Below are 56,657 nucleotides of genomic sequence, written 5' to 3' on the forward strand. Positions count from 1 at the left end.
CGGCTTCAACACCAGCGTGTGGAACGACCACATCTGGTATGAAAGCTCGAACCCGACCAAGAACTACACGGTGGAAGACGGCAAGCTGAAGATCTGGCCGCAGCGCGATGCCAGCGGCAAGTTCTTCAACCGCACCATCGATACCGACGGCAAGTATTACCAGACCTACGGCTACTTCGAGATCGAAGCCAAGCTCCCGGTGGGCAAGGGCACCTGGCCGGCATTCTGGCTGTTCAACCACATCGGCGAGCGCCGTCCGGAAATGGACGTGATGGAAGCGTATGCCGGCGGCGCTGCGCCGTGGGGCTTCAACGACAGCAACGGCATCGCGCACCCGCAGGCGTATGCGCCGACGGTGTGGAAGGGGCCGAACGAGCTGGTCGGCACGCGCCAGTACGACACCGGGAAGGATCTGTCGGCCGGCTTCCACAAGTATGCGGTGAAGTGGGAGCCGAACAAGCAGACCTACTACTTCGACGGCAAGGAAGTGCTGGTGCTGAACACCACCTTCAGCGATCCGATGTACCTGATGCTGGACCTGTGGTACGGCAGCGCGTCGGGTACACCCGACAATTCGACGCCGCAGGGCAAGTCGAACTCCTTCGAGATCAACTACATCCGCGCCTGGAAGTTCAAATAAGCGAAAGGCATCGGGCACGCAACCCTATTGAAAATGTGCGAGTGCTTCCGGCGATGCCGGAAGCTTGTTCAGGCCGGCTTTGCAGCCGGCCTTTTTTTATTGGCGAAACGTTTTAGCGCAGCACCGGGCGACGCGAACTATGACGTGCGTCATCAGCGTCAATTATCTCCTTCGTTACACTGGACGGCATTTCATCGAAGCATTTTCCCGCGGCGTCACTTACGTTTTTTGCGGGCACGCCGTTTGCACACTGCGCAGGACGTACCCGGGCCGCTTTGCCCGATTCCGGGTCTTTTATGATTTTCGTCATCTTTCGCTCGACTGCAGACAATAAGATTAGTCCATGACACGACTCGCGATCGTCACCAATGAGCCGCCGCCTTATCGCATCCCGGTATTCAATCGCGTCGGCCGCATGCCAGGAATTACACTCCAGGTCATTTTTTGCACGCGGCGCGAACCGAACCGGCACTGGGACCTTCCGCCGTTCGAGTTCGACCACTGCTTCCTGCGAGAACGCGTGTCGACGGTAAAGGGGCGCTACATCCATAACAATCCGGACGTCGTGCTGGCACTGCGCCGGTTTGCGCCTGATGTGATCGTCAACGACGGATTGAATCCGACCCAGCTCTATGCGTTCGGGTATGCGTGGATGCGCGGCATTCCCCACGTACCGCTGACCGACGGCACGCTGCAGTCGGAGAGCCGGCTGACCCGGGCGCACAGGATGGTGCGCCGTATCGTCTATTCCCGCTCGGCTGCTTTCCTGTCGGCCAGCATGGGCGGCCAGCACCTGTTCGAGAGTTACGGCGTGGCGCCGGAACGCTGCTTCAAGTCGTATCTTTGCATCGACAACGAAGCCTACCAGCGCACGCCGGACAGCGACAGTCCGCGCTTCGACTTCATCTTCTGCAGCCGCATCGTGCCGGAAAAAGGGCCGATGTTCGCGCTCGAAGTCGCGCGCGCCACCGCCCGGCGGCTCAATCGCAAGGTACGCATCCTGTTTGCCGGCTCCGGCGACGATGAGGCGCGGGTACGCGAAGCGGCGGCCAGGATGGCCGATACGGTCGATGCGCACTTCCATGGATTCGCGATGCAGAAGGAGCTGCCCGGGCTCTACCGCTCCGCGCGCATCTTCCTGTTCCCGACCCATGCCGACGTGTGGGGCGTCGTGACCAACGAAGCGTGTGCGGCAGGCTTGCCGGTCATCGTCTCGCCGCATGCAGGCGTTGCCGGCGAACTCGTCATCAACGGCGAGAACGGATTTGTCTGCACCCTCGAGGCCGACCTGTGGGCGGAACACGCGGCGGCGCTGCTGAGCCGGCAGGAGATGTGGGAAAACTTTTCGCGGCGCAGCGTCGCGATCGTGAAGAAGTACACCTTCGACAATGCCGCCCAGGGGGTGGTGGACGCCTGTCGCTGCGCGCTCGCGTCCGGAGAACACGGAAAGATCAGCGAAGCCGCATGACGCGAACCGGCGCCCGCATGGGAGCCGGTCGCCGCCAACCAACCGGATAGAGGGAATCAGAGTGGAGCGAAAGACGGGCCCCGTATTTACGTGCTCAATCGATGACGGTCACCCGGCCGACATGAAGACTGCCGAGCTGTTGCACAAGCACGGCCTGAACGGAACATTCTTCATCCCGATCCGGAATTGCGAAGGCGATGCCGTCATGTCCGATGCGCAGATCCGCGAACTCGGCAGCCGTTTCGAGATCGGGTCGCACACCTACGATCACCGCTACCTGAAGAAGGTCGACATCTGGCAGGCCTACCACCAGATCGCCGACGGCAAGAAGCAACTCGAAGACCTGCTCGGCGTCCCGGTCAACGGCTTCTGCTACCCCGGGGGGCGCTATACCCGGCGCGACGTCGAACTGGTGCGTGCGTGCGGGTTCTCGTATGCGCGCACCACGATGAACCTCTGCTTTGACAGTGGAAACACGCCCTTCGAAATGCCGACCACGCTGCAGTTCTACCCGCATGACCGGGCGGTCTATCTGCGCAACTTCGCCGGCTCCGGGAAGTGGCACAAGCGCATCGACGGCCTGTGCCTCGCGGTCGGGCACGACAACTGGATCGAGCGGCTGTATGCGATGTTCGACCACGCCTGCCGAAACGACCGTACCTTCCACCTGTGGTGGCATTCCAAGCAGATCGAGGAGCTCAATGCGTGGCATGACATCGATGCGTTCTTCCGTCATGTTGCTTCGAAGATCGCCGTGGTGGATCGGCTGAGCAACGAGCAGCTGGCCGCGCGGACCTTGCTAGGGAATGGCTTGCGCGTGGGTGAGGCGCTGAAGGGTTCCGCTCCCGCATCCTGACCACTCGACGCCGGTTGCCGCCGGCGTCGCTCATCCGGGCGTGCGATCACACCTTCTCGGGTGCGCCACTCGAGTATTCCGACATGGTACCGGTTCGGTAATAGCCTCTCGCCGCATCAGGCCAGCTGGAACTGGTTTCTCTATCGGCGAAGCCGCAACATGTTCGGCCTGCCGCCGATAGTTTGCAGCGCCAACGGGAAGTTCGACACCGTCGGCCAAGGTGATGTCGAACGGCAGGACGAGCCGTGGAAAATACTGCAACTGCAGTATTCGCGAGGGTTCCTGCCCCGGATACCATGGCCATTTTGCCCAGGGCGCGAGCGGCGATGAGAAGAGCGACTGCTGAAATTCCACCGGCTGCAGTGCATAGTCCGGTTGCCTTCCGGCGGCTGCCATGAAAGCGCCGGGCGCGGCCGGGATGTCGCTGCAGGCGACAGCTACCTTTTTTCATGCAGCAACCGGCGGTAGCCTCGGCTGGTTTCAGGTGGATGCGGGTGCCGCGTCCGGTCTGCCTGATGCCCTGGCCCGGGCCTGGTTCGATCAGAGTCCGCGCGACTTCGTGATCACACCATCCTATGACCCGATGCACCGTGTGCTCGCCATCGGCGTGGTGCTGCGCGGTACGGACGAAAGCATGGTGGCAGCGCGTGCCGGCTACGGAGAAAGCCTTGCTCTTGCAGAGGCACAGGCGCGCAATCTGCGTGGCCGGGCGATGGAAGGCTTCGCCCAGGACGGCTGGACCGCGGTGCAAGGTGTGTCCCTGCTCGGGCAGTCCTGTGCCGCAATACGGTATCTCACCCGAAATTACCAGGGCACAGTGAACGGCATGCCAGCCGAATCGATTCCCCCGCTGACCGGCAGCAAACCGGATGACGCCGGCCTGCAGCAGCAAGGCTATAGCGGGACGGTACAGCGCCATGACGCGCTGGGGCGAAGCCTGGAAGCGGTCAACCTGCAGGGCAATGTCCTGTGTACCAGCTACCTGCAGAGCGGCCTCCCAAACCGGTTGAGCGCGGACGGCGTCGTTTACCTGTCTGCCTTCACTTGTAACGCCAAGGCGCAACTGCTGTCGGTGGTCAAGGGGGGTAGCGGCGGTGATGCCGCCGGCCTGTTCGCCACGCTATTCCGATATGACGCCAGGAGCTACCGCGTCGTGCAGCGCTATGCCAGCAGCTCGGCGGCGTTTGTTGCATCCTTGCCCGCATCCGGCACGCAATGGATAGATGGCGGCAGCGATGCCGGGCGACGCCAGGACATCCGCTACGCCTTCGACCCGAATGGCAACGTGCTCGCACTGCAGGATGCCTACCCGGCCATCGTGTTCGGAGAGGGCAGGATGGCGCTGGTCGATTACCGCTACGACGCGCTGAACCGCATGCTGAACGCCAGTGGCATGGAGAGCGCCGCGGCCAGCCCGACCGAATCGACACCCGGCTATGGCGCGGCAGCGACAGCAGTGGGATCCGACGCTGGCGCGCAGCTGCTGCCTTACCGGCAGTACTACGAGTACGACGACGGCGGGAACATCACCGCGCTCGCCCATTTCAGCAACGGCAGCCTGAGTGCCAGCCGCAGCACCGCGATGAAGGTTTCCGGCGGATCCAATCGGTGCATCTCCGCCCGTTACTACGAAAGCCTGGGCGGCAGCGGAAATGGAACCTACATCGACGAATCCTTCTTTTCCGACCAGGGTTTGTTTGATTCTGCCGGCAACACGCTGAAAAATGCATCTCTGGTTGGCCTCAACTGGGATTACCGCAACCAGGCGACCTGCATACATTACCCGGCCCCGGACAACAGCAACGCCACGGTGATCGAATACAGCGTGCACGGCGCGGGCGGCGGCGCGCGCAGCCGCAAGGTCGTTGAAACTCGCAACGCGCAGGGAGTGCTCATCCGGCTCGACACGGTCGCCTATTTCGGCGGCGTGGAGCAGCGCGCAAGCTACGAGCAGGCCGATGATGCAGGCATTGTCTACGACGGCGAGACGGTGGGCAATGCGAAGCAGCTGGCCGGCTACAGCGAGCTGCGGCTATTGCTCGGCCATGCTCAGCAGGTACGCGTCCAGGCTGGCGTGCTGGAGCCGGGAGGCGCCAGCGTGACACAGGTGTGGTACAGCCTCGGGGACCATCTCGACTCTTGCCAGCTCGAGCTGGATGGTGAGGGCACCGTCTGCAGCTACCAGTCATTCTATCCCTATGGCGCCACGGCCTTCAGCGCCGCCGCCGGGGCAAAGGGGGATGCTAACCTCGCCCAGAAGGTGCGCCAATACTCGGGAGAGGAAAAGGACGGCAGTGGTTTGTCGTACTACGGGTTTCGCTCATACGACCCGGCCAATTTTCGATGGATCAATCCGGACCCGGCGGGTCTTCGCGGCAGTGGATTGAACCTGTATCGTATGGTCGATGGAAACCCGGTGACTTTCCGGGACAGACTGGGACTGACAAAAGAGACGCGGACGTACCGAAGCAGGCACAACTACAAGATCGATGTGGAGGTTGGCGACAGAGAGGAATTCCGCCAATTCCGCTCACAGTACGGGCTCGATCGCGCGTCGGTTCAGTGGGTGCTTGCGGAAAATCACGGGTTGAGGGACGTGACCCGCGCTGCCATTTCGTCGCTGAGAAATGCCGGGTGTTTGCGGCCTGGCCTGACCGTGAATTTGGAGGAGTGGATTTCACCGAGGGAGCGTATCGCGGCAGAAGAACTCGACCGGACCTACTTCGGTAACTGCGTCTCGCAGCACGCATCCTTTAAAGACTTCACCTTGCAGTCTGCAGAGCCGCTTGGGCGGTTTCTGCAGGTTCAGAGGTCGGTACACAGTTCCTCGACCTTTGGAGATCTGATCATGGAGTATGTTGGCACTCCCAGGCTGCGGAATCATAATTTCGCCGCATTGGCACAAGATGCTGCGACCTACCATGCATGGCGGACATCGATACGTTTCATGGGAGACAGTATTTCGGAAACAGCAACCAAATGCCAATTGGAAAACCAAAGTGCCTTGTCGGTAGTCGGTGCGCTCCACTTATTTCCAATGCCTGCGGGGCTTCCCCGTTTTGAGCATGATCCTGACGATTTTGACCTTTTACGGCGCCTCGCCGGCGAGGGACACATCACGTTGGGGATTGTTCCTCTGCCGGTAATCCTGAACGAGCCCGATCCTCAGCAATTACTCGGGCCGATGTGGCGCTACTCACGTGTTGCAGCTTTCGAGCTTGACGACAATACAACGTGTTTTGTTCTCCTCCCGAAAAATGCTGCCGCTCTTCGTCATAACTTCCATTTCCCCCCCTTGATTGCCGGGCAGGCGAGGCGCGGAGAATCAGAACGGAACATCGAAAAACAAGAGCGGGCACACGATATCTCGTGGCAAGATGCGGGCTGGGTTTTTCCCTGTTCCATCCTGTAGTGAGCGCACGAAAAATCGGCTCTCGGGTGGCAATGCCATTACGCCACAGGCAGCGCGATCATCTGTCAAATGACGCGGTCTGCACGGTGCCGCTTTGTGTTCCCGCCAGCGGATTCCCCACCCGCGCCGCATACCATTCGCCGAGCAGCTGCGAGGCCCGGGTGTTGATGTGGTTGGAATCCTTGTAGAACGCGATGTTGGACGCATGCGTCGCGCAATCGCTCCGGTCGCACATGATGCGCTTGGGATCGATCACCATCGCCATCGGGTAATCCTGTTGCACCCTGTCGATGATCCCGTCGTACCGGCCCTGCGCCTGCGCCACTTGCGCATACGGAATCCGGCAGTCGCGCGTCTCGTCCACCCAGCCGCGCTTGCGGAACAGCACGCAGCGTGACAGGTCCGGCTCGTGGTGGGGATTGTCCTTGAAGATCACCGGTACCGCGCCTGCCTTCACGATGAGGTAGACCACATGGCGCATTTCCCTTTCCAGGTCGCGTTCCGGCTCGGAAGCCCAGAAGCCGGCCAGCACCACATAGCGGAAATGGCCGGCGAGCTGCAGCAGGTCCGCGTTGCGGCGCTGGCAGGTGTTCCTCCCTTGCTCAGGATGGCGGTCGGTTTCCAGCAGGGCGGTGGGGAAGCAGGTGCCTTGCACGTGGTAGACCGCCTTCATGCCGGCGCGCCGGGCAAGCTGGTCGACGAAGGGCTTGAAATGGTGCGCATGCGAATCGCCCATCAGGAGCACCTCGGCTTTTGGCCTGGACACGTCGCCGAAGGCGCAATGCCGCTGCAGGTAATCGAGGTCGATCCGCTTGTAGTCCTCCGCGCGGATCGAGCATGATCGCGTCAGGTCGCGCTCGTACGAATAACTGGAGATCAGTTCCCGTACATCGGGCGAGAAGCGCTCCGGTGCGCCTTCCGTCGTGTAGGAATACAGGCCGACCGCGATGAATGCCGCCGCCGGGGTCGCATACAGGCCGAGGAAGGCTTGCTTGAAATCGATGGACTTCATCTGGCGCACCGGTTGCTCGACAAAGCGCCAGGTCAGACAGGCAAGCACAAAGGCCAGCGCGATCGCCGCGCCGGCCACCAAGGGCGTCAGTTCGACTTGCCGATAGCGCAGGAAGACGAAGATCGGCCAGTGCCAGAGGTAAAGCGAATACGAAATCAGGCCTACCCCGACCAGCGGCTTGCTGGCAAGTACCGCGGAAACGGGGTTCGCGGCGCGGCAGGCATAGATCACCAGCGCGGCGCCGATGCAGGGATAGAGCGAATTGAAGCCGGGGAATGGCGTATTCCTGTTGAGCAGCACAAAGGACCCGAGTATCAGCGCCATGCCTGCCGCCGCCAGCAGCGCCGGCAGAACGGTCCCCTTCGGCGGGAAGCGGCGCGCGAGGAAGAAGGCGAGGGCGCCGATGAGCAGCTCGTGCGCGCGCGACGTGAGCAGGAAGTAGGACTTGATCTCGCCGATGCGAAGCTGGGACAGCACCAACAGCGCGGCCGCGATCAGCGCCAGGACGGCCACTTTGTGTCGCCGGAAATAACGGTACAGCACAAGCAGCAGGACCGGAAACAGGAAATAGAACTGCTCCTCGACCGATAGCGACCAGGTGTGCAGCAGCGGAAATTCCTCGGTGCGCTGGCCGAAATAGCCCCAGCTGAGCATGGAAAAGAACACGTTCGACACGAAGGCCCAGGATGCGGCGAGCGAGGTCGTGTAGAAGATGTAGTCATTCGGGATCAGCAGCCAGGACGACGCGATCAGCGTGACCAGCGCGACCACGATGTACGCCGGCAAGAGGCGCTTGATGCGGCGCGTGTAAAAGTCGGTGAAACGGAAGCCGCCGTTCTCGATGGCGCCGGCGATCAGGCCGGTGATCAGGTAGCCGGATATCACGAAGAACACGTCGACCCCGGCAAACCCGCCGGGAAGCAGCGCCGCGCCGGCGTGAAACGCGATCACCGCCAGCACCGCGACCGCGCGCAGGCCGTCGATGTCAGGCCGGTAGGCGAGGGCGGCCGAAGACGCAGCGTCCTTGCCGGACATCGCCCCGGCCCCGCCGGCGCCGACGATTCTTGTTGTGTTCATGCTTCACGCAGGGACAGTTTTGTCGTCAGGAGTTGCCTCATGAATCCGACGACGAACAGCGTGTTCGTTACCATGTAGCGCTTGAACAGACGGCGCGGCTCGGAACCCAGCCGGTACAGCCATTCGAGGCCATTCTGCTGCCACCAGAGCGGCGCGCGCTTGACGACGCCCGCATGGTAGTCGAAGGCCGCGCCGACGCCGACCATCACCGCGTTGACCCGGCCGCGGTGATCGGCCATCCACTTTTCCTGCTTCGGGCAGCCGAGGCCGACAAACACCACGTTGGCGCCGGAGTCGTTGATCGTGCGGATGATCGCCTCATCCTCGTCGCGCGTGAGCGGCCGGAACGGCGGCGAATAGCTGCCGACGATGCGCAACCCGGGGAAGCGCGCGCTGAGCGCGGCATGCAGGCGTGCCAGCGTGCTGTCGGTGCTTCCATAAAAAAACACCGACTGGTCGAGACGTTCGGCTTCCGCAAGGTATTTCAGCATCAGGTCCGGCCCGTTGATGCGCTCCTGGGAAGGATGGCCGAGCCTGCGCAACGCCCATGCGATCGGGGCGCCGTCCGGCGTGGCCATGTCGGCGTTATTGACGGCGATCTTGAATTCCACGTCGTTTGTGGTGGTCACCACCGAGTGCACATTGCAGATGCAGACGTAGCGCGACTCGCGCGCCGCGCCCCATTGGGTAATGCGTGCGAGCGCCTCCTCCCAGCTTACGGCGTCGATGAAAGCTTCGAGCACCGCCTCGCCCTTACGCGGCATGGCGCTCTCTTTGTACGGTTGTGATTGCGTCTTCATAAATGTCCATCAGCATTTCATAATTGTGTTCCGGCGTGTATTCGGCTTCGTATTCGGCGCGCGCGGCCTGTCCCATGCGCAGCAACTGTTCCGGATGCGCATCGGCCCACGCCAGCTTTTGCGAGAGGTCGGCAGCGTCGCCCGGGTTGAACAGCAGTCCGGTGACGCCATCCTTCACGATGTCGGCGAGCGCGCCCAGGCGGCTGGCGATCACCGGCAGCCCGCAGGAGAACGCTTCGACGATGGTGCGCGGCGAGTTCTCGTAGCAGATGCTGGGCAGCACCAGGTAACGCGCGCGCCCCATGCGCTGCAGGATTTCGGGGAAAGGGCGGTATCCCAGGCTGCGCTCGCCGAACGCGGTCCTTGCCGTCTGCTCCAGCGGGCCGCCGCCGATCACGTCCACCTGCGCGTCGCGGTACAACCGCACTGCGGCGCCCAGCACGTCCAGGCCCTTTTCCGATGACAGGCGGCCGACGTACAAGCCGCCGGCCCGGCCTTCCCACGACGGCATGCCGTAGGACGGCACGAAGTTCGGCTTGATGCGGAAGCGCTCCGCCGGCAGACCGCCCTCGATGTACTTGTTCCGCGCAAACTTGTTGAGCGCGATATAGCGCGTGACGCGGTCGCGGTAGGTGCCCAGCGCGCGGTGGGTGGTCAGCATGGTGGTGATGACCGCCGACTGCACGGCGGAATCGCGGTAGCACTTGCGCGTGACGGAACGCCATGGCACCTTGCCGATGCAGTCTTCGCAGATCTTTCCGTCGCGCAGGAAAATCGCCTGCGGGCAGAGCAGCCGGAAGTTATGCAGCGTTTGCACCACCGGCACGCCCAGCCGAGCGGCGGCCCAGTACAGCGACGGCGAGATCAGCGGGAAGGTGTTGTGGACATGGATGACGTCGGGGCGGAAGCGCTCGCACAGCGCTTCGACATCGCTCGCCGACGACGGCGACCAGATCGCGGATGCCGCCGCGCGCGCCCGCGACATGTGGTTCAGCGCGTCGTTATGCAGGTGGTACAGTTCGACATCATGGCCGCTGCCGCGCAGCAGCGCGACTTCCGCATCGACGACCACGTCTTCGCCGCCGCGCTGCTGATACAGGTTGTGTGCAACGAGGATTTTCATGGCTGGCAAGCGCGCGGGCGCGACCGGTAAGAAATTTTCAAGGATGGCATCGGCTTACCCCCACTTCCCGCGCGCCGGCCTGAGCCTGCCGGCGTCGCGCATGCCGGCGTTCCCCGCCGTACCGTGCCGGTATCATTCGCGTCGTGTTGCTTGTCAGTGCTTTCATCTTCATGCTGAAGATCGTCGTGTTTCGGCCCGCGCTCCCTGTTCCACCGGCGCGGCGCGCGAGGTCTGCTGACATTGTGAATGCTGCAAGTCACTGCATTCCGCGCTAAATCAAAGGTCGGGACATTCGTGCCTGTTCTTTTGTAACAATTGTTTATGCACGGAGATGCCCTGCCGGGAGCTTTGGGAGGAACGCTATTGCTGCACTTCCTCTACCGAGTGCGCTGTATGCGGATGTTGCGGCGCATCCCGGTAACGGCGGCGCCATTCGAGGTAGCCGTCGAGCCGGCCGCGGGTCGTTGCGTAGCCGAGCAAGAGCCCGCTGCCCAGCGATCCGCCCAGCAGGGGCCGCAATACGGGCGCCGCCAGGCCGCGCAGGATCACCCACACGGGCAGGCCATGCTTGGCATAGAGCGCGCCTGTGCCGCGCGCGCGGTGACGCAACGCGGCTTTCGTGCGCGCGTCGGCGCAAGGCTTTTCGTGTGTGACCGCATGGTGCACTTCGCCCAGCGGTTCATAGGCGATGCGCGCTCCGGCGCGCAACGCGCGCATCGCCAGGTCGGTTTCCTCGCCGGCGCCAAACCATTGGCCGACACCGAGCCGGTTATCGAAGCCCCCGATGCGCTTGAACAGGCTGCGGTGGCAGAACAGGGTGATCGAGCTGACCGCGATGTCACGGAAGGCGCGCGATCTTTCCCAGGACAGTTCGGCCGGAATGTCCGGCTGTTCATTCTGTTCCACCCAGCGCACCACCACGCCGCTCGGTCGGTCGCTGCGCGAGAAGCGGGCGGCGACGCGCTCGAGCAGGCGCGGCGCATACCAGCAGTCGTCGTCCGGGAAACCGATCCACTTGCCGCGCGCCGCTTCGATGCCGGCATTGCGGGCGGTCGCCAGGTTGGGCGGCGACTGCCGCAGGTGCCGGATGCGGATGCCGAGATAGCGTGCCCGTTCCAGGTGCGGCAGCAGTCGGTCGTCGTCATTCTGGTCGACCACCACCACTTCGAAGTTGACAAAGGTTTGCGCCACCAGGGAATCGAACAGGCGTCCCAGCTCGTCGGTACGGCCGACCGTGGCGAGCACCAGGGAGATGTCCGGTGATCTCATGCATGCCCCTTTGCCTGCAGGACGCGGCGGCGCCGCACGAAATACCGCGCGTAGTGCGCCAGCCGTTCGAGCGGGTTGTTGCCGGCATAGGACAGGCGTACGCGGAAATCCTCCGCCATTGCAGCCAGCCGGGTGCGCGACGAACTCGACAGGCTGCCCTCATGTTCGCGGAATGCTGCGAGCGGCTCGTCCAGCTGCACCGGTTCGCCCATCTTCGCCAGCTTCAGCCACAAGTCATAGTCCATTGCATACTTGAGCGCGGTATCAAATCCGCCCGCGCGCAGCATCAGCTCGCGCCGGACGAAGGTGGCCGGGTGCGGTATGAAGTTGCCGCGCAAGAGATTCCGGTAGCTGAAGCGCGGCGCCACGTAATTGTCCGCATACAGCTTGCCGTCGATGAGCGCCTTGGTGCGGCCGAACAGCCAGCCGCGGCCGCTCGACTCCAGCAGGCGGGCGACGGTCGACAGCACCTGCGGATGCAGATAGTAGTCGTCCGAGTGCAGGTAGGCGACGACGTCCCCGGTCGCCGCATGCAAGCCCTCGTTCATTGCGCGGCTGACGCCGCCGCGCACGTTCTCGAGCAGGCGGTAGGGGCGCTGCAGCGCCCGGATCTGCTCCAGCGTGCCGTCCGACGAGCCGCCGTCGACGAAAATGTATTCGATGTCCGGGTGGTCCTGGGCGAGGACGGACGCAACCGATTCGTGCAGGTAGGCCGCGCTGTTCCAGGTGCAGGTAATGACGGAGATCGTGAGCGCCATGGGAGAGCCTTTCAACGGAAGGACGGCCGTGCAGGAAGCCGGTAGATTTCAAGCAGCTGCTGCGCGGCGCGATCCGCGCACCCCAGGCCTTCGGCGGCGTAGCCGAAAGTGGTGGCCGGATCGAAGGTGATGAGGTCGGTGACGAGCGCCTGCATGTTGTCGTGCAGGCGCAGCTGGCCCGGATCGGCCGCGTAGATGGACAGCTCCGGCGTGCCGCCGCGACGCAGCGCGAAGGTCGGCTTGCCGAGGAACAGGCCCTCCAGCACCGTGGTGGCGCAGGGCTCCTCCCAGACAGAGGGGACGACCACTGCGTTCGCCGAAGCCGCCAGGCTGAGCGTCTTGTCGGCATCGCACCAGCCAAGGAATTCGATGCGGCCGTTGCCGAACTCTGCGCGCAGTCGCTGTTCGTCCGGGCCGTCGCCCGCAATCGTCACGTGCATCTGCTCGGGCAGGCGCGGCGCGAGCGCACGCAGGAATTGCTCGATGCCCTTGGCCGGATACAGCTTGCCGGCGATGAAGACGTGGAATCCTTCGCGCGCCGGCAGCAACGCGGCCGCACGGCGGATGTCTTCCAGCGCGCTGCGGTTGACGAAATTGTGAACCGTCGTCCCCCATGGCCCCGGGCCGGCGACGCGAGCGAAGTTGCGGGCCAGCATATCGGATACGAACACTGTCTTGTGCGCCTGGAAGCTTTCGGCAACCTCCCTGCGGAAGCGGACCACGGCGGCCTTCGAAATCGCACGCTGCAGCACGTTCGGATGCGGGGTGATGCACCTGGCGCATTCGGTCGGATCGGTGGTATCGCAAATGGCGCCGTCGCGAAAGCGCGTATGGCGGAAGCAGTCGCCGCCCTGGTCATGCCGGGTCTGCACGAAGTTCAGGTCCGGCGGCAGATAGCGGGCCACGTTCGGAATGTGGCCGTGATAGTGGACGACGTCGTAGTCGCGCGCGCGGCGCATGATGATCCTGGCGAAATGGCGGGCGATCGAGGGCCGCTTGGGCGGCATGAACACGCCGAAGCTGATCTCTTTCCAGCCGGCGTGCTGTCCGTTCAGTTCGCCGAAGAAACGGCCGCCGAACTTGCCTTCCTCCCCGCATACCTCGATCGGATGCTCGTCGCAGCCGAGCAGGTCGACCTGGTGGCCGGCGCGCACCAGCGCGCGCGCCAGATTGAGCGCATGCTTGGCCAAGCCGCCCATGTTGGGGAAGGGAATGTCTTCGCTGACGATCAGGATGCGCATCTCGCCGTCCTATGAACGCAGCCGGCGCGCCATCGCAAGCATCGCCGCCCGCTCGTCCACGCCGATGATGAAATACAGCCCGGCAAGCGCGAGCGACAGCAGCGCCGCGCTGACCACTGCGACCGTGCCGAACAGGCTGTCCGGCAACAGCCATTTCACCGGGACCAGCACGCAGATGATCAGCAGGCCGACGGCCAGGCTGCGGCCGAAACCGTTGCGCAGCGTTTCGCCGAAAGCGATCGGAACGGTGCGCCCGTGCACGAACAGGAGGAAGCTGACGCCCAGCACCAGCGACGACAGCAGGTGTCCGGATGCGGCGCCGACGATGCCGCCGTTGATGGTGCCGAGGTATACCATCGCCACGCCGCCAAGCCCGTTGGCGAGCGCAAAGCGGCCGGTAATGCGCGGATGGCCGAGCGCATCGTTGACGAGCGAGGGAACATTGGTCAGGGAATCCGCCAGCAAGGCGAGCGTCATCAGCACCAGTACCGGATAGCCTTGCTGCACGAACTCCTGGCCGACCCAGCGCCGCAGGAATTCGTCGCCGGCAAGCACGATCACGCCGAGCGCCGCAAGGTTGATGTAGGTGACATAACGCGTCACGCCGAGGTATACGGGCTGCAGCTCGCGGATGCGGCCGGCGCCGGCCAGCGCCGACGCGCGCGGGTAGATCACGCTCGACAGGCGGTAGGTGAGTCCGAGGATACGCCCGGCCAGGGTGACCGGTACGGTATAGAAGGTCAGCGCGACCGGCCCGGCGATGGCGCCGACGATCAGCTTGTCCGCATGCTGGTGCAGCGTCGAGGCAATCTTGCTCAGGTAGGCATAGGCGCTGAAGGAGGTCAGCGCGCCACGCACGTCCTTGCCGGGCCAGCGCGGCGCAAGGTCGATATCGAAGCCGTGCACCATCCAGGCGAGGTAGAGCACGTTGGAGGCGGATACGCACAGGCGCGCGACAATCACGCCGACCACGCCGGTGCCGGCCAGCGCGGCGGCGACCGAGGCGAGGTTGACCAGGATGCCGAAGAAGGCTTCGCTTTGCGCCGATCGGTCGTAGCGCTGCAGCGCCTGCGGCACGACCATCAGATAATTCTGCGCCTGGGTCAGCGCGAAGCCGAGCGCGCCGAGCTGGAAGGCGGTCACGGTGGATTCGCGCATGGACGCGGAAACCTCGAAGAAACGCTCGACCAGCATGTCCGCGCCGAGGTACACCGCCAGCGCGCCGAGGAGCCCGAGCATGCCGTAAAACATCGCGCCGAACCAGAAGGTTTCGGCGAACCGGCGGCGGTCGTTGGCCGCATGGTGTTCGGCCAGGTATTTGATCGCGCCCGCACTGAGGTTGATGTCCAGTACGCCGAAATAGCCGATCACCGAAGTGACCATGGTCACGATGCCGAACCCTTCGACGCCGAGTGCGCCGATCAGCAGCGGCACGGTCGCCAGCGCGACCACCATCGGGATGGCGGCACCGGTCAGGTTCCAGAGCGAGTTACGCAACAGCATAGCGTGGATCGTACTGGTACGCCCGCACCTGGTAGTTGCGGATGCCTACGGCGATGAACGGCATGGCCAGCACCAGGCCAAGCATCATCATGGTGCGGAATTCGATGATGGGCGTGCCCACCAGCAGCGTCGGCACCCAGAACAGGAAGCCGGCGAAGCCGGCGTCGCCAAGCAGGCGCGCGTAGCCGGCCAGGGAATTCCGGTGCCGCATGTAGAACCCGACATAGGCGGCAAGCAAGCCGCAGAACAGCAGCAGGCCGACGATGCCGGTCTTGAGCAGCACATGGCCGAAGCCGCTGTGCACGAAGCTGAAGTCGTCGCCGTGGTAGGAGAGCCGCTCGCGGTCGCCGCTGAACGTGCCCCAGGTGCCGCGTCCGAACAGCCAGTTGCCGTCCATGCTCTGCGCTGCCGCATACAGCTCGTAGAAGCGTCCGTCCTTGATGCCTCGGCTCGGCGCAATGTCGTAAATCAGCGACGACAGCATGTCGTCTTCGCTCGCGAACTGCAGGCGATGCTCATAGAACACCGAGGCGACGGCCGCCAGCAAACCCGCGGCAACAATCGAGAACATGAACTTGCGGGTGCCGGGCAGGCGCAGGAACAGGAACAGGAACATCAGCCCGAGGCCGATCAGCGAGGTGCGGCGGAAAGACAGGGCCACCGCGGCGACCTCCAGTACCAGGAACGCAATCAGCAGGCCGCGCTTGAACCAGCCCAGCTTCACGCCGGGTGTCGTCAAAAGCCAGGCCGCGCAGAATGCGCCAAGGCTGGCGACGAAGTTGTCGTTGATGTCGAAATAGAAGATCTTGATGTCCAGGCCCTCAAAGTTCCGGTAGGGGTTCGCGGTGTCGCCGTCGAACAGGAAAAACCGGACGGCGCCGAAGATCGCGCGCAGCGTGGCCAGCGCGATGATCATCAGCAGCAGGCGTTGCGTATCCTTCTCGCTCTCGAATGCCATGATGACGAGATACATGAACACCATCATGTTGAGCACGTTGAAGATGCCGGAGTAGCCGAGGATCACGTCGAGCTCGATGCCCTGCATCAGGCCGACGACGACATGCCCGAGCAGCAGGAACACGAAGGCGGCGAGGTACTTTGCCATCGGCGGCGCCAGCTGCGGGCCTTGCGGGTTGGCAAGCCGCTTGAGCAGCGCGGCCACGCCCGCCACCATCAGGATCAGGTTGAGCAGCGAGAAATAGAACATGCCGACGCCGCGGGAGTAGATGTTGGCGTCGGTTTCCAGCTGGCCCCAGGTGGAGTCGGAAAAGCAGAACAGGATGCCGATGAAACCGAAGACGACCAGTTTGGGGGCCTTGATGAAGATGCCGAAAACGATGGGAATCGCGAACAGGGCTCCAACCACATTAATGGTGACCTCGGCGGGGCTCAGTGCAGGTGTCATGGCTATGCTCGATGAAAAAAGCAGGTTCCGGTGTTGGGCCGGAGAATCGCAGTGCGCGGTGCGCCGGCCGGCGTCGCCCGGGCGGGGCGTCAGGCCGGGAGGATGGCAGACACAGGGCTGGCCGTGCCGGCCAACCCAGGTCTGCCGCGTGCCGGGTCAAGCCGGGCCATGCGGTAAATCAGGATTGGTACTCCGCTTTAAAACATTCATAGGTTTCCTTGATGCCTTCGCCGAGCCGCATGCCGGGACGCCAGCCGAGCGAGGTCAGCTTGGCTGTGTTCATCAGCTTGCGCGGCGTGCCGTCGGGCTTGCTCGTGTCAAATTCGATGGCGCCGGTAAAACCAACTACTTTCCTTATGATTTCGGCAACCTCACGTATTGTGACGTCCTCGCCTGTGCCCACATTGATATGGGACAACATTGGTGTCGTATGCTTTTCATAGATGGACCGGTCCAGGTCCATCACATGCACGCAGGCGTCGGCCATGTCGTCGACGTAGAGGAATTCGCGGCGCGGCGTGCCGGTGCCCCAGATCACCACCTTGCTCGCGCCGGAGAGCTTGGCTTCATGGAAGCGGCGGATCAGCGCCGGGATCACGTGGCTGTTTTCCGGGTGATAGTTGTCGCCTGGCCCGTACAGGTTGGTTGGCATGACGCTGCGGAAATCGGTGCCGTACTGGCGGTTGTAGCTTTCGCACATCTTGATGCCGGCGATCTTGGCGATCGCGTAAGGTTCGTTGGTCGGCTCCAGCGTACCGTTCATCAGGTACTCTTCCCTGATCGGCTGTTCCGCCAGGCGCGGATAAATGCAGGAGGAACCGAGAAACAGCAGCTTCTTCACGCCGGCGCGCCAGGCTTCATGGATCACGTTCGACTGCACCTGCAGGTTGTCGTAGATGAATTCCGCCGGGTAGGTATTGTTGGCATGAATGCCGCCGACACGTGCCGCGGCGAGATAGACCTCGTCGATCTGTTCCGATGCGAAGAAGGCGCGCACCTGCTGCTGGTCGGTCAGCTCCAGTTCCGCATGGGTTCGCGTGACGATATTGTTGTAGTCGCGCTTGCGCAGCGCGCGCACGATCGCGGAGCCGACCAGGCCGCGATGGCCGGCGACATAGATACGTTTGTTCAGATTGGTTTTCATGTACGTCCTCTTTCGATGGGATCTGCGGCGCCGGGGCGGGCCGCGCTGTTATTCGTGGTAGAGGTGGGCGGAATCGTGCTGGTGATGCAGCTGGTCGCGCGCCGCCGCGTCCAGGTCGCTGCGCACCATCTCCCTGACCATTTCCTCGAATGAAGTCTTCGGCGCCCAGCCGAGCTTTTCGCGGGCCCTGGCCGCGTCGCCGACCATGCTGTCGACCTCGGTGGGCCGGAAATAGCGCGGGTCGATCCGCACGATGACCTGGCCGGTGCTGATGTTCGCCTGCGGCCCCGGGTCGGCGACCAGTGCGACTTCGTCCACACCGCTGCCTTCCCAGCGCAAGGTCATGCCGAGTTCGCGCGCGGCTGCATCGACGAACTCGCGCACGCTGCGCTGGATGCCGGTCGCGATCACGAAATCCTCCGGCTGCTCCTGCTGCAGCATGCGCCACTGCATTTCGACGTAGTCGCGTGCATGGCCCCAGTCGCGCTTCGCGTCCAGGTTGCCGAGGTAGATGCAGTCCTGCTGCTCGAGCACCACCCGCGCCAGCCCGCGCGTGATCTTGCGCGTGACGAAGGTCTCGCCGCGCAGCGGCGACTCGTGGTTGAACAGGATGCCGTTGCAGGCGTACATGCCGTACGCCTCGCGATAGTTCACCGTGATCCAGTAGGCGTACAGCTTAGCGATCGCGTACGGGCTGCGCGGCCGGAACGGCGTGTCCTCCGAATGCGGCCGGTCGCCGGCCTGGCCGAACATTTCCGCTGTCGATGCCTGGTAGAAGCGGGTCTTTTTCTCCATGCCGAGCCGGCGCACCGTTTCAAGGATGCGCAGCGGTCCGAGCGCGTCGGAGTTGGCGGTGTACTCCGGTTCTTCGAAGGACACCGCAACATGGCTTTGCGCCGCCAGGTTGTAGATCTCGTCCGGCTGGGTTTCCTGAATGATGCGCATGAGCGAGGACGAGTCGGTCATGTCGCCGTGATACAGGATGAAGCGGCGTTCTCCCTCTTGCGGCCCCTGGTACAGGTGGTCGATGCGGTCGGTATTGAAGCGCGAGGTGCGGCGCTTCAGGCCGTGCACGATGTACCCTTTACCCAGGAGGAATTCCGCGAGATAGGCGCCGTCCTGACCGCTGACGCCCGTGATGAGCGCGACTTTCGACGCGCCGCCCGATGCGGTCTTCTCCTTCGCGTCTGGATCCGTAACGGGGGGATGGGTCAGGGAGAGGTCGTTCATGTACATGGCTCAGCTCGCAAGTGCAATCGCTTCCGCCGCCGGCTTGTGCGAAAGTCCTGTCTGCCCGGGGGTGGCCGGATGGCCGAAGGGCAGGTTTTGCAGGAAGGCGCGGAATTCCTCGCGCACTTCCGGGTGGCGCAACGCAAACTGCACCGTCGCCTGCAGGTAACCGAGCTTGCTGCCGCAGTCGTAGCGGATGCCTTCGAACTGATAGGCGAGCACGGATTCCTGCGCCAGCAGCGACGCGATGCCGTCGGTGAGCTGCAACTCGCCCCCGGCGCCAGGCTTCAGGTTGCGCAAATGCTGGAAGATTGCCGGCGTGAGCACGTAGCGGCCGACGACGCCGAGCGTCGACGGCGCCTTCTCGGGAGCAGGCTTTTCGACGATGCCGTGCAGCTTGATCAGGCGTTCGCCATGAGCGGTGCCGGCGACCACGCCGTAGGACCGGCTCTGTTCGCGCGCGATGGTCTCGACGCCGAGCAGGCTACAGCCGTGCTGCTCGTACATCGCCGTCATCTGCTTCATCACCGGCGTTTCGCCGTCGAGCAGGTCGTCGGCCAGCATCACGGCGAACGGTTCATTGTTGATCAGTCGTTCGGCGCACAACACAGCGTGCCCCAGTCCGAGAGCTTCCGCCTGGCGCACGTAGAAGCATTCGACATGATCCGGCTTGATGCTGCGCAGCACTTCCAGAAGGGATTCCTTGTTGCGCGCTTCCAGTTCGGCTTCCAGTTCGTATGCCTTGTCGAAATGGTCCTCGATCGCGCGCTTGTTGCGGCCGGTGACGAAGATCATTTCGGTAATGCCTGCGGCCATGGCTTCTTCCACTGCGTACTGGATCAGCGGCTTGTCGACGATCGACAGCATTTCCTTGGGACTGGCCTTGGTCGCCGGCAGGAAACGGGTGCCGAGGCCGGCGACCGGGAATACGGCTTTCGTGATTTTCTTGTGCATGGTTTCTCTACTGGGTTTCTACGGTTGAGAAAGCAGGACCGGGCTCGCCGGGCCCGCTCCCTGGTCAGTGAATCATTCGGCCCGCCGCGACACAGGCGGGACACTGTCGAATTGCAGCTTCGGGTAATGCATAACCGTTCTCTTTCCAAACGTCCGCCAACCGCGGTGCGACGCGCCGGGGGTCAGTAGGCGTTGGCTCCGGTCCACCCCCGGAACGCGGTCCAGGCGATGATGCGCAGGTCCATCCAGAGCGACCAGTTCTGGATGTAATGGAGGTCGAACTGCACCCGCTTTGCCATCTTGTCGACCGTGTCGGTCTCGCCGCGGTACCCGTGAATCTGCGCCCATCCGGTGATGCCCGGCTTGACGCGGTGCCGCAGCATGTACATCTCGAGCAGGTCCTTGTACATCTCGTTGTGCTGCAGCGCATGCGGACGCGGGCCGACCACCGACATATCGCCCAGCAGCACGTTGATGAATTGCGGCAGTTCGTCGAGGCTGGTGCGACGCAGGAAGGCGCCGATCGGCGTCACGCGCGGGTCGTCGCGGGTGGCCTGGGTCACCTTGCCTGTCTCCTGGTGCACCTTCATCGTGCGGAACTTGTAGACGTTGAACTGGCGGCCGTTCAAGCCGAGGCGTGGCTGGCGGAAGAACACCGGCCCCGGCGAGGAGTGCTTGATCAGGATCGCGATCACGATGAACAGCGGCAGCAGCAGGATCAGCGCGGCGAGGGAAAACGCCTTGTCGAAAATGTCTTTCAGGATGCCGTTGACGCCGCTCGAGATCGGCTGGTTCAGGTCGACCACCGGCAGGCCGAGGAAATTGCCCATCTTGTTGGTCAGCATCTGCAGGCCGAGTACGTCGGGTACCCAGCGGATGTCGACCAGCGTGTTGCGCAGCAGGTACTGCAATTCCTGCAGGCGCGGAGAAGCCATCAGCGGCAGGGTGATCCAGATTTCGTGAATATGATTCCGGACGACGTAATCGTGGATCTCCTGCAGGCTGCCGATGCGGGCAATACCCGGATCCTTGATCCGGTCGGCATCGTCACCCTCGGCATAGACAGCCATCACGTCATATCCGGTCCAGTCCTGCTGCAGTGCGCGCCGGTGCATTTCCTGCCCGGTACTGCCATAACCGACGAGAACGACGCGCTTGTTGTTCAAACCCTTCGTGCGCAGGTAGCGCAGCCCGTAGTACACGCCGATGCGATAGAGCATGAGGAAGCTGACGCCGGTCGCATACCAGTAGAACATCCACAGGCGCGACACATTGCCGACATGGTGGATCAGGAAGCTGAAGAACAGCCCCACCAGCAAAACGAGTCCCCATGATGCTGCCAGGCGCAGGAACATGTCGGCCAGCGAGCGGCCGCGCCAGGAACCATACAGCTCAAGCTGCGGAAACAGCAGGAAGGCAAGTGCGCTGCAGAAATGCAGCAATACCGTGTGGATCGGGGGCGTGTCGACCAACGGAATCTGGAAATGAATGAGGCTGGCAAGACCGCCGGCCAGTTCGAGCGCGAGGACGTCGGTCACGCGCATCGAGAATTCCAACCGGGAAGAATTTGTGATGATCAAGTCTCGCATGGCTTTTTGCTTTTCGTCGTCTGCTCCGGGGGCAAGCCTAGGCCGCTCGTTTGCGTTATGCTTGCGAGTTGCCGTGCGCCGAAACGGGTTGCGCGGACCGGTTCCGACCTTCGGTAACAACTTCAACACTTCATCGCAACCGGCTGTTTTTTCCAGAACCGCGCCCCGGAAAAACGCACTGCGCGAGCGACATTTGTTATTACCTTTTAGGCAATAGTAATCATTAAAGAAGTGCAGATTTTGCTAAGTACCGTTTGCTTGCGAAGGGTCAAACGGGGGGTTGCTACGAGTCAAAGTTACTGTTGTGCGCAATCAAACGTGCCCAAAAACTGCTGAAAATTTGGGCAAGGCATGTCGTGCGGAAGGCACGATGGAAGGCAGGGAAACATGTTCCGGGACCTGTCGCGGAGAGCGAAAAGTTGAGATGGCGGCAATATGATTCCGGGCGGATACGCGATGCGCTATCATTCGCACCATGACAACTGAAGACGCTCAAGACCGGCCGGTATTCGAACTGCTGGGCGGGGAAAACGGTCTGCGTTCACTGGTAGACCGCTTTTACGATCTGATGCAACTCGAACCGGAATTCGCGCAACTGCGCGCGATGCACCCGGCGGACCTCGACGGCTCGCGCGACAAGCTGCACTGGTTCCTGTGCGGCTGGACAGGCGGTCCGGACCGCTACATCGAGCGCTTCGGTCATCCGCGGCTGCGCGCGCGCCATATGCCCTATGCGATCGCATCCCGGGAGCGCGACGACTGGCTGCGCTGCATGGCACTGGCGATGCAGGATCTCGGCATCGACCAGGCGCTGCAGCAGCGCCTGATGCAATCGTTCTTCCAGACTGCGGACTGGATGCGCAACAGGGCCGGCTGACCGCAGGCCGTTTCCCCACTCCGACAACAACTTTCCCGGACGCCGAGGGAACAAGGCATGAATACAATTGAACTCGTCACACTGCTGCTGGTCGTGCTGGCGGTCATCCTGCAGGTCATCCTGCTGCTGCGCGGCCGCGGCGCGAACGCGGCCGCGCAGCTCCAGCGCTTGCAAAGCGAACTGCAAAACCATCAGCAACAGACCAGCGAGAGGGTGGAACGCGAATTGCGCAACCAGGTGCAGACTGCCGCGCAAAGCACACGCCAGGAGCTGGGCGGCAATTTCGCGCAGTTCCAGCAGGCGCTGGCGGCGCAGTTAACCAGCGTTGCCACGATCCAGAACAACCAGATCGATTCCTTTGCGCAGCAGCTTGCGAAGCTCAACGAAGCCAACGCGCGGCAACTCGAGTCGATGCGGGTTGCGATCGCCACCCAGGCGCAGGCGGGCCGCGAGGAGCAGGCAGCGGTACTGAAACGCTTCGGCGATACCCTGAACCAGACCCTGTCCTCCGTCACTGAATCGAATGCGCAGCGCATGGCGGAAATCCGCGGCACGCTGGAGGCGAAGATCCGCGACCTGCAAACCGACAATGCGGCCCGCCTGGAGGAAATGCGCAGGACTGTCGACGAAAAGCTGCATGCGACGCTGGAGCAGCGTCTCGGCGAATCCTTCAAGCTGGTATCGGACCGCCTGGAGAAGGTGCACCAGGGGCTGGGCGAGATGCAGCAGCTTGCGATCGGTGTCGGCGACCTCAAGCGGGTATTGACCAACGTGAAGACACGCGGCACCTGGGGCGAAGTCCAGCTCGAAATGCTGCTGGAGCAGGTGCTGACGCCTGATCAGTACGGAAAGAACGTCGAGACCGTGCCCGGCTCCGGCGAGCGCGTCGAATTTGCGATCAAGCTGCCCGGACAGGAAGAGGGCGACCGTCCGGTCTGGATGCCGATTGATGCCAAGTTCCCGAAGGAACAGTATGAACGGCTGGCCGAAGCGGCGGAGCTGGCCGACGCCGACGGCGTGGCCGCCGCCGGGCGCGAGCTGGAGCGCGCGGTGCGGGTGGAAGCAAAGAGCATTGCCGAGAAATATCTGTCGCCGCCGCTGACCACCGATTTCGCGGTCCTGTTCCTGCCCACCGAGGGACTGTACGCGGAGGTGATGCGCCGTCCAGGCCTGGCAGACGAGCTGCAGCGCGTCTGCCGCATCACCATCGCCGGGCCGTCGACGCTGTCGGCGCTGCTCAACAGCCTGCAACTGGGCTTTCGCACGCTGGCGCTGGAAAAGCGTTCCGCCGAGGTGTGGCAGGTGCTGGGAGCGGTGAAGACCGAATTCGCCAAGTTCGGCGACGTGCTTGCCGTGACGAAGGCGACCCTGGAACGGGCGGCGAAGAACATCGAGCAGGCGGAAACGCGGACCCGCCAGATGACGCGCAAGCTCAAGTCGGTCGAAGCGCTGCCTTCGGAGACGGCAAGGCTGCTGCTCGGCACCGATCCGGTCGAACCGGGCGAAGACTGAGCTATTCCGGATGAGGCGGCGGCAATTTGTGATAACTTGTGCAAATCGTTTCTTCGCTTCATCGACTCCACATTCCTGCAACCCGGCCAAGTAAGCCATGGAAATCGCGATACTGTTTGGTCTGATCATTCTTAACGGCGTTTTCGCCATGTCCGAGATCGCGCTGGTCACCGCGCGCCGGGCCCGCCTGCAGAAGCTGGCGGACGAGGGCGACGCCGCCGCGCATGCGGCAATCAAGCTGGGGGACGACCCGAACCGTTTCCTGTCCACGGTGCAGATCGGCATCACATCGATCGGCGTGCTTAACGGCATCGTCGGCGAGGCGACGCTGGCGCACCCGTTCAGCGTCTGGCTCAACAGCATGGGCGTCGAAGGCGTCTGGGCGGAATATCTTTCCACCGGCCTGGTCGTCGTCAGCATCACGTATTTCACGATCGTGCTGGGCGAACTGGTGCCCAAGCGCCTGGGACAGATGAGCCCGGAAGTCATCGCGCGCCTGGTGGCGCGGCCGATGCTTCTGCTGGCCGCGGTCACCAAGCCCTTCGTCAGGTTTCTCTCCGGCTCGACGCAGCTGGTGCTGCGCGCGCTGGGTGTCAGCGAGCGCGCCGAACCGAGCGTGACGCAGGAGGAAATCAACCTGATGCTGGCCGAAGGCTCGAGTGCCGGCGTGATCGAACAGCATGAGCACCAGATGGTGCGCAACGTGTTCCGTCTCGACGACCGGCAGATCGCGTCGCTGATGGTGCCGCGCAGCGACGTGGTGTACTTCGACGTCAACGAACCGCTGGAGGAAAACCTCCGGCGCTTCGAGGAGAGCGATCATTCGCGCTTTCCGGTGGTGCGCGGCGGCTGGGAAGAAGTGCTCGGGGTGGCCAATGCGCGCCAGCTGCTGGCGCAATCGCTGCGTGGCGAAAAACCCAACCTGATCGAACATTTGCAGCCCGCCGTGTTCGTGCCGGAATCGCTGACCGGCATGGAACTGCTGGAAAACTTCAAGAATTCCAATGTGCAGCTGGCGTTCATCATCGACGAATACGGCGAGGTGCAGGGCATCGTCACGCTGCAGGACGTGATGGAAGCGATCACCGGCGAGTTCAAGACGCATCGCGCCGAAGACCAGTGGGCGGTGCAGCGAGAGGACGGCTCCTGGCTGCTTGACGGCCTGATCCCGGTTCCCGAGCTGAAGGACCGTCTCGGCCTGAAAGTCGTGCCGGAAGAGGAGCGGGGGCGCTACAACACGCTGAGCGGCATGCTCATGCTGCTGCTCGGCAAACTGCCGCAGACGACCGATATCTGCGACTGGGAAGAATGGACTTTTGAAATCGTCGATCTCGACGGCAAGCGCATCGACAAGGTGCTCGCCAAGCGCAAGCTGGTGACGCCGGAAGAGGCGCCTGCCGTGGCCGAATAGGCGGGCGCGCGCGCGGCGCCGCGGCAACACTGCGCCTGCAAATATCATTACCAGCATAGATACGGTACACGACCTGCCCGAGGAGGAAGTCATGGTACACCGCATACCGGACCCGATGTCCGGGGGATCCCGGCCATCCCACCGACACAAGATCGTCACCGCCGCCGAAGCGGTACGGCTCATCCATGACGGCGATACCATTGCCACCGGCGGCTTCGTCGGGATCGGCTTTGCGGAAAATATCGCGGTCGCTCTCGAAAAGCGATTCCTCGACAGCGAGGAAGAGATGCTGGGCCAGGGCTCGCCCGCCAACCTTACGCTGATCTATGCGGCGGGGCAGGGCGACGGCAAGGACCGCGGGCTGAACCATCTCGGACACGAGGGGCTGATCAAGCGCGTCATCGGCGGCCACTGGGGACTTGTGCCGAAGCTGCAGCAGCTTGCCATCGCCAACAAGATCGAAGCCTACAACCTGCCGCAAGGCGTCATTACCCACCTGTTCCGCGACATTGCCGCGGGCAAGCCCGGCCTGCTTTCCACGGTCGGACTGGGCACCTTCGTCGACCCGCGCCACGGCGGCGGCAAGATCAACGATCGCACCACCGAAGACCTGGTCGAACTGATGCATGTGGGCGGCAAGGAATACCTGTTCTACAAGGCCCAGGCCATCAACGTCGGCATCATCCGCGGCACTACCGCGGACCCGGAAGGCAACGTGACGATGGAGAAGGAAGCGCTGACGCTGGAAGCGCTGGCGATAGCGATGGCGGCGCACAATTCCGGCGGCATCGTGATCGTGCAGGTCGAGCGCATCGCCGAAAGCGGTTCACTCAACCCGCGCCAGGTGAAGATCCCGGGCGTGCTGGTGGACTGCGTGGTGGTGGCGGAGAAGCCGGAATACCAGATGCAGACCTTCATCGAACCCTACAGCCCGGCCTTCGCGGGCGAGATGCGGGTGCCGATGTCGTCGCTCCAGCCGATGGGCATGAGCGAGCGCAAGATCATCGCACGCCGCGCGCTGCTGGAGATCAAGCCGAACAACGTGGTCAATCTTGGCATTGGCATGCCGGAAGGCGTGGCCGCGGTCGCCGCCGAGGAGAAGGTGCTGGACCTGGTGACGCTGACCGCGGAGCCCGGCGTGATCGGCGGCATTCCGGCAGGCGGGCTGAATTTCGGCGCGGCGACCAATGCCGCGGCCATCATCGACCAGCCGTACCAGTTCGACTTCTACGACGGCGGCGGACTGGACGTGGCCTTCCTCGGGCTGGCGCAGGCCGACCGCCACGGCAACCTCAACGTCAGCAAGTTCGGCCCGCGCCTGGCCGGCGCCGGCGGCTTCATCAACATCAGCCAGAACGCGAAGAAGGTGGTGTTCGTCGGCACCTTCACTGCCGGCAACCTGGAGGTCGCGGTGTCCGACGGTCAGCTGCGGATCCGCCGCGAAGGGGAAATGGTGAAGTTCGTCGATGCGGTCGAGCACCGCACCTTCAGCGGCGAATATGCAATGCAGCGCGCACAGACGGTGCTCTATATTACCGAGCGTTGCGTGTTCCGCCTGGTGCTGGAAGGCCTGGAAGTGATCGAGATCGCGCCCGGCATCGACCTCGAGCGCGACGTGCTGGCGCAGATGCGCTTCCGGCCGGCGGTCAGCCCGCAGCTCAAGCTGATGGATGCGCGTATCTTCCGGCCCGGGCCGATGGGGCTGCGCAACGATATTCTCTACCTCCCGCTGGAACAGCGGCTCACTTACAACGCCAAGCGCAACGTGTTCTTCGTGAATTTCGAGGGCTTCGAAGTGAAGAACGTGGCCGACATCGAAGCCATCCGCGACCAGGTGGAAGCGCTGCTCAAGCCGCTAGACCGGAAGGTGCCGGCGGTCGTCAACTACGACAATTTCTCGATCGCGCCGGAACTGCTGGACGCCTATGTCGAGATGGTGCACGACTTGTCGCGACGCTATTACAGCCGGGTCACGCGCTATACCGGCAGCGCCTTCATGCGCAGCTACTTCGGCACCGCCTTCCGGCGGCACCAGACGGAGCCGCAACTGTATGCGAGCAGGGAAGAGGCTTTTTCGCATCTGTCGGATACCTAGGCGGTGGCGGAAGGGCGGATGCCGGGGAAAGGGCGGATAGCCTGTGCCTGCCGCGCGCGGGTACGTTGTTGGCGCACCCGTCTGCTTCCACCCCGTCATTCCCCCGGAGGCGGGAATCCATAGGGCCTCTGTTCGGCTACCGCACGATGGATTCCCGCCTTCGCGGGAATGACGGCGGGATGCAGCGGGAGGCGCGGTTTTCGGCATAACTATTTGCCGGCGCAACGCGTGCTTCGCGAAACCGCGCTCTTATCCACCTCGCCGCTGGCAGGCGGCTCGGATTCACGCGGCGCGAAGCAGTGCTTCGCGAAACCCCGCTCTCATCCACCGATATACGACATTTCGACTTTGCGTATTGCCTGATCGGTCAAATCGGTATTTGCCGTTCGTAACTCCGAGTAGCGATCGCCGCGTGCGCGCCAGATATGCGCTACCGTGGATGCAATCTCGGCATCGCTTCGTCCGTCACGCAGCATCGTGCGCAGGTCATGGCCGCCAGTGGCAAACAGGCAGGTGTAGAGCTTACCTTCCGTCGACAGCCGCGCGCGCGTGCATTCGCTGCAGAAGGCGCGGGTGACGCTGGAAATGACCCCGATCTCGCCGCCGCCGTCCTTGTAACGCCAGCGCTCGGCGGTCTCGCCGGTATAGTTCGGGTCGATCTCCTCCAGCGGCATTTCGGCGCCGATGCGGCGCAGCACTTCTTCCGACGGCACCACTTCATCCATCTTCCAGCCATTGCTGGCGCCGACGTCCATGTATTCGATGAAGCGCAGGATGAATGGCGAGCCCTTGAAGTACCGCGCCATCGGCAGGATTTCCTGGTCGTTCATGCCACGCTTGACCACCATGTTCACCTTGATCGGGCCCAGTCCGGCGTTGTGCGCGGCTTCAATCCCGTGCAATACGTCGGAAACGGGGAAGTCGACATCGTTCATGCGCCGGAACACGGTTTCGTCGAGCGCATCCAGCGAGACGGTGACCCGCTGCAGTCCCGCATCCTTGAGGGCCTGCGCCTTTCGCGCGAGCAGCGATGCATTGGTGGTCAGGGTAAGATCCAGCGGCCGGCCGTCCGATGTGGGAAGCGCACTCAGCATGGCGATCAGTTTCTCGACATCCTTGCGCAGCAGAGGCTCGCCGCCGGTCAGCCGGATCTTGTGCACGCCGTGCGCGACGAAGATTTTCGCGATGCGGGTGATTTCCTCGAAGGTCAGCAACGCCGAATGCGGCAGGAAGGGGTAGTTCTTGTCGAATACTTCCTTCGGCATGCAATAGACGCAGCGGAAATTGCAGCGGTCGGTGATCGAGATACGCAAGTCCTGCAGCGGCCGCGCAAGCGTGTCCGCAAGCAGGCCGGTCGGCGCTTCCAGATGGGAGGGAATGGACGGCGACGCGTTGGTCTGGCGCCAGTCGACCAGGGGAATAAATCGTTCTGCCATTCGTGCGTGCAAACTGAGCGTTTGGTAGTCCCGCTTAAGATACCACGAGACCGATCAGCGCACAGGCGGCGATCAGCGGGATCGTGCCGGCCTTGTAGCGCAGCAGTGCAAGTGCCGCCAGCGCCGCAATCGCCATGGCGGTGAAGTCCCATTCCGCCGGCGAGTTTCCAAGATGAAAAACATGACGGGCGAAGAATACCGCCAGGCTGGCAATGACGCCGACCACCGCGGCGGAAATCGCGGTGAGCGGCGCGGTCAGCCGGATATTGCCGCGCGTGGCCTCTACCAGGGGACCGCCGGCCAGGATGAAGATGAAGGACGGCAAGAAGGTGAAAAACGTTGCAACGACCGCACCGGCGACGCCGGCGAGCAGCAGCGCTTCCGGGCCGAACACGGCCTTGGTCCAGCCGCCGACGAAGCCGACGAATGCGACGATCATGATCAGCGGCCCGGGCGTGGTTTCGCCGAGTGCCAGGCCGTCGATCATCTGGGTCGGGGTGAGCCATTGAAAGTGCTCCACCGCACCCTGGACCACGTAGGGCAGGACCGCATAAGCGCCGCCGAAGGTCAGCAGCGCCGCTTTCGTGAAAAACCAGCCCATCTGCGCCAGAGGGCCGCTCGTACCGGTAAAAAATGCGAGCATCGCCCAAGCCGCAGCGGCGAGCAGGATGCCGGCTGCGGCGACGACAAGCAGTTTTTTCGATGAAAAGCGGGCGTGCGCCGGCGTCGGCGTGGTGTCGTCGATCAGTGCCGGGCCATACGAGGAGCGAGACCTTTCCTCGTGCGCCCCTCCCGTGCGGAATTTCGCAGGAAGCAGCCGCCCTCCGGCAAATCCGGCCAGCGCCGCCGCCAGTACGACAAACGGAAAGGGAAGGTCCAGCAGCGCGATCGCAATGAACGCCGCGACGGCGATGCCGGTCAGCCAGTGAGTCTTGAGCGTGCGGGAGCCGATGCGCCAGGCCGCCGCAAGCACGATCGCGACGATTGCCGGTTTGATGCCGTACAGCACTCCGGCGACCAGCGGCGTGTGGCCGAAGGCGAGGTAGAGCCAGGACAGCAGCATCAGCAGGAGCAGCGACGGCAGCACAAACAGGGTGCCGGCGATGATGCCGCCCACGGTGCGGTGCATCAGCCAGCCGATATAAACGGCGAGTTGCGTCGCCTCCGGCCCTGGCAGCAGCATGCAGTAGTTCAGCGCGTGCAGGAAGCGCTGCTCGGAAATCCAGCGCCGCTTTTCCACCAGGTCGGCATGCATGATCGCAATTTGCCCGGCCGGCCCCCCGAAGCTGATAAAACCCAGCTTCAGCCAGTAACGAAAGGCTGCCGCGAGGGAAACGGCCGCGGGGGCTTCTGAAGGAGGATGGCTCATGCCTGGTTCATTGCGGCGGAAATGATGTGCGAAACAAAAAGGGAGCATACGCTCCCTTTTTGTTTTATTGCCGGAAACGCGGCAGGATCAACGCCGTGTCTCGACCTGGACCAGCGGTTCGTTCGACACCGGCGGCAACGGCTTGCGCACGCGCGGTACGCGCGGAGCAGGCACGATTTGCGCCGCCGCTTCCTGCGCGGCGCGCAGCTTTTCCGGATCGGTCACTGCCAGGGTCAGGCCGGCGGCGGCCAGCACATCGCGCAACTGGTCGAGCGGCATCGGGGCCGGGGCAAGCTCTGCAACCGGCGCCGCAACCGGCATCGGAGCCGGAGCCGGAGCCGGCGTCGGAGCCGGTGCCGGTGCAATTGCGACCTGCACAGGCTCAGGCGCGGCAACCGGCGCCTCGGCGACGGCCGCCGGCGCTACCGGTTCTGCAACCTCTGCCGCAACGGCGGTTTCTGCCGGCGCCTGTTCCGACGCTTCCGCAACCACCGCTTCGGTCACCGCAACGGCAGCTTCCGGCGCGGCGAGTCCGGCGATCTCGAGCTGCACCGCCTGCGGTTCCGCTGCGCCTTCTTCGGCATCGAATTCGCCAGCCAAGACCTCGCCGTTCTCACGGTCGCGGCGGTTGCGGTTGCGCCCGCCGCGGCGGCGGCGGCGGCGGCGTTCATCGCCTTGCTGTTCACCCTGTTCGCCCGGACCATCGGCGGCGACTACGGCGATGTCATCGGACTCGGTGTCGGCTGCCGGAACGCTTTCCGGTGCGGCTACCGGCATCGCCGCAGGAGCGGCCGGGGCGGCCGGGGCGGCCGGAGCGGCGGTCAGCAGTTCTTCTGCCGGGGCTGCTTCGCGGCGCTCCTCGCGCTGGCGCTGCTGGCGTTCACGGCGGGACTCATTGCTTTCACGCGGCTCGCGCGGTTCACGGGGTTCACGCGGCTCGCGCGCTTCCTTCGGCTCGCGTGCCTCCTTCGGCTCGCGTACTTCGCGCGGTTCCCGGGCCTCGCGCGGTTCACGCGGCTCCCTCGGCTCCCGCGGCGGGCGCGCCGGACGCGGCTGCTGCTGGGTTTCAGATGCACTTGCCGGTTGCTTCACGGCCTCCTCGCGGGCCTCGTTGCGGCCGGTGTCGCGCTCTTCGCCACGGTCACGGCCGCCGCGGCTGCGGCGGTTGCGGCCGCGGCCATTGCGGTCGCTGCGTTCGCGCGGCTGCGCCGGCTTTTCCTCGACCACCGGTGCGGCGGGTGCGGCAACCGGGGCAACGCGCTTCTTGCGGAAGAACCCGAACACGCGGCTCAGGAAACCTTCTTCCACAGGTTGCGGCTCGGGGACCGGGGCGGGCGCAGGCGCTGCTTCGACCGGCTTGCGTTCCACGATCGGCGCAGGCTGATCCGGCGTGATGCCCTTGACCACGGCTTCCTGGCGCGGACGCACTTCCTCTTTCTGGCGCTTGCCGTAGCTGATGTCGGTATCCGCTTCCTCGGCCATGTCGTAGCTGGCCTGCGGTTCTTCCAGGCGCGGGTCGTCGTGCTTGATTCGCTCGAGCTTGTAATGCGGCGTCTCAAGATGCTTGTTCGGGATCAGGATGACCGTCACCCGGTGGCGGGTCTCGATCTTCAGGATCTCGCCGCGCTTCTCGTTGAGCAGGAAGGCGGCCACATCGACGGGCGCCTGCACATGGATCGCGGCGGAGTTTTCCTTCATCGACTCTTCCTGGATGATGCGCAGCACTTGCAGCGCGGAAGACTCGGTATCGCGGATGTGGCCGGTGCCGTTGCAGCGCGGGCAGGTCACGTGGCTGCCCTCGGAGAGCGACGGGCGCAGGCGCTGGCGCGACAGCTCCATCAGGCCGAAACGGGATATCTTGCCCATCTGCACGCGGGCGCGGTCGTAACGCAGCGCATCCTTCAGGCGGGTCTCGACTTCACGCTGGTTCTTCGCGTTCTCCATGTCGATGAAATCGATCACGATCAGGCCGCCCAGGTCGCGCAGGCGCAGCTGGCGGGCCACTTCGTCGGCGGCTTCGAGATTGGTATGGAGCGCGGTGGTTTCGATGTCGCTGCCGCGGGTGGCGCGGGCCGAGTTGACGTCGATGGACACCAGGGCTTCGGTGTGGTCGATGACGATGGCGCCGCCGGAGGGCAGGGGAACGGTGCGGGAGTAGGCGGTCTCGATCTGGTGTTCGATCTGGAAGCGCGAGAACAGCGGCACATCGTCGCGGTAGCGCTTGACCCGGTGCACCATGTCCGGCATCACGTGGCTCATGAACTGCTGCGCCTGTTCGTAGATGTCGTCGGTATCGATCAGGATTTCGCCGATGTCAGGCTGGAAATAATCGCGGATTGCGCGGATCACCAGCGAAGACTCCTGGTAGATCAGGAAGGCGCCCGGTGCCGACTGGCCGGCGCCTTCGATCGCGCGCCAGAGCTGCAACAGGTAATTCAGGTCCCACTGCAGCTCTTCCACGTTGCGGCCGATGCCGGCGGTACGGGCAATGACCGACATGCCGGAGGGGATCTCCAGCTTGTCCATGGTCTCGCGCAGCTCCTGGCGGTCTTCGCCTTCAACCCGGCGCGAGACGCCGCCGCCGCGCGGGTTGTTGGGCATCAATACCAGGTAGCGGCCGGCCAGGGAAATGAAGGATGTCAGGGCCGCGCCCTTGTTGCCGCGCTCTTCCTTTTCGACCTGGACCATGATTTCCTGGCCTTCGCGCAGCGCATCCTTGATGGTGGCGTTGCGCACATCGATACCATCCTTGAAGTAGCTGCGCGCCACTTCCTTGAACGGCAGGAAACCGTGGCGTTCCTCGCCGTAATTGACGAAGCAGGCTTCGAGCGAGGGCTCGATGCGGGTGATGACGCCCTTGTAAATGTTCGACTTGCGCTGTTCGCGGCCGGTCGTTTCGATGTCAATGTCGATGAGCTTCTGCCCGTCGACGATCGCCACGCGCAGCTCTTCCTGCTGCGTGGCGTTGAATAACATGCGTTTCATTTTTTTACTCCGTGACTCTTGGGTCAACTCTAGGACCGCAGTTGGCGAAACCCGCCAGTGCGGCAAAATACAGGGATGTACGCGAGGTCGGAGTGCTTGAGGGAGGGAACTGCCTTAGTGTGCGGGAGCGCAGTACAGAAGCGCGGGGGCCGCAACGGGGCGCGGATGTGATCGATGCGTATGCCGCACGCACGCAGCATCCTCGGCGCGCAAGACGGCAGGGTCGGGAGAGACCTTGTCGGGCGCGGCGTCGGGCAGCGGGCAGTGAAAAGGAGCCAAACAGAACATGGAGTCCGGCAGAATCGGCAAACAGGGTCAAACACATCAAACCAGCGAGCATCCGATTTCGGCGTGCTCGCCGGACTTATCCTTAACGTTCAAGCAATCTTGTCCAACGTCGACGCGCGCCACCCGATCGCAACTACGGTGCGACCCTGATGCGCGCAAAGACGGTGCATACACATTTACGGGCATGCCTGAACCTGGCAATCGCGTCCAATCCCGCAGTCGTCTCGCGCACTGTCCTGTGACCATGCTGCTCCTCGTCCCGCTTCGGCGCTTTTGTTCGTTTTCAGCCGCACCCGGTTCCATCGAATTTGCAATTCGGCGAGGCCGATGGAGACGCCCCTGTGTAGAATGTGCTTTTTATTCTCACACGCGTACCCGTTTGTAACCGGTACGAAACAATTATATCTGCAAAATGAAGGACTTAGCGAGATTTTCTGGGGAGGGGGCGGATTCGGCTTCTGTAGACCGGTCTGCCGGGGCTCCCGCGCAGGTCCGGCTGGTGACCATTTCGGAAGAGGAAGCGGACCAGCGCATCGACAATTTTTTGTTGCGCGTCTGTAAGGGCGTGCCGAAAAGCCATATTTACCGCGTCCTGCGTTCCGGCGAGGTCAGGGTGAACAAGGGCAGGATCGACCAGACCTACCGCCTGCAGGAAGGTGACGTAGTACGCATTCCGCCGGTTCGGGTTGCCGAAAAGATAACCCAGGCCGCACCGGCCGCCGAATTCCGCATCCTGCTCGAGGACGCGCACCTGCTGGTCATCGACAAGCCGGCCGGCGTCGCGGTCCACGGCGGCTCCGGTGTAAGTTACGGCGTGATCGAGCAGTTGCGGGCGGCGCGCCCGCAGGCCAAGTTCCTGGAGCTGGTGCATCGCCTGGATCGCGAGACATCCGGAATATTGCTTCTGGCTAAGAAGCGCTCGGCACTGACCAACCTGCATGAACAGATCCGCGAGGGGCAGCTCGACAAGCGCTACCTGGCGCTGGTGCACGGTGAGTGGCGTAATGCGCGCCAGCATGTGAAGCTGCCGCTGTTTAAATACACGACGCCGGACGGCGAGCGCAGGGTGCGGGTGCAGGCTGACGGCATGGCTTCGCATACTATCTTCAACCTGGTGCGGCGGTACGGGGGGTTCGCGCTGGTGGAGGCCGAACTGAAAACAGGGCGTACCCACCAGATCCGGGTGCATCTGGCATCGAACGGCTTTCCGATTGCGGGTGACGACAAATACGGGGACTTCGCGCTGAACAAGGCGCTGCAGAAAGCGGATGGCGGGCGGATCGCGCTCAAGCGCATGTTCCTGCACGCCTACCGGATTACCTTCCGTCACCCGGACAGCGGCGATCCGGTGACGCTGGAAGCAGCATTGCCGCCGGAATGCGAGCAGTTCCTGAAAAGTCTCGAGCGCAAGGCTGCCTGACAGCGCTGCGGTACAGAATATCAACAAGTTTGCAGCACGACTGCGTTAATCATGGCAAGAAAGCAATTCGATTTAATCGTATTCGACTGGGACGGGACGCTGATGGACAGCACGTCCACCATCGTCACCTGCATCCAGGCAGCGGCCAGGGACCTTGGGCTGCCGGTTCCGGACAACAGGCAGGCCGCCTATGTCATCGGCCTCGGCCTGCAGGACGCGATGCAGGCCGTGCTGCCCGGATTGGAACCGAAATACTATCCGCACATGGTGGAACGCTACCGCTACCATTACCTGACCAAGGACAAGGGGTTGACGCTGTTCGACGGCGTGCGCGAGATGCTCGCCGACCTTGCGCAGCAAGGGTATTTCCTGGCGGTCGCCACCGGCAAGAGCAGGGTGGGGCTGAACCGTGCGCTGGACGCGGCGAACCTGATGTCTGCGTTCGATGCGACGCGCTGCTCGGACGAAACCTTTTCCAAGCCGCATCCGGCAATGTTGCTGGAACTGACCCGGGAACTCGGTCAGGATTTGAGGCGTACCCTGATGATCGGCGATACCACGCATGACTTGCAAATGGCGATCAATGCCGGCGCCGCCGGGATCGGCGTTCATTACGGGGCGCATTCGGCACCGGAGTTGCAGGCGCTCGATCCGCTGTACATCGCCAGTTCTGTTCCGGAGCTGCACAATTGGCTAAGCGAAAATGCATAATTCCGAAATGAATGAAATTGCCATTCCTGTATGCGCGTCCTCCGATCTGGAGGACGGCGGCAAGGGGGTACGCTTTCCCGTTACCGCAGGCGGGGAAGACGGTACGGGCTTTGTCGTGCGCTACGACGGCACGGTATACGGCTACCTCAACCGTTGCGCGCACGTTCCAATCGAGCTGGACTGGAACGAGGGTGAATTCTTCGAATCAGGCGGTCTGTACATCATGTGCTCGACGCACGGGGCCGTATACGTTCCCGAGAGCGGCCACTGCGCCGGCGGTCCCTGCCGAGGCGGGCGGTTGCGCCGGATCACGGTATTCGAAAAGGACAGCCAGGTGTACTGGACGCCGGACGACTACATCAAGCCGGCGCTGGCCTGACACCATTACATTGCAGGGTATTGAACGATGATTGACGATAATTTCGAAGAGCAGAACCAGATTCGCAATTCGGCTTCCCGAAGCGAGCCGGCGCGGGGCGCCGGGTGGGAGCGCGAGGTCCTCGAAAAGCTCGCCTTCGCCACGCTCAGGGAGCAGCGTGCCGCGCGGCGCTGGAATATCTTTTTTCGTTTTGTCATGCTCGGACTGATTGCCGTCGGCCTGTGGCTCGCCTTTGGCCTGAGCCAGCAGGAACCGGAAATCGTCGGCCCGCATACCGCCCTGATCGAGATCGACGGCACCATCGAGGCCGGCGGCGCCGGATCGGCCGACTCCGTGATCCAGGCGCTCAACCGCGCGTTCGCCGACGAGACCTCGGTCGGCGTCATCCTGCGCATCAACAGCCCCGGCGGCAGCCCGGTGCAGGCCGGAATGATCAACGATGAAATTCTTCGCCTGCGCACCGAGTTCCCGAAGAAGCCGCTGTATGTGGTGGTGGAGGAAATCTGCGCGTCCGGAGGTTATTACATTGCCGCCGCCGCGGACAAGATTTTCGTGAACAAGGCCAGCATCGTCGGCTCCATCGGCGTGCTGATGGAGGGTTTCGGCTTCACCGGACTGATGGATAAGCTCGGCGTCGAGCGCCGCCTGATGACCGCAGGCGAGAACAAGGGTTTCCTCGACCCCTTCAGCCCCCAGAGCGGCAAGCACAAGAACTACGCGCAGGAACTGCTCAACGAAGTCCACCAGCAATTCATCGATGTTGTGCGCCAGGGGCGGGGCAAACGCCTGAAGGAAACGCCCGACACGTTCTCCGGCCTGTTCTGGAGCGGTTCGAAAGCAGTGGAGATCGGCCTTGCCGATGGCTTCGGCACCGTGGACTCCGTTGCGCGCGACGAACTCAAGGCGGAAGAGATCGTCGACTACACGCAGCGAGAAGGTCTGTCCGAAAAGCTGTTGAAGAAATTCGGCGGCGCGGTCGGCACGGCGGCAATGTCGTCCTTCTGGAACAGCGCGGCACGGCCGGCATTAAAGTAGGCTCAGGGGCCGACAGGCATCTATCGCACCTGTCGGTGTCATAGGCAATATTCAAGAATTCCGGCCGTACCTGAGTCTTGAAACCTGTACCCCGCGATTTATACTTGAGATGTCCGGTTCCGGTTTCGATCCACGTACCGTATAAAAAGCACGCTACTGGAAAAACTCACGGGCCGGATATCATGTGCCGCGTCTCGGACGCGGTTTTGAGAGGCATACGAGCCTTCTCAATACCTGCCCGACAGGGCATGCAAAACGGCGGCGCAATACCGCCGTTTTGCACTTTTGCGCTACTGGGCAAGCAGCAGGAATACGGTGGGGCGCTTGTGAAAATCCGGCTGCTTTCCGGATGCGAGCTCGGCCTTCCATTTGGCTGCGGCTTGCGTACGTATCGTTTCCGATGCAAGACTCAGGTCGGTGGCGACGCAGACCAGTGTGTTTCCGTGGCACGTCGTCACGATCGCTTCAAGCAGCGCGCCGTTCCGGTACGGTGTTTCGATGAAAAGCTGTGTCTGCTTCTCCTGGCGCGAGCGATCCTCCAGGGCCTTGAGTCGTTTCGCGCGCAGCGCGGCGTCGGTCGGAAGGTAGCCGTTGAATGCAAAGCTCTGGCCGTTCAATCCGCTTGCCATCACCGCAAGCAATAACGAGGAGGGGCCGACCAGCGGCCTGACGGCAATCCCTTTTGCATGCGCGAGCCGCACGAGATTGGCCCCGGGGTCGGCAACCGCGGGCACGCCGGCTTCCGAGATCAGGCCCGCGTCGCGGCCTTCCATCAACGGCGCGAGCAGGGCCGGAAGCGCCTGTTCCGCGGTGTTCACGTTCAGCTCGGCGATGTGTATTTCCTGCAGGGCTTTGCCAAGAGGATGCCGGGCGGCCACCAGCTTCAGGAAGGCGCGCGTGGTCTTGGCGTTCTCTGCGATGAAATAATCGAGCCCGGCGGTAATTGCCTGCACGCGCTCGGGAATGACCTCTGCCAGCGGGTTCTGTTGGCCGGCTTCGCTGCCGAGCGTATTCGGTATGAGGTAGAGAATGCCCGTCATGCGATTTCAGGAAGTAAAGAAGGAAACGCCGGCACGCCGCAACATCGTGCACAGCGCGATCAGGGGCAGGCCGGTCAGGGCGGTCGGATCGCTGCTGTCGATCCGTTCAAGGATCGCGATACCGAGGCCCTCGTTTTTGGCGCTGCCGGCGCAGTCATAGGGTTGTTCCAGCCGCAGGTAGGCATCCAGCTCGGCATCCGGAAGATCGCGGAAGGTGACGAAAGTCTGCACATTCTCCCGCTGGAGGCGGGGTGCGGCGCCCGCGGATCCGTTCCAGAGGCAAAGCGCCGTATGGAATATCACTTCGCGGCCGCGCATCTTCCGCAACTGCGCCAGCGCATTGTCGTGGTTGCCGGGTTTGCCGATCTGTTCACCATCCAGTGTGGCGACCTGATCCGACCCGATGACGATGGCGCCCGGAAATGCTGCTGCAACGGTTGCCGCTTTTTCCTCGGCAAGCCTGAGCGCAGTCTGTTCCGGGCTTTCCCCGGGTCTCGGCGTTTCGTCGATATCCGGCACCGAAACCTCGAAGGGAAGGTGCAGCCGGCTCAGCAATTCCTTCCGGTAGGCAGAGCTGGAGGCGAGGATCAGGCGGGGAAAGTTGGTCGAAGTGGGCATTCTGGCGTTCTTTTTGAATGACTGCTCAACAAAAGCGGCCTAACGCTTTGACGATTAAGGGAAAAGCCTGTTATTATCGCAGGTTTTCCGGGTTCGGCTCGCCGTATGAACGCTTTTGTCATCGATGCCTTCGAGTTTTGCAGACTCAAGGAGCGCCGCGAGGGGGAAGTTGCGGTCGCGGATCTGCCCAGGCTGGCCGACGAATCAGTCGACCGCAAGGGCATGCTTGCGTGGACGCTGCATGGCGGAAACAACAGGCAGGGGCACCCGCAGCTGAGCTTGTCGGTGTCCGGCTCGTTGCATCTGATGTGTCAGCGCTGCCTCGCGCCGTTCGAATTCAAGATCGCCTCCGATGCGACCCTGGTGCTCGCGCAGGACGAGGGCAGCGCCGACGAGATCGACGCGCTTCTGGCCGATGAGTCGGTAGAGGTCATCGTCGGCAGCCACGAGTTCGATATTGGCCAGGTTATTGAGGATGAGGCGCTGCTGGCGATCCCGTTGTCGCCGAAGCATGACGTTTGTCCTGATTTGCCGGCTGTGAAGCCCGCGCCCGAGGACGAAAAGGTTTCGCCGTTCGCGGTATTGAAAAAGTTGAAGCAGTAAGGTATTTCGGCGGCGCTGCGCGCCGGTCGGGAAGTGCAGAAGTATTCCCGGCTTGCAAGAGTTGGCGAGCCGGATATGTTAAAATTTCAGATCTTAAGGTTTAGGAGTCATCATGGCCGTTCAACAAAACAAAAAGTCCCCGTCCAAGCGTGGTATGCACCGTTCGCACGACCACCTGAGCGTTCCGCCGCTGGCAGTCGAGCCGACCACCGGCGAGACCCATCTGCGTCACCACATCAGCCCGAATGGCTACTATCGTGGCCGCAAGGTCCTGAAGACCAAGAACGACGAATAATCGCTGTCATTGTTCGAAGCTGAAAAGCGGCGCGGCGAGTTTGACTTGGCGCCGTTTTTTCATATGCTGAAAAAACGCATTGCGTCATTTTGAATCACGCCGAACCTGGCCCGCTAGTCGGTTGGAGCGAGGTACTGAGTCAAAACAATGACAATCAAAATTTCTATCGACTGCATGGGTGGCGATCACGGCCCGTCAGTCACGATTCCCGCAGCCGTCTCATTCGCCCAGCACGAACCTGACGCCGAACTGATTTTGGTCGGTCTCGAAGATGTGATCCGGGCCGAACTGAAAAAGCTCAACGCTTCTTCGCATCCGCGCCTCTCCGTCGTTCATGCGTCCGAGGTCGTCGCCATGGACGATCCGGTTGAGGTCGCGCTGCGCCGCAAGAAGAATTCCTCGATGCGGGTCGCCGTCAACCTGGTCAAGGAAGGGCAGGCGCACGCTTGCGTTTCCGCCGGAAATACCGGCGCGCTGATGGCGGTATCCCGCTACGTGCTCAAGACCATTCCCGGTGTCGACCGTCCTGCGATCTGCTTTCCCATGCCGAACCAGACCGACACGCCGACCTACATGCTCGATCTTGGCGCGAATGTGGACTGCGAGCCGCAGCACCTGCACCAGTTCGCACTGATGGGTTCGGCGCTGGTCTCCTCGCTCGAAGACAAGGCCAGGCCGACGGTCGGGCTGCTGAACATCGGCGAGGAAGACATCAAGGGCAACGAGGTCGTCAAGCAGACCGCGGCGTTGCTGCGCGCAGACCATGAAAAAGGCATCATCAACTTCTACGGCAACGTTGAAGGCAACGACATCTTCGAAGGGACGACCGATGTCGTCGTCTGCGACGGCTTTGTCGGCAACGTGGTGCTGAAAGCGTCGGAGGGCTTGGGGCGTTTCCTGAAGACGGTGTTCAAGAACGAGTTCAAGAGCAACCCGGTCAATCTTTTGGGTGCCTTCATTGCGCAGGGAGCGATCAAGGCAATTTCGCAGCGCATGAATCCGTCGCGCTACAACGGCGCAAGCTTCCTCGGACTGCGCGGTCTCGTATTCAAAAGCCACGGTGGCGAGGATGCCTACGGTTACGAATGGGCGATCAAGCGCGCGTATGACGCCGCCAGCCACGACCTGCTGTCGCGGATCACCAGGACCATCGCTGAACTGCTGCCTCAGCCGGAGGTGGTGACGGAGGCGGAGGTGTTGAGCGCAACTACCGAATTACCACACCAGAAGACGGCATGACTCTCTATAGCAAAATAATAGGTACGGGAAGTTATCTGCCGCCCAGGCGCGTCACGAATAACGATCTCGCTCTGCAGTTGGCGGAGAAGGGGATAGAGACGTCCGACGAGTGGATCGTGTCCCGCAGCGGCATTTCTGCGCGCCACTATGCGGAGCCGACGGTGCAGTCGAGCGACCTTGCCGCCGAAGCCGCGAAGCGCGCGCTGCAGATGGCCGGCCTGGAATCGGGCGCGATCGATCTTATCATCGTAGCTACCTCCACGCCCGACCATTTCGGCGGCTTCCCGAGCACCGCGTGCGTGGTCCAGCGCAAGCTGGGCATGGCGAACGGCAGCGCAGCATTCGACGTCCAGGCCGTGTGCAGCGGTTTCGTCTATGCGGTATCGATCGCTGACAGTTTCATCAAGTCCGGCGCGCACAAGAACGTGCTGATCATCGGTGCGGAGGTTTTTTCCCGAATTCTGAATTTCGAAGACCGCACCACCTGCGTGCTGTTTGGCGACGGTGCTGGCGCCATCGTCATGACTGCATCGAGCGAACCCGGCGTTCTCGCCACCAAGCTGCATGCTGACGGCAGTCATGGCGACATCCTGTGCGTGCCGGGCAGCGTCAGCGCGGGCGCGATTGACGGCAGCGCCTTCCTGTACATGGACGGCCAGGCAGTGTTCAAGCTGGCAGTCTCCGTCCTCGAGAAAGTCGCCAACGAAACGCTGGATGCGGCCAATATGAACGCATCCCAGATTGACTGGCTGGTGCCGCACCAGGCCAACATCCGCATCATGCAGGGTACGGCGAAGAAGCTCGGTTTGCCGCCGGAGAAGATGGTGGTCACGGTCGACCAGCATGGCAATACTTCCGCCGCTTCCATTCCCCTCGCACTCGATACCGCGGTTCGGGACGGGCGCATCAAACCCGGCCAGAACGTGATGCTGGAAGGCGTGGGTGGCGGGTTCACCTGGGGTGCAGTGCTCGCACGCATGTAATCACTTCTTTCAATAATAAAAGCATGACCAAATTCGCATTTGTTTTTCCCGGGCAGGGATCGCAGGCTGTCGGCATGTTGAACGGCTTTGCCGGGAATGCGGTTGTCGCGCAGACGGTTGCGGAGGCGTCGGACGCACTGCAGTTCGACCTCGGCAAGCTGATCGCGGAGGGGCCGAAGGAGGAACTCGACCTCACCACCAACACGCAACCGGTGATGCTGACCGCGGCCGTGGCCTGCTACCGTGCATGGATCGCTGCTGGCGGAGAAGCGCCTGCCATCGTTGCCGGCCACAGTCTCGGCGAGTATTCCGCCCTGGTCGCATCCGGCGTGATCGCATTCAAGGATGCGGTGCCCCTGGTTCGTTTCCGCGCCCAGGCAATGCAGGAGGCGGTTCCGGTCGGGCAGGGCGGCATGGCCGCCATCCTCGGCCTGTCGGACGACGACGTGCGCGCCGCTTGCATCGAGGCGGCACAAGGCGAAGTGGTCGAGGCCGTCAATTTCAATGCGCCGGCGCAGGTTGTGATCGCCGGCCACAAGGCCGCCGTCGAGCGTGCCTGCGAGGCGGCGAAGGCCAAGAGTGCCAAGCGCGCGTTGCCGTTGCCGGTCTCCGCACCTTTCCATTCGTCGCTGCTCAAGCCGGCATCCGATCGTTTGCGGGATTACATGGCCGGGCTGCAGTTCTCGGTGCCGCAATTGCGGTTGATTAACAACGTCGATGTCGCCGTTGTTCAGGATGTCGCCGCCATCAAGGATGCGCTGGTACGCCAGGCGGCAAACCCGGTGCGCTGGGTCGAGACGGTACAGAAAATGGCGCAGGAGGGTGTCACCCATGTGATCGAATGCGGCCCCGGCAAGGTGCTCGCCGGCCTGACCAAGCGGATCAACGGCGACCTCGTGGGCGACGCGATTGTCGACCAGGCTTCTTTGGACAAAGTGTTGGAGCTTCTCAAGTGAATCTGAACAATCAAGTCGCGCTGGTCACCGGCGCATCGCGCGGCATTGGCCGCGCCATTGCCCAGGAACTGGCGAAGCAGGGCGCCAAGGTCATCGGCACCGCAACCACTGAAGCGGGCGCGGCAGCCATTACCGAATACCTCAACGGCGTCGCGCCGGGCTGCGGCAAGGGCGTCGTATTGAACGTCACCGAGGCTGACGCCTGCAATGCCGTCATCGACCAGGTGCAGAAGGAGTTTGGCGGCCTGTCCATCCTCGTCAACAATGCCGGCATCACCAAGGACCAGCTGGCGATGCGCATGAAGGACGAAGAGTGGGATGCAGTCATTGCCACCAACCTCACCGCCGTCGGCCGCCTGTCGCGCGCTGTCCTGCGCGGGATGATGAAGGCGCGTTACGGCCGCATCATCAACATTACCTCGGTCGTCGGCGCTGCTGGCAATCCGGGACAGATGAATTACGCCGCGGCAAAGGCCGGCGTCGCCGGAATGAGCCGCGCGCTGGCGCGCGAGATCGGTAGCCGCAACATCACGGTGAACTGCGTTGCGCCCGGGTTCATCGACACCGACATGACGCGCGAACTGGGCGAGCAGCAGACCGAAGCCCTGATGCAGCAGATCCCGCTCGGCCGCCTCGGTCAACCCGAGGACATCGCTGCTGCAGTCACCTTTCTTGCCTCGCCACAAGCAGGGTACATCACCGGCACGACGCTCCACGTCAATGGCGGCATGTACATGAATTAAGCAACTCTTGGACGCTTTTGGCCGAAGATCAAGCATTATTGAAAACAAAAGCCAAAAGTGAATTTTCACTGCGCAAACCTGATAAAATGCGCGCACTTTCTGTAATCCACTGGAGGGATAATATGTCCGATATCGAACAACGCGTGAAGAAGATCGTCGCCGAGCAACTGGGCGTCGCCGAAGCAGACATCAAGAATGAATCGTCTTTCGTCGATGACCTCGGTGCCGACTCGCTCGACACGGTTGAACTCGTTATGGCACTCGAAGACGAATTTGAAATGGAAATCCCCGACGAGCAGGCCGAGAAGATCACAACGGTGCAGCAGGCGATCGACTACGCCAAGGCACACGTCAAGGCCTGAAGCTGTTTTGATTCAAACCAGGAGTACCGCTTGAGCCGCTCTCGTGAACGTCGTGTCGTAGTGACCGGCCTCGGTTGCGTTTCCCCTGTCGGCAATACGATTGCCGATGCATGGGCTGCGCTGATCGAAGGCAAATCCGGCATTGCGACCATCACCAAGTTTGACGCCACGCCTTTCTCCACGCGTTTCGCCGGTGAGGTCAAGGGCTTCAATATCGAGGATTACATTCCCGGTAAGGAAGCGCGTCACATGGATACATTCATCCACTACGGGATGGCCGCGGGAATCCAGGCGATTCAGGACAGCGGCATCACTGCGACCGAGGAAAATGCCGAGCGCATCGGCGTGATCGTCGGTTCCGGTATCGGCGGCCTGCCGATGATCGAGGAAACGCATGCCGAGCTGACCAACCGTGGTCCGCGCCGCATCAGTCCGTTCTTCGTGCCGGCGTCGATCATCAACATGATCTCCGGGCACCTGTCGATCAAGTACGGCTTCATGGGGCCGAACCTGGCGCTGGTGACGGCTTGCACGACCGGCCTGCACTGCATCGGTGCAGCTGCGCGCATGATCGAGTACGGCGACGCCGACGTGATGGTCGCCGGCGGTGCCGAGTCGACCGTCTCCCCGCTCGGCGTCGGCGGTTTTGCAGCCGCGCGCGCCCTCTCTGCGCGCAATGAAGATCCTGCCACCGCTTCCCGTCCATGGGACAAGGATCGCGACGGCTTCGTCCTGGGCGAAGGCGCCGGCGTGATGGTGCTGGAAGAATATGAACACGCAAAGGCGCGTGGCGCGAAGATCTACGCGGAAGTGCTCGGCTTCGGCATGAGCGCCGATGCGTACCATATGACCGCGCCGCGCGAAGACGGCGACGGCGCACGTCGCTGCATGGTGGCGGCACTCAAGAACGCGCAAATCGATCCGGACCGGGTGAGCTATGTCAACGCGCATGGTACCTCGACGCCGCTTGGCGATATCGCCGAGACCGTGGCGATCAAGCGTGCACTGGGCGACCATGCGAGCAAGGTCGTGGTGAACTCGACCAAGTCGATGACCGGCCACCTTCTGGGCGGCGCAGGCGGCCTGGAATCCGTATTCACGGTACTGGCCGTGCATAACCAGGTCTCCCCGCCTACCATCAACATCTTCAATCAGGATCCTGCCTGCGATCTGGATTATTGCGCCAACACCGCGCGCGAGATGCGAATCGATATCGCAGTGAAGAACTCGTTCGGCTTCGGCGGCACGAACGGCACCCTCGTCTTCGGCAAGGTCTGATCGACGCGTTCCCCTCCCTGGCAGCGGAGGGGAACGTTCAGCCATCCATTTCCGTCTCTTCCATGTCCATTGCGGTCTCCGCGGTCGTGCAGCCCTCACGCTTCCTGCGTGTGGCGACGGCGGTGATGGCGCTCGCATCGGCCGCCACAGGCATCGCGATCGGCATCGGCGGCATCGGCGCCGGACTTCCGGCACCGGCGCGGACGCTTCTCGCCGCAGTGGTGGTTTTTCTCTCGTTTTTTGGGTTTTATCATGGCGTTCGTCATCGAAAACCCATACATATTGATATCTCCGGCACAGGTCAAATCCGCATCGCCAAACCCGCTTCAAATGCCCCTTGTATGGAATTGAACCGGCCGCATGTATGGGGGATGGGCGAGGTTGTCCGTCTGACGGACTGCTCGACGATCTGGCCCTCCATGCTCTTGCTGCACCTGAAGGCGGACAGCGGAGAAGTGACGATAGTCCCGGTCATGCGGGACAGCGTCCCGCCGGACGGGTTTCGCGCGTTATCGGTTGCGTGTCGATGGATTAGTCAACGGAAAGACGAATCGGAACGTGAAATTCTCTAAAAATTTTTCAAAACTGATTGAACTTATTGCATTTCCCGCAGTCAACTGCACTAGCCGCGTGAATGTTGCAACAGAACAAGGGACCGGGGATTGACGACAGAACGCGACATTGATCAACTGCTTGTCGAGCGCGTCCAGCGCGGCGATAAAAAGGCGTTCGAGCTGCTGGTCTCCAAGTACCAGCGAAAACTGATGCGGCTCGTATCGCGGCTTGTGCGCGACCAGGCAGAAGCAGAGGACGTGGTTCAGGAAGCCTTCATCAAGGCGTACCGTGCCCTGCCGCAATTCCGTGGGGACTCGGCGTTTTATACCTGGCTCTACCGGATCGGCATCAACACGGCGAAGAATTACCTCGTCACGCAGGGCCGAAGGGCGCCGACGTCCACCGAGGCGGATGCCGAAGAGGCGGAAACCTTCGACGACGGCGAGCACCTCCGGGACATCAATACGCCGGAGTCGATGCTCGCGACGAAGCAGATCGCTGAAACCGTGAATGTGGCGATGGATGCACTGCCCGACGAGCTGCGCATCGCGATTACATTGCGTGAAATCGAAGGCTTGAGCTACGATGAAATCGCGGAAGCAATGGGGTGCCCGATCGGCACCGTGCGCAGCCGGATTTTCCGGGCTCGCGAGGCTATCGCAGAAAAACTGAGGCCGCTGTTAGGCACTGCGATCGACAAGCGCTGGTAGGTGCAGGGATAGGCAAAACGAGGCTTTTTCAAGCAAAAACAGGATATGGCGCATCCTGAACGAGGTAGGTATGAACACGAAAGAAACGACCCGGGAACAGATTTCTGCATTGGCGGACGGCGAGCTGGACGAGCTGCAGCTGGATGCTGCGCTTGCGTCCTTGCGCGACCAGGATGCGCGCGCGGACTGGGATCTGTATCACCAGATTGGTGATTTGTTGCGTTCGGACGACATGGCTGTCGGCCTGAGCCCCGGGTTTTCTGCGCGCATGGCGGCGCGGCTGGATGCAGAGCCGACGATCGTCGCTCCTCCGAGTGCTGTCGCGCCTGCGCAGGTGAAGTCCGCTGCCCGTAGTTCGGCACGGAAATGGGCGTTGCCGAGCATGGCTGCGGCAGCGGCGATGGCAAGCGTGGCATTCATCGCCACGCCGCAGCTGATGGTTGCGATGAAGGGCGACAGCAGCAGCACCGCACAGGCACCGGTGCAACTTGCAGGCGGGGAGCAGCCGGGAATCGTTGCCGCGTCCGCTCCTGAAGGAGTGGTGCTGCGCGACCCGAGGATCGACGACTATCTGATGGCGCACCAGCGCATTTCTCCATCCGTCTACAGCTCTGCCCAGTTCGCCAGGTCGGCGACATTTGCAACCAATCCTGGTAAATGAATCTTATGCGGCAAACAATCGCTTTTTTAAAGTTTGTCGTTGCCATGTCGTTTTTCCTCGTGCTCTCGGCGCACGCCGACGGCACCGGCGTCTCCGACGCTCGGGAAGCGCAGTCGTGGCTAAAGAAGATGCAAGCGGCGGCACAGAAGCTGAATTACAGCGGCACCTTCGTCTACCAGCAGGGAAATCAAATGCGCACCTCGCGCATCACGCATGTCCTCGACGGCCGGAACGAATATGAAAAGCTGGAAGTGCTTGACGGCAAGCCGCGCGAGTATGTCCGCACCAACGACGAAGTCATCTGCTACGTGCCGGAATCGAAAACCCTCTTGGTGGAGAAAAGGGGGGTGCAGGACGTATTCCCGGCGATCCTTGCCGCCAGCCCCGCCGAGCTGGAGGGACTCTATAGCATCAGGAAGGGCGAGGTCGGTCGTGTTGCCGGCTACGATTGCCAGGCGATCCTGCTTGAACCCAGGGACAATATGCGTTACGGCTACCGCCTCTGGGTCGAGAGGAGCAGTGGATTGCTGCTGCGGGCGCAAACGCTGAACGAGAAGCAGGAAGTGATCGAACAGATTGCATTCACCCAGATCGCTATTGGTGATGTCGATCGTGCTCGTGCCAAGTCGAGCTTCACCAATACCAGCGGCTGGAAAGTGGAAAATGCGGTAATGAGCCAGGCCGGGCCGTCCGGCTGGACGGTCAAGTCGCTGCCGGCGGGCTTCAAAAAAGTCCGGGAAGTCAAACGGGTGGTGACCGATTCCGGCGCGACGGAGTCGGTTGCACCCGCTTCGCTGCGGTCAGGCCAGCGCGAAGTCTCGCAAATGGTGTTTTCGGACGGCCTCGCCGCCATCTCGGTTTTCATTGAACCGGGTTCGCAGAGTCGTACCGAAGGTTCGATGCAGCAAGGCGCGCTGAACATCGTTGGCAAGCGACAGGGCGACTTTTGGCTTACCATCGTCGGTGAGGTGCCTTCAACGGCAATCAGGCAAGTCGCCAACTCGATTGAATTCACATCCAGACAGCTAAAATAGATGAAATGAAAACATTCTCGATCGCTCGACAATTCGTTTTCGCACTCTTCGTGGGCACGTTGGGAGGCGTGGTCCTGCCGATCATGCTGGGTTCGGCGTCGATGGCGCAGGCTGCATCCGGCCAGGTGCTGCCCGATTTTGCCGACCTGGTCGACCGGACCGGCCCCGCAGTGGTGAATATCCGCACCATTGAACGCGTCAAGTCCGGCCAGAACGGCAGCGGCATGCCGGGTGCCGAGGATGAGGAGATGCAGGAGTTCTTCCGCCGCTTCTTCGGCATCCCGATGCCGCGCCAGCAGCAGCCTGCACCGCGCGGCCGCCGTCCCGGGCCTCAGCAGGAAGAAGAAGTGCCGCGGGGTGTCGGCTCCGGGTTCATCATTTCCGCGGACGGCTTTGTGCTGACCAACGCCCATGTGGTTGACGGCGCCGACGACGTCTTCGTCACGCTGACCGACAAGCGCGAATTCAAGGCCAAGATCATCGGCGTCGACAAGCGAACCGACGTTGCTGTTGTGAAAATCGATGGCAACAACCTGCCGCGCCTGATCATCGGCGATCCGAACAAGCTTCGTGCCGGTGAATGGGTGATCGCCATCGGCTCGCCGTTTGGTCTCGACAATACAGTGACCGCCGGCATCGTGTCCGCAAAGGCGAGGGATACCGGCGATTATTTGCCGCTGATCCAGACGGACGTGGCGGTCAATCCCGGCAATTCCGGAGGGCCGCTGATCAACATGCGCGGTGAAGTAATCGGTATCAATTCCCAGATCTATAGCCGTTCAGGCGGCTATATGGGCATCTCCTTTGCCGTGCCGATTGACGAAGCCATGCGGGTGGCGGACCAGTTGCGAACCAGCGGACGCGTCACGCGCGGGCGGATCGGAGTCCAGATCGGCGAGGTGACCAAGGACGTCGCCGAGTCTCTCGGTCTGGCGCGTACCCAGGGGGCGCTCATCCAGCGTGTCGAGCCGGGCGGCCCGGCGGAGAAGGGCGGTCTGGAAGCCGGCGACATTATCCTGAAGTTCAACGGCAACAACATCGAGAAATCCAGCGACCTGCCGCGCATGGTGGGTGCAACCAAACCGGGTACGCGCGCGACGCTGACAATTTGGCGCAAGGGAGCAGCGAAGGAAGTGCCGCTCACCATCGCCGAGCTGGAACAGGAAAAGGTGGCGCGCAAGGATGAGAAGAAGCCGAAGCCCGACCAGGCGCCGAATGCCTTGGGGCTGGTTGTAAGCGATCTGTCGGATGCGCAGAAAAAAGAGCTGAAGGTCGATGGCGGCGTGATCGTCGATGCATCCGACGGTGCGGCGGCGCGCGCCGGAGTGCGGCCGGGCGACGTGATCCTGCGGCTGAACAACAGCGACGTCAAGGATGCGAAGCAGTTCAACGGTCTGGTCACGAAACTGGAGCCGAAGAAAGTAGCAGTCGTCCTTGTGCGCCGCGGCGAGGCTTCTCAGTTCGTGCCGATCCGTCCGAACGGGCAGTAAGGGCAAACGTGATGCAGGCGAGCCGTGACCGGAAGGTCGCGGCTCTTTTTTCGTCCCGCTATACTGAAAGCACCGCCGGTCCGGATGATGGAGCAGGGCGGGAAGGGACTCTCCGGGAAATAAGCACCGTGGTTCATTTCACACTTTACACGCGTTCGTACTGCCATCTTTGTGACGACATGCTCGAAGCGCTGCAGGCGTTGAGCGGGGAGTACCCGTTTACCGTCGAGTTGATGGACGTGGACGCCGACGAAGTGCTGGTCGCCCAGTTCGATGAACTGGTCCCGGTATTGTTCGGCCAGAAAGGCGACAAGGAATCCGTCCAACTCTGCAATTATTTCCTTGATGAAGCGAAGGTGAGGACGTTTCTCGCAGCCGCATAGCTATTCCCCCACCACCGTGCCGCAGAGTTCGTTTGCGAGGCGGCGTGAATGCGCCGGCTCTGCCGATTTTGCGGGTTTTCCCTCGTGAAATCCGGTAAAATGCCGGCTATCGAACAACCTTATGTCTAAAAGGCGCTCACTTGGGGGAGAAAATCCCGTTCAGAGCGCCTTTTTTGTAATTGCATCTTAGCTAATGGACAACATTCGGAATTTTTCCATCATTGCGCACATCGACCACGGCAAGTCCACGCTCGCGGACCGGATCATCCAGATCTGCGGCGGCCTGTCGGATCGCGAAATGGAAGCGCAAGTGCTGGACTCGATGGACCTCGAGCGTGAACGCGGCATTACCATCAAGGCGCAGACGGCGGCGCTGAACTACAAGGCGCGCGACGGCAGGGTCTACAACCTCAATCTCATCGATACGCCGGGCCACGTCGACTTCAGCTATGAAGTCAGCCGTTCCCTGTCGGCCTGCGAAGGCGCGCTGCTTGTGGTCGACGCCTCCCAGGGCGTGGAAGCGCAGACGGTCGCCAACTGCTACACCGCGCTCGACCTTAACGTGGAAGTGGTGCCGGTCCTGAACAAGATCGACCTGCCGTCTGCCGACCCCGATAACGCGATTGGCGAGATCGAGGATGTGATCGGCATCGATGCGAGCGACGCGGTGCGCTGCTCGGCGAAGACCGGCCTAGGCGTCGAGGACGTGCTGGAAGCGCTGATTGCGAAAGTCCCGCCGCCCAAGGGCGAGACGAACAGTCCGCTGCAGGCGCTGATCATCGACTCCTGGTTCGACAACTATGTCGGCGTGGTGATGCTGGTGCGTATCGTAAACGGCACCCTGCGCACCAAGGACAAGATCGCGCTGATGGCGACCGGCGCGCAATACCTGACCGAGAGCGTCGGTGTGTTCACGCCAAAGTCGCAGGCGCGCGAAGAACTTTCCGCGGGGCAGGTGGGTTTCGTGATCGCCGGCATCAAGGAGCTGAAGGCTGCGCGCGTCGGCGACACCATTACGCTGGCCGCCAAGCCGGCGCCGGCGCCGCTGCCGGGCTTCAAGGAAGTGCAGCCGCAGGTGTTCGCCGGCCTGTTCCCGGTGGAGGCCAACCAGTATGACGCGCTGCGCGACTCGCTGGAGAAGCTGAAGCTGAACGACGCCGCGCTCATGTACGAGCCGGAAGTGTCGCAGGCGCTGGGCTTCGGCTTCCGCTGCGGCTTCCTCGGCCTCTTGCATATGGAAATCGTGCAGGAACGCCTCGAGCGCGAGTTCGACATGGACTTGATCACGACGGCGCCGACCGTGGTGTATGAAGTGGTGCAGCGCGACGGCACGGTCATCATGGTCGACAACCCGTCGAAGATGCCCGATCCGTCGAAGATCGAGGAAATCCGCGAGCCCATCGTCACCGTCAACCTCTACATGCCGCAGGAGTATGTCGGCTCCGTGATCACGCTCTGCACACAGAAGCGCGGGGTGCAGATCAACATGACCTACCACGGCAAGCAGGTGATGCTGACCTATGAAATGCCGATGGCGGAAATCGTGCTCGACTTCTTCGACAAGCTGAAGTCGACCTCGCGCGGCTACGCATCGATGGACTACGAATTCAAGGAATACCGTGCGGCGGACGTCGTCAAGGTGGACATGCTGATCAACAGCGAAAAGGTCGATGCGCTGGCGATCATCGTGCACCGCGCCAGCAGCCAGTTCCGCGGGCGTGCGGTGGCGGCGAAGATGCGCGAGCTGATTCCGCGCCAGATGTTCGATGTCGCCATCCAGGCCGCGATCGGGGCGAACATCATCGCCCGCGAGAACGTCAAGGCCATGCGCAAGAACGTGCTTGCCAAGTGCTACGGCGGCGACATCTCGCGCAAGCGCAAGCTGCTCGAAAAGCAGAAGGCGGGCAAGAAGCGCATGAAACAGGTTGGTTCGGTCGAGGTGCCGCAGGAGGCGTTCCTGGCGATTTTACAAGTGGAAGATAAATGAGTTTGCAAGCGATTCTCGGCAACTTCGCATTAATCCTTTTCATTCTCACTATCGGCACAGGAATCATCTGGTTCCTGGACATTTTCCATTTCGCCCGGCAGCGCCGGGCGCGCGCCAATGCGGCACTGGCCGAGTTTGACGCGCGCCACGCCCGAATGCGCGCGGACGGCATCAAGGTCGAGGATGGCGACCGTGCGAAACTGGAGGCGGATATCCTCAGGCAGCCGACGTGGATCGAGTACTCCGGCAGCTTTTTCCCCGTCATCGCGCTTGTCTTCTTCCTGCGCTCCTTCCTGTACGAGCCGTTCAAGATCCCGTCGAGCTCGATGGTCCCGACCCTGGTCATCGGCGACCTGATCCTGGTGAACAAATTCACCTACGGTGTCCGCCTGCCCATCATTAACAAGAAGATCATCGAGATGAACGACCCGCAGCGTGGCGACGTCATGGTCTTCAAATACCCGAAAGATCCCTCGCTCGACTACATCAAACGCGTCATCGGCGTGCCGGGTGATAAAATCACGTATAAAAACAAGCGTTTAACGATCAATGGTAAAGAAGTTTCTTACGAGCCGCTTCCTGACTACCTGGACGAAGAGCACTTGAGCTATTCGAAACAGTACGTGGAAAGGCTTGGAGACGTTCCGCACAAGATCCTGAACGACGAGAAGGCGCCGGCCTACGTGCAGAATCCGGATCCGTTCCCGATGCGGGAACTGTGCAGCTATAACGTGGAAGGTTTCACTTGCACCGTCCCCTCTGGACATTACTTCATGATGGGGGATAATCGGGATAACAGCCTCGATAGCCGGTACTGGGGATTTGTTCCGGACGAAAATATTGTCGGAAAGGCATTTTTCGTTTGGATGAACCTCGGTAATCTGAAGCGGATTGGCAGTTTTCAATAACGAGAAACTAGGGAGTGTGTGCATGAAGCGTGGGATTTGCGCCGGGCGGCGGCAGAACGGGCTTTCGTTGGTGGGGTTCCTGTTCGGCGTCGTCATCGTTGCCTTGATCGCAGTGCTTGGAATGAAAGTAGTGCCGACGGTCGTCGAGTTTTCCGCAGTCAAGAAGGCAATCGTCAATGCAAAAAATGCGGGAACGACTGTCAAAGAAATTCAGGATTCCTTCGAAAAGCAGCGTGAGACGAATTACATCGAGTCCGTGACCGCAAAGGACCTCGAAATTACCAAGACCGGCGACGGCTGGGATGTTGCAGTCGCCTATCAAAGGAAGATTGAACTGTTCGGACCGGCAAGCCTTGTGATCGATTACGAGGCGACGACCGCAGGCGCAAAGAAACCGAAACCTTGATCTGGTTGGACACGAAACACGATGGACTTCAAGTTATTGCAGGATCGGCTGGGCCACACGTTCAAGGACGCTGCGTTGCTGCAGCAAGCCTTGACCCATCGCAGCCACAGCAGCCTGCATAACGAGAGGCTCGAGTTTCTCGGCGACTCCGTCCTCAACTGCGTCGTTGCTTCCCTCTTGTTCGAGCGTTACACCAAGATCGACGAGGGCGACCTTTCGCGTTTGCGGGCAAACCTCGTGAAGCAGCAGTCGCTGTACGAGATTGCCCAGCGCCTCGAGCTTTCGCAATTCCTCCGGCTTGGCGAGGGTGAGCTCAAGTCGGGCGGATTCCGGCGTCCGTCCATTCTGGCCGATACCCTCGAAGCCCTGTTCGGCGCGATCTTTCTCGATGCCGGCTTCAATGCCGCACGCGATGTGATCCGCTCCCTGTACATCCCCATTCTCGATACGGTTGATCCGAAAACGCTGGGCAAGGATGCGAAGACCTTGCTGCAGGAATTTCTCCAGGGGAAAAAGCTGGCCCTGCCGCAGTACAACGTCGTGGCCACGCACGGCGCGGCCCACAACCAGGAATTCGAGGTCGAGTGCCTCGTGCCGAAGCTCGACATCCAGGTGTTCGGAACCGGAGGCAGCCGCCGCGCCGGCGAGCAGGCCGCCGCGAAGCTCGCACTCGAAGCTGTGCAAACGGCCCTGGCGAAATCGTCTTCGTCCGCCCGGAAGACCCGACCGCGCGCATCCCAGCTCAAGCTGGCGGGCATTGCCACGATCCAGCCGGACGCCCCCGTCGAAAGCGAGACCAAGAAGGTCACGAAGACGGCCAAAGCCGAGGGCAAACAGGACACCAAGCCTGATCCTTCGCAGAACAAGCTGGACTTGAAGCCGGAGCCGCGGCAAGAGCCGAAGGAAAACGCGCCCAAGCCCGCAGATGACGCCGCGCCGTTGGTGGAAACCACAGGGCAGGCGGGACCTGCCACCCAAACGAAAACTGCATGACATCAACAGATTCCCGCGACGAATTCCGCTGCGGATACATTGCCATCGTCGGCCGCCCCAATGTGGGGAAATCGACCTTGATGAACGCCCTGATCGGCGCCAAGGTGAGCATCACGTCGCGCAAGGCGCAGACGACGCGCCACCGTATTACAGGCATCCAGACGAAGGAAAATACGCAATTCGTCTATGTCGACACGCCTGGCTTCCAGACCAGGCACTCGAACGCGCTTAACCGGACGCTCAACCGCACTGTCACCAACACGCTGACGGCGGCAGACGTCATCCTGTTCGTGATCGAATCCGGCACCTTCGGCCCTGCCGACAAGCAGGTGCTCGAACTGATTCCGGAAAAGGTGCCGTGCATTCTGGTGCTGAACAAGGCGGACCGGACCAAGGACAAGGCCGTGATGATGCCCTTTGCGCAGAAGGTCGCCGCCGAACGCGATTTCGCCGCCATCGTCCCGGTCTCGGCCAAGCAGCGCTTCCAGCTTGACGTGCTCGAATCCGAGATCCGGAATTTCCTGCCCGCCAATCCGGCGATGTTCGATGAAGACGACATCACCGACCGCAGCGAGCGTTTTCTGGCGTCTGAAATCGTGCGCGAAAAGGTATTCCGCTTTGTCGGCGACGAGCTGCCCTACACCAGCACGGTACTGATCGAAAAGTTCGAGCTGGAAGGCAACTTGCGCCGCGTCTTCGCCGCGATTCTTGTCGATCGCGACAGCCACAAGGCGATGGTGATCGGCCAGAAGGGCGCAAAGCTCAAGGAGATTTCCACCCAGTCCCGCCTCGACATGGAAAAGCTGTTCGGCGGTCCGGTGTATCTGGAGATCTGGGTCAAGGTCAAGTCGGGCTGGGCGGACAACGAAGCCGGGCTGCGTGCATACGGTTACGAATAGACCGGGCCGTGAGTCCGGACCATACGAGGACGACACGTTCGACCATGGCGTTACCGCTGACCAACGAGGACGAGGGGCTGCCTGTCGGCCCTGCCTTGCCGCAAGAGGCTGAAGGCGCCGCCCCTGCGGCGCGTCCGTCGAAGGTGCAGGCGCGGCGCGAAGGCGCATCGTCCAAGACGCACGAAAAAGACTACCGGGTTTCCTCGCAGCCGGCATTCGTCCTGCACAGCTACCCGTACAAGGAAACCAGCCTGATCGTGGACGTGTTTTCGCGCGACTACGGCCGTGTTGCCCTGGTCGCCAAGGGTGCCAAGCGCCCGCACTCGAAGCTGCGGGCCGTATTGCAGACCTTCCAGCCATTGACGCTCGGGTGGAGCGGAAAGGCCGAAGTACGCACCCTGACCTCGGCGGAGTGGATCGGTGGCCTGTTGCCCCTGGAGAAGTCGGCGCTGCTTTGCGGTTTTTACCTGAACGAACTGCTGGTGAAGCTGCTGGCGCGCGACGATCCGCATCCGGCCCTGTTCGACCACTACATCGCTACTCTCAACCAGCTGGCGCACGACGAGCCGGCGCCGATCGTCCTGCGCAAGTTCGAGCGGGCCTTGCTGAAGGAAACCGGGGTTGGCGGCAACCTCTCGGTCTGCACCGCGACCGGACACACCGTGGAACCCGATCGCGTCTACGTCGTCGATCCGGAGCGCGGGCCGCGGCCGGCGCACCCTGCGGACAATACGCCACGCGTGCACGGCAAGACGCTGCTGGACATGGAGCAGGAGGATTATCGAGACGCCACGACCCAGGCGCAAAGCAAGTTCCTGATGCGCTTCCTGCTCGCGCACCATTTGGGCGGCGCGCCGCTCAACACGCGACAGATTCTGATAGATTTGATGCAGTTGTAAGTCCATTCGCCACTCTAGAAAATTGCCATGAGCCTCCTACATCCCACCACTCCGGTAATCGACCTTGGCGTGAACATCGACCACGTGGCTACGGTGAGAAATGCCAGGGGAACGGTGTATCCCGATCCGGTCCAGGCGGCCTTGCTGGCCGAGGACGCCGGCGCGGATTGCATCACCTTGCACCTGCGCGAAGACCGCCGCCACATCCGGGACGGGGACGTGGAAGCAATCCGGCCGCAATTGCGGACTCGGATGAACCTGGAATCGGCGGTGACGCGCGAGATGCTCGACTTTGCGTGCCGCATCCTTCCGCACGACGTCTGCCTCGTGCCGGAGCGCCGCAACGAGGTGACGACGGAGGGCGGGCTGGACGTGGTCAAGCATTTCGCCGAGGTGCAGGCAGCGGTGCGCCAACTGCAGGCCGAAGGCATCCGCGTGAGCCTCTTCATCGATCCGGATAACGAGCAGATCCGCGCGGCCGCGGAAACTGGTGCGCCGGTCATCGAGATCCACACCGGGCGGTATGCGGATGCCAGGGATGAAATCGAGCTAAACCGTGAGCTCGAGCGTGTGCAGGCAGGCGTCGTCGACGGGGTGAAGCACGGGTTGAAGGTGA

The 56,657-nt window shown here is 62.3% G+C and carries 50 protein-coding genes; 33 read left to right on the forward strand and 17 right to left on the reverse strand.

Annotated features, from left to right (window positions below):
- From VEC01_RS19965 to VEC01_RS19980, 4 genes are all read left to right on the forward strand, one after another.
- The coding region (locus tag VEC01_RS19965; protein WP_324902671.1) for a glycoside hydrolase family 16 protein at positions 1-640 on the forward strand (640 nt) is incomplete at its 5' end.
- A 343-nt stretch (positions 641-983) separates the two neighbouring features.
- Positions 984-2,108 (forward strand): glycosyltransferase family 4 protein, encoded by a 1,125-nt coding sequence (locus VEC01_RS19970; protein WP_324902672.1) that lies wholly within the window; start codon positions 984-986, stop codon positions 2,106-2,108.
- Between the two features lie 61 nt (positions 2,109-2,169).
- Positions 2,170-2,964, forward strand: coding sequence for a polysaccharide deacetylase family protein (locus VEC01_RS19975; RefSeq protein WP_324902673.1), 795 nt, complete (start codon positions 2,170-2,172; stop codon positions 2,962-2,964).
- Between the two features lie 394 nt (positions 2,965-3,358).
- Entirely contained in the window at positions 3,359-6,376 is a 3,018-nt protein-coding gene (locus tag VEC01_RS19980; RefSeq protein ID WP_324902674.1) for an RHS repeat-associated core domain-containing protein, read from the forward strand.
- A 58-nt stretch (positions 6,377-6,434) separates the two neighbouring features.
- On the opposite strand, the gene VEC01_RS19985 is transcribed toward VEC01_RS19980, so the two are convergent.
- From VEC01_RS19985 to VEC01_RS20040, 12 genes are all read right to left on the reverse strand, one after another.
- Positions 6,435-8,465 carry an acyltransferase family protein gene (locus VEC01_RS19985; protein ID WP_324902675.1) on the reverse strand — a complete coding sequence of 677 codons (2,031 nt, stop codon included), beginning with the start codon at positions 8,463-8,465 and terminating at the stop codon, positions 6,435-6,437.
- Positions 8,462-9,229, reverse strand: coding sequence for a WecB/TagA/CpsF family glycosyltransferase (locus VEC01_RS19990; protein ID WP_324902676.1), 768 nt, complete (start codon positions 9,227-9,229; stop codon positions 8,462-8,464). Before VEC01_RS19990 ends, VEC01_RS19985 begins: the two co-directional genes overlap by 4 nt.
- Complete coding sequence (locus tag VEC01_RS19995; protein ID WP_324902677.1) at positions 9,219-10,388, reverse strand: glycosyltransferase; 1,170 nt, start codon at positions 10,386-10,388, stop codon at positions 9,219-9,221. Before VEC01_RS19995 ends, VEC01_RS19990 begins: the two co-directional genes overlap by 11 nt.
- Before the next feature lie 360 nt (positions 10,389-10,748).
- Positions 10,749-11,657: a glycosyltransferase family A protein gene (locus VEC01_RS20000; protein WP_324902678.1), complete on the reverse strand. Its 909-nt coding sequence runs from the start codon at positions 11,655-11,657 to the stop codon at positions 10,749-10,751.
- Positions 11,654-12,415: a glycosyltransferase family 2 protein gene (locus VEC01_RS20005; protein WP_324902679.1), complete on the reverse strand. Its 762-nt coding sequence runs from the start codon at positions 12,413-12,415 to the stop codon at positions 11,654-11,656. Before VEC01_RS20005 ends, VEC01_RS20000 begins: the two co-directional genes overlap by 4 nt.
- An 11-nt stretch (positions 12,416-12,426) precedes the next feature.
- Positions 12,427-13,656 (reverse strand): glycosyltransferase family 4 protein, encoded by a 1,230-nt coding sequence (locus tag VEC01_RS20010; protein WP_324902680.1) that lies wholly within the window; start codon positions 13,654-13,656, stop codon positions 12,427-12,429.
- Positions 13,657-13,665: 9 nt separating this feature from the next.
- Positions 13,666-15,159, reverse strand: coding sequence for a lipopolysaccharide biosynthesis protein (locus tag VEC01_RS20015; RefSeq protein WP_324902682.1), 1,494 nt, complete (start codon positions 15,157-15,159; stop codon positions 13,666-13,668).
- Entirely contained in the window at positions 15,146-16,564 is a 1,419-nt protein-coding gene (locus VEC01_RS20020) for an O-antigen ligase family protein (RefSeq protein WP_324902683.1), read from the reverse strand. Before VEC01_RS20020 ends, VEC01_RS20015 begins: the two co-directional genes overlap by 14 nt.
- A gap of 178 nt (positions 16,565-16,742) precedes the next feature.
- A complete protein-coding gene (gene fcl, locus VEC01_RS20025; protein WP_324902684.1) occupies positions 16,743-17,708 on the reverse strand; it encodes a GDP-L-fucose synthase in 966 nt (321 codons plus the stop codon).
- 48 nt (positions 17,709-17,756) lie between these two features.
- A complete protein-coding gene (gene gmd, locus VEC01_RS20030; RefSeq protein WP_324902685.1) occupies positions 17,757-18,944 on the reverse strand; it encodes a GDP-mannose 4,6-dehydratase in 1,188 nt (395 codons plus the stop codon).
- A gap of 3 nt (positions 18,945-18,947) precedes the next feature.
- Entirely contained in the window at positions 18,948-19,892 is a 945-nt protein-coding gene (gene galU, locus VEC01_RS20035; RefSeq protein WP_324902686.1) for a UTP--glucose-1-phosphate uridylyltransferase GalU, read from the reverse strand.
- Between the two features lie 182 nt (positions 19,893-20,074).
- Positions 20,075-21,481 carry an undecaprenyl-phosphate glucose phosphotransferase gene (locus VEC01_RS20040; RefSeq protein WP_324902687.1) on the reverse strand — a complete coding sequence of 469 codons (1,407 nt, stop codon included), beginning with the start codon at positions 21,479-21,481 and terminating at the stop codon, positions 20,075-20,077.
- 475 nt (positions 21,482-21,956) lie between these two features.
- Here VEC01_RS20040 and VEC01_RS20045 point away from each other — a divergent pair, with 475 nt between their 5' ends.
- From VEC01_RS20045 to VEC01_RS20060, 4 genes are all read left to right on the forward strand, one after another.
- Complete coding sequence (locus tag VEC01_RS20045; RefSeq protein ID WP_324902688.1) at positions 21,957-22,358, forward strand: group II truncated hemoglobin; 402 nt, start codon at positions 21,957-21,959, stop codon at positions 22,356-22,358.
- Positions 22,359-22,415: 57 nt separating this feature from the next.
- Complete coding sequence (gene rmuC, locus VEC01_RS20050; RefSeq protein WP_324902689.1) at positions 22,416-23,870, forward strand: DNA recombination protein RmuC; 1,455 nt, start codon at positions 22,416-22,418, stop codon at positions 23,868-23,870.
- 97 nt (positions 23,871-23,967) lie between these two features.
- Positions 23,968-25,281, forward strand: a complete 1,314-nt coding sequence (locus tag VEC01_RS20055; RefSeq protein WP_324902690.1) for a hemolysin family protein — start codon at positions 23,968-23,970, stop codon at positions 25,279-25,281.
- 91 nt (positions 25,282-25,372) lie between these two features.
- Complete coding sequence (locus VEC01_RS20060) at positions 25,373-27,376, forward strand: acyl CoA:acetate/3-ketoacid CoA transferase (RefSeq protein ID WP_324902691.1); 2,004 nt, start codon at positions 25,373-25,375, stop codon at positions 27,374-27,376.
- A gap of 320 nt (positions 27,377-27,696) precedes the next feature.
- Here VEC01_RS20060 and moaA read toward each other — a convergent pair whose 3' ends face one another.
- The 3 genes from moaA to VEC01_RS20075 all read right to left on the reverse strand — a co-directional run bounded on the left by moaA (position 27,697) and on the right by VEC01_RS20075 (position 33,166).
- Positions 27,697-28,812, reverse strand: a complete 1,116-nt coding sequence (moaA, locus tag VEC01_RS20065; protein ID WP_324902692.1) for a GTP 3',8-cyclase MoaA — start codon at positions 28,810-28,812, stop codon at positions 27,697-27,699.
- A 34-nt stretch (positions 28,813-28,846) separates the two neighbouring features.
- Positions 28,847-30,181: a chromate efflux transporter gene (gene chrA, locus VEC01_RS20070; RefSeq protein WP_324902693.1), complete on the reverse strand. Its 1,335-nt coding sequence runs from the start codon at positions 30,179-30,181 to the stop codon at positions 28,847-28,849.
- An 87-nt stretch (positions 30,182-30,268) separates the two neighbouring features.
- The gene (locus VEC01_RS20075) at positions 30,269-33,166 is read right to left on the reverse strand and encodes an Rne/Rng family ribonuclease (RefSeq protein WP_324902694.1); all 2,898 of its coding nucleotides are present in this window, start codon (positions 33,164-33,166) and stop codon (positions 30,269-30,271) included.
- A 700-nt stretch (positions 33,167-33,866) separates the two neighbouring features.
- On the opposite strand from VEC01_RS20075, the gene VEC01_RS20080 reads away from it, so the two are divergent.
- From VEC01_RS20080 to VEC01_RS20095, 4 genes are read left to right on the forward strand one after another with little or no spacing between them, the layout of a single operon-like run.
- Positions 33,867-34,874, forward strand: coding sequence for an RluA family pseudouridine synthase (locus tag VEC01_RS20080; protein WP_324902695.1), 1,008 nt, complete (start codon positions 33,867-33,869; stop codon positions 34,872-34,874).
- Positions 34,875-34,925: 51 nt separating this feature from the next.
- Positions 34,926-35,585, forward strand: a complete 660-nt coding sequence (locus VEC01_RS20085) for an HAD-IA family hydrolase (protein ID WP_324902696.1) — start codon at positions 34,926-34,928, stop codon at positions 35,583-35,585.
- Positions 35,578-35,964, forward strand: coding sequence for a Rieske (2Fe-2S) protein (locus VEC01_RS20090; RefSeq protein ID WP_414691480.1), 387 nt, complete (start codon positions 35,578-35,580; stop codon positions 35,962-35,964). The genes VEC01_RS20085 and VEC01_RS20090 overlap by 8 nt, the downstream gene beginning before the upstream one ends.
- Before the next feature lie 27 nt (positions 35,965-35,991).
- Entirely contained in the window at positions 35,992-36,999 is a 1,008-nt protein-coding gene (locus VEC01_RS20095) for a S49 family peptidase (RefSeq protein WP_324902697.1), read from the forward strand.
- A 290-nt stretch (positions 37,000-37,289) separates the two neighbouring features.
- Here the strand turns inward: VEC01_RS20095 and VEC01_RS20100 are convergent, their stop codons facing one another.
- Positions 37,290-38,039 carry an SAM-dependent methyltransferase gene (locus tag VEC01_RS20100; RefSeq protein ID WP_324902698.1) on the reverse strand — a complete coding sequence of 250 codons (750 nt, stop codon included), beginning with the start codon at positions 38,037-38,039 and terminating at the stop codon, positions 37,290-37,292.
- Between the two features lie 6 nt (positions 38,040-38,045).
- Positions 38,046-38,657: a Maf-like protein gene (locus tag VEC01_RS20105; RefSeq protein WP_324902699.1), complete on the reverse strand. Its 612-nt coding sequence runs from the start codon at positions 38,655-38,657 to the stop codon at positions 38,046-38,048.
- Positions 38,658-38,762: 105 nt separating this feature from the next.
- Here VEC01_RS20105 and VEC01_RS20110 point away from each other — a divergent pair, with 105 nt between their 5' ends.
- The 21 genes from VEC01_RS20110 to VEC01_RS20210 all read left to right on the forward strand — a co-directional run.
- Positions 38,763-39,260, forward strand: coding sequence for a DUF177 domain-containing protein (locus VEC01_RS20110; RefSeq protein WP_324902700.1), 498 nt, complete (start codon positions 38,763-38,765; stop codon positions 39,258-39,260).
- Positions 39,261-39,372: 112 nt separating this feature from the next.
- Positions 39,373-39,555, forward strand: a complete 183-nt coding sequence (rpmF, locus tag VEC01_RS20115) for a 50S ribosomal protein L32 (RefSeq protein WP_057293158.1) — start codon at positions 39,373-39,375, stop codon at positions 39,553-39,555.
- 147 nt (positions 39,556-39,702) lie between these two features.
- Positions 39,703-40,794 (forward strand): phosphate acyltransferase PlsX, encoded by a 1,092-nt coding sequence (plsX, locus tag VEC01_RS20120; RefSeq protein ID WP_324902701.1) that lies wholly within the window; start codon positions 39,703-39,705, stop codon positions 40,792-40,794.
- Positions 40,791-41,777 (forward strand): beta-ketoacyl-ACP synthase III, encoded by a 987-nt coding sequence (locus VEC01_RS20125; protein WP_324902702.1) that lies wholly within the window; start codon positions 40,791-40,793, stop codon positions 41,775-41,777. The genes plsX and VEC01_RS20125 overlap by 4 nt, the downstream gene beginning before the upstream one ends.
- Positions 41,778-41,800: 23 nt before the next feature.
- Positions 41,801-42,733, forward strand: a complete 933-nt coding sequence (gene fabD / locus VEC01_RS20130) for an ACP S-malonyltransferase (RefSeq protein WP_324902703.1) — start codon at positions 41,801-41,803, stop codon at positions 42,731-42,733.
- Positions 42,730-43,476: a 3-oxoacyl-ACP reductase FabG gene (gene fabG, locus VEC01_RS20135; RefSeq protein WP_324902704.1), complete on the forward strand. Its 747-nt coding sequence runs from the start codon at positions 42,730-42,732 to the stop codon at positions 43,474-43,476. The genes fabD and fabG overlap by 4 nt, the downstream gene beginning before the upstream one ends.
- Positions 43,477-43,598: 122 nt before the next feature.
- The gene (gene acpP, locus VEC01_RS20140) at positions 43,599-43,838 is read left to right on the forward strand and encodes an acyl carrier protein (RefSeq protein WP_040041346.1); all 240 of its coding nucleotides are present in this window, start codon (positions 43,599-43,601) and stop codon (positions 43,836-43,838) included.
- A gap of 30 nt (positions 43,839-43,868) precedes the next feature.
- Positions 43,869-45,116 (forward strand): beta-ketoacyl-ACP synthase II, encoded by a 1,248-nt coding sequence (fabF, locus tag VEC01_RS20145; protein WP_324902705.1) that lies wholly within the window; start codon positions 43,869-43,871, stop codon positions 45,114-45,116.
- Positions 45,117-45,178: 62 nt separating this feature from the next.
- Positions 45,179-45,688, forward strand: coding sequence for a flagellar hook-length control protein (locus VEC01_RS20150; RefSeq protein WP_324902706.1), 510 nt, complete (start codon positions 45,179-45,181; stop codon positions 45,686-45,688).
- 90 nt (positions 45,689-45,778) lie between these two features.
- Complete coding sequence (rpoE, locus tag VEC01_RS20155; protein WP_057293164.1) at positions 45,779-46,381, forward strand: RNA polymerase sigma factor RpoE; 603 nt, start codon at positions 45,779-45,781, stop codon at positions 46,379-46,381.
- A 70-nt stretch (positions 46,382-46,451) separates the two neighbouring features.
- Positions 46,452-47,042, forward strand: coding sequence for a sigma-E factor negative regulatory protein (locus tag VEC01_RS20160; RefSeq protein WP_324902707.1), 591 nt, complete (start codon positions 46,452-46,454; stop codon positions 47,040-47,042).
- Between the two features lie 5 nt (positions 47,043-47,047).
- A complete protein-coding gene (locus tag VEC01_RS20165; protein ID WP_324902708.1) occupies positions 47,048-48,076 on the forward strand; it encodes a MucB/RseB C-terminal domain-containing protein in 1,029 nt (342 codons plus the stop codon).
- An 83-nt stretch (positions 48,077-48,159) separates the two neighbouring features.
- The gene (locus tag VEC01_RS20170) at positions 48,160-49,566 is read left to right on the forward strand and encodes a DegQ family serine endoprotease (protein WP_324902718.1); all 1,407 of its coding nucleotides are present in this window, start codon (positions 48,160-48,162) and stop codon (positions 49,564-49,566) included.
- A 128-nt stretch (positions 49,567-49,694) separates the two neighbouring features.
- Complete coding sequence (locus VEC01_RS20175; RefSeq protein ID WP_324902709.1) at positions 49,695-49,949, forward strand: glutaredoxin family protein; 255 nt, start codon at positions 49,695-49,697, stop codon at positions 49,947-49,949.
- 193 nt (positions 49,950-50,142) lie between these two features.
- The gene (lepA, locus tag VEC01_RS20180; protein WP_324902710.1) at positions 50,143-51,936 is read left to right on the forward strand and encodes a translation elongation factor 4; all 1,794 of its coding nucleotides are present in this window, start codon (positions 50,143-50,145) and stop codon (positions 51,934-51,936) included.
- Positions 51,933-52,844, forward strand: coding sequence for a signal peptidase I (gene lepB / locus VEC01_RS20185; protein WP_324902711.1), 912 nt, complete (start codon positions 51,933-51,935; stop codon positions 52,842-52,844). Before lepA ends, lepB begins: the two co-directional genes overlap by 4 nt.
- Positions 52,845-52,866: 22 nt before the next feature.
- Positions 52,867-53,250, forward strand: a complete 384-nt coding sequence (locus tag VEC01_RS20190) for a DUF4845 domain-containing protein (RefSeq protein ID WP_324902712.1) — start codon at positions 52,867-52,869, stop codon at positions 53,248-53,250.
- A 21-nt stretch (positions 53,251-53,271) separates the two neighbouring features.
- Positions 53,272-54,243 (forward strand): ribonuclease III, encoded by a 972-nt coding sequence (gene rnc, locus VEC01_RS20195; protein ID WP_324902713.1) that lies wholly within the window; start codon positions 53,272-53,274, stop codon positions 54,241-54,243.
- Positions 54,240-55,142, forward strand: coding sequence for a GTPase Era (gene era / locus VEC01_RS20200; RefSeq protein ID WP_324902714.1), 903 nt, complete (start codon positions 54,240-54,242; stop codon positions 55,140-55,142). Before rnc ends, era begins: the two co-directional genes overlap by 4 nt.
- A 44-nt stretch (positions 55,143-55,186) precedes the next feature.
- Positions 55,187-56,041, forward strand: coding sequence for a DNA repair protein RecO (gene recO, locus VEC01_RS20205; protein ID WP_324902715.1), 855 nt, complete (start codon positions 55,187-55,189; stop codon positions 56,039-56,041).
- 27 nt (positions 56,042-56,068) lie between these two features.
- A partial coding sequence (locus VEC01_RS20210) for a pyridoxine 5'-phosphate synthase (protein ID WP_324902716.1) occupies positions 56,069-56,657 on the forward strand: 589 nt, incomplete at its 3' end.

It is taken from the genome of Noviherbaspirillum sp. (assembly GCF_035627455.1).
In the GTDB taxonomy this organism is placed as follows: domain Bacteria; phylum Pseudomonadota; class Gammaproteobacteria; order Burkholderiales; family Burkholderiaceae_D; genus Noviherbaspirillum.

What these genes read in the sequence shown, in the direction of transcription:
- VEC01_RS19990 (WP_324902676.1), bottom strand. Translation starts at nt 9,229, where the DNA reads ATGCCGCGTAAGGGCGAGGCGGTGCTCGAAGCTTTCATCGACGCCGTA.
- lepA (WP_324902710.1), top strand. Translation starts at nt 50,143, where the DNA reads ATGGACAACATTCGGAATTTTTCCATCATTGCGCACATCGACCACGGC.
- VEC01_RS20000 (WP_324902678.1), bottom strand. Translation starts at nt 11,657, where the DNA reads ATGAGATCACCGGACATCTCCCTGGTGCTCGCCACGGTCGGCCGTACC.
- VEC01_RS20010 (WP_324902680.1), bottom strand. Translation starts at nt 13,656, where the DNA reads ATGCGCATCCTGATCGTCAGCGAAGACATTCCCTTCCCCAACATGGGC.
- VEC01_RS20075 (WP_324902694.1), bottom strand. Translation starts at nt 33,166, where the DNA reads ATGAAACGCATGTTATTCAACGCCACGCAGCAGGAAGAGCTGCGCGTG.
- VEC01_RS20125 (WP_324902702.1), top strand. Translation starts at nt 40,791, where the DNA reads ATGACTCTCTATAGCAAAATAATAGGTACGGGAAGTTATCTGCCGCCC.
- VEC01_RS19970 (WP_324902672.1), top strand. Translation starts at nt 984, where the DNA reads ATGACACGACTCGCGATCGTCACCAATGAGCCGCCGCCTTATCGCATC.
- era (WP_324902714.1), top strand. Translation starts at nt 54,240, where the DNA reads ATGACATCAACAGATTCCCGCGACGAATTCCGCTGCGGATACATTGCC.
- rpmF (WP_057293158.1), top strand. Translation starts at nt 39,373, where the DNA reads ATGGCCGTTCAACAAAACAAAAAGTCCCCGTCCAAGCGTGGTATGCAC.
- chrA (WP_324902693.1), bottom strand. Translation starts at nt 30,181, where the DNA reads ATGAGCCATCCTCCTTCAGAAGCCCCCGCGGCCGTTTCCCTCGCGGCA.
- VEC01_RS20190 (WP_324902712.1), top strand. Translation starts at nt 52,867, where the DNA reads ATGAAGCGTGGGATTTGCGCCGGGCGGCGGCAGAACGGGCTTTCGTTG.
- VEC01_RS20085 (WP_324902696.1), top strand. Translation starts at nt 34,926, where the DNA reads ATGGCAAGAAAGCAATTCGATTTAATCGTATTCGACTGGGACGGGACG.
- VEC01_RS20105 (WP_324902699.1), bottom strand. Translation starts at nt 38,657, where the DNA reads ATGCCCACTTCGACCAACTTTCCCCGCCTGATCCTCGCCTCCAGCTCT.
- VEC01_RS19980 (WP_324902674.1), top strand. Translation starts at nt 3,359, where the DNA reads ATGAAAGCGCCGGGCGCGGCCGGGATGTCGCTGCAGGCGACAGCTACC.
- fcl (WP_324902684.1), bottom strand. Translation starts at nt 17,708, where the DNA reads ATGAAAACCAATCTGAACAAACGTATCTATGTCGCCGGCCATCGCGGC.
- VEC01_RS20045 (WP_324902688.1), top strand. Translation starts at nt 21,957, where the DNA reads ATGACAACTGAAGACGCTCAAGACCGGCCGGTATTCGAACTGCTGGGC.
- VEC01_RS20165 (WP_324902708.1), top strand. Translation starts at nt 47,048, where the DNA reads ATGCGGCAAACAATCGCTTTTTTAAAGTTTGTCGTTGCCATGTCGTTT.
- rmuC (WP_324902689.1), top strand. Translation starts at nt 22,416, where the DNA reads ATGAATACAATTGAACTCGTCACACTGCTGCTGGTCGTGCTGGCGGTC.
- VEC01_RS20090 (WP_414691480.1), top strand. Translation starts at nt 35,578, where the DNA reads ATGCATAATTCCGAAATGAATGAAATTGCCATTCCTGTATGCGCGTCC.
- VEC01_RS19985 (WP_324902675.1), bottom strand. Translation starts at nt 8,465, where the DNA reads ATGAACACAACAAGAATCGTCGGCGCCGGCGGGGCCGGGGCGATGTCC.
- VEC01_RS20095 (WP_324902697.1), top strand. Translation starts at nt 35,992, where the DNA reads ATGATTGACGATAATTTCGAAGAGCAGAACCAGATTCGCAATTCGGCT.
- plsX (WP_324902701.1), top strand. Translation starts at nt 39,703, where the DNA reads ATGACAATCAAAATTTCTATCGACTGCATGGGTGGCGATCACGGCCCG.
- lepB (WP_324902711.1), top strand. Translation starts at nt 51,933, where the DNA reads ATGAGTTTGCAAGCGATTCTCGGCAACTTCGCATTAATCCTTTTCATT.
- VEC01_RS20020 (WP_324902683.1), bottom strand. Translation starts at nt 16,564, where the DNA reads ATGACACCTGCACTGAGCCCCGCCGAGGTCACCATTAATGTGGTTGGA.
- moaA (WP_324902692.1), bottom strand. Translation starts at nt 28,812, where the DNA reads ATGGCAGAACGATTTATTCCCCTGGTCGACTGGCGCCAGACCAACGCG.
- VEC01_RS20100 (WP_324902698.1), bottom strand. Translation starts at nt 38,039, where the DNA reads ATGACGGGCATTCTCTACCTCATACCGAATACGCTCGGCAGCGAAGCC.
- VEC01_RS20005 (WP_324902679.1), bottom strand. Translation starts at nt 12,415, where the DNA reads ATGGCGCTCACGATCTCCGTCATTACCTGCACCTGGAACAGCGCGGCC.
- VEC01_RS20060 (WP_324902691.1), top strand. Translation starts at nt 25,373, where the DNA reads ATGGTACACCGCATACCGGACCCGATGTCCGGGGGATCCCGGCCATCC.
- VEC01_RS20150 (WP_324902706.1), top strand. Translation starts at nt 45,179, where the DNA reads ATGTCCATTGCGGTCTCCGCGGTCGTGCAGCCCTCACGCTTCCTGCGT.
- acpP (WP_040041346.1), top strand. Translation starts at nt 43,599, where the DNA reads ATGTCCGATATCGAACAACGCGTGAAGAAGATCGTCGCCGAGCAACTG.
- recO (WP_324902715.1), top strand. Translation starts at nt 55,187, where the DNA reads ATGGCGTTACCGCTGACCAACGAGGACGAGGGGCTGCCTGTCGGCCCT.
- rnc (WP_324902713.1), top strand. Translation starts at nt 53,272, where the DNA reads ATGGACTTCAAGTTATTGCAGGATCGGCTGGGCCACACGTTCAAGGAC.
- VEC01_RS20015 (WP_324902682.1), bottom strand. Translation starts at nt 15,159, where the DNA reads ATGCTGTTGCGTAACTCGCTCTGGAACCTGACCGGTGCCGCCATCCCG.
- galU (WP_324902686.1), bottom strand. Translation starts at nt 19,892, where the DNA reads ATGCACAAGAAAATCACGAAAGCCGTATTCCCGGTCGCCGGCCTCGGC.
- VEC01_RS19995 (WP_324902677.1), bottom strand. Translation starts at nt 10,388, where the DNA reads ATGAAAATCCTCGTTGCACACAACCTGTATCAGCAGCGCGGCGGCGAA.
- VEC01_RS20160 (WP_324902707.1), top strand. Translation starts at nt 46,452, where the DNA reads ATGAACACGAAAGAAACGACCCGGGAACAGATTTCTGCATTGGCGGAC.
- VEC01_RS20040 (WP_324902687.1), bottom strand. Translation starts at nt 21,481, where the DNA reads ATGCGAGACTTGATCATCACAAATTCTTCCCGGTTGGAATTCTCGATG.
- gmd (WP_324902685.1), bottom strand. Translation starts at nt 18,944, where the DNA reads ATGTACATGAACGACCTCTCCCTGACCCATCCCCCCGTTACGGATCCA.
- VEC01_RS20080 (WP_324902695.1), top strand. Translation starts at nt 33,867, where the DNA reads ATGAAGGACTTAGCGAGATTTTCTGGGGAGGGGGCGGATTCGGCTTCT.
- VEC01_RS20170 (WP_324902718.1), top strand. Translation starts at nt 48,160, where the DNA reads ATGCTGGGTTCGGCGTCGATGGCGCAGGCTGCATCCGGCCAGGTGCTG.
- VEC01_RS20110 (WP_324902700.1), top strand. Translation starts at nt 38,763, where the DNA reads ATGAACGCTTTTGTCATCGATGCCTTCGAGTTTTGCAGACTCAAGGAG.
- VEC01_RS20055 (WP_324902690.1), top strand. Translation starts at nt 23,968, where the DNA reads ATGGAAATCGCGATACTGTTTGGTCTGATCATTCTTAACGGCGTTTTC.
- fabD (WP_324902703.1), top strand. Translation starts at nt 41,801, where the DNA reads ATGACCAAATTCGCATTTGTTTTTCCCGGGCAGGGATCGCAGGCTGTC.